Origin of the sequence: Microbacterium memoriense, from assembly GCF_025398275.1 — a bacterium.
Classification (GTDB): Bacteria; Actinomycetota; Actinomycetes; order Actinomycetales; family Microbacteriaceae; genus Microbacterium; species Microbacterium memoriense.
Genome location: NZ_JAODOR010000011.1, coordinates 230,534 through 288,204, shown reverse-complemented (window position 1 = coordinate 288,204; position 57,671 = coordinate 230,534). Strand labels below are relative to the sequence as shown.

General features: G+C 66.7%; 48 protein-coding genes (2 of these 48 running past the window's edge). 13 read left to right on the top strand and 35 right to left on the bottom strand.

Going from position 1 to position 57,671, the window contains the following annotated elements; translation table 11 throughout:
• The 3 genes in view from N4R40_RS10645 to mtrA are tightly spaced (at most 14 nt apart) and all read right to left on the bottom strand, a layout consistent with a single transcriptional unit that may run on beyond the window.
• Nucleotides 1-1,307: the 5' portion of an LpqB family beta-propeller domain-containing protein gene (locus tag N4R40_RS10645; protein ID WP_261607350.1), read on the bottom strand. It extends 385 nt beyond the left edge of the window; the window shows 1,307 of its 1,692 coding nt (coding positions 1-1,307); its start codon is at nucleotides 1,305-1,307; its stop codon lies off the left edge, out of view.
• A complete protein-coding gene (gene mtrB / locus N4R40_RS10640) occupies nucleotides 1,304-2,983 on the bottom strand; it encodes an MtrAB system histidine kinase MtrB (protein ID WP_261607349.1) in 1,680 nt (559 codons plus the stop codon). The genes N4R40_RS10645 and mtrB overlap by 4 nt, the downstream gene beginning before the upstream one ends.
• A 14-nt stretch (nucleotides 2,984-2,997) precedes the next feature.
• On the bottom strand, nucleotides 2,998-3,678 hold the full coding sequence (mtrA, locus tag N4R40_RS10635; protein ID WP_261607348.1) for an MtrAB system response regulator MtrA: 681 nt from the start codon (nucleotides 3,676-3,678) through the stop codon (nucleotides 2,998-3,000).
• Nucleotides 3,679-3,885: 207 nt separating this feature from the next.
• Here mtrA and aqpZ point away from each other — a divergent pair, with 207 nt between their 5' ends.
• Nucleotides 3,886-4,695, top strand: coding sequence for an aquaporin Z (aqpZ, locus tag N4R40_RS10630; RefSeq protein WP_261607347.1), 810 nt, complete (start codon nucleotides 3,886-3,888; stop codon nucleotides 4,693-4,695).
• A 74-nt stretch (nucleotides 4,696-4,769) separates the two neighbouring features.
• Here the strand turns inward: aqpZ and katG are convergent, their stop codons facing one another.
• From katG to N4R40_RS10605, 5 genes are all read right to left on the bottom strand, one after another.
• Entirely contained in the window at nucleotides 4,770-7,052 is a 2,283-nt protein-coding gene (gene katG / locus N4R40_RS10625) for a catalase/peroxidase HPI (protein WP_261607346.1), read from the bottom strand.
• A complete protein-coding gene (locus tag N4R40_RS10620) occupies nucleotides 7,049-7,519 on the bottom strand; it encodes a Fur family transcriptional regulator (RefSeq protein WP_261607345.1) in 471 nt (156 codons plus the stop codon). Before N4R40_RS10620 ends, katG begins: the two co-directional genes overlap by 4 nt.
• Nucleotides 7,520-7,699: 180 nt before the next feature.
• Nucleotides 7,700-8,689, bottom strand: a complete 990-nt coding sequence (locus tag N4R40_RS10615; protein WP_261607344.1) for an endonuclease domain-containing protein — start codon at nucleotides 8,687-8,689, stop codon at nucleotides 7,700-7,702.
• Nucleotides 8,690-8,934: 245 nt separating this feature from the next.
• Nucleotides 8,935-10,413 carry an adenosylhomocysteinase gene (ahcY, locus tag N4R40_RS10610; protein ID WP_261607343.1) on the bottom strand — a complete coding sequence of 493 codons (1,479 nt, stop codon included), beginning with the start codon at nucleotides 10,411-10,413 and terminating at the stop codon, nucleotides 8,935-8,937.
• Nucleotides 10,414-10,440: 27 nt separating this feature from the next.
• The gene (locus N4R40_RS10605) at nucleotides 10,441-10,647 is read right to left on the bottom strand and encodes a DUF3499 domain-containing protein (RefSeq protein ID WP_261607342.1); all 207 of its coding nucleotides are present in this window, start codon (nucleotides 10,645-10,647) and stop codon (nucleotides 10,441-10,443) included.
• A gap of 77 nt (nucleotides 10,648-10,724) precedes the next feature.
• Between N4R40_RS10605 and N4R40_RS10600 the strand changes: the two genes are divergently transcribed.
• A complete protein-coding gene (locus tag N4R40_RS10600) occupies nucleotides 10,725-11,150 on the top strand; it encodes a metallopeptidase family protein (RefSeq protein ID WP_261607341.1) in 426 nt (141 codons plus the stop codon).
• 15 nt (nucleotides 11,151-11,165) lie between these two features.
• On the opposite strand, the gene N4R40_RS10595 is transcribed toward N4R40_RS10600, so the two are convergent.
• The 4 genes from N4R40_RS10595 to manA form a co-directional block, all read right to left on the bottom strand.
• Nucleotides 11,166-12,578 carry a DUF5719 family protein gene (locus N4R40_RS10595; protein WP_261607340.1) on the bottom strand — a complete coding sequence of 471 codons (1,413 nt, stop codon included), beginning with the start codon at nucleotides 12,576-12,578 and terminating at the stop codon, nucleotides 11,166-11,168.
• Complete coding sequence (locus tag N4R40_RS10590; protein WP_261607339.1) at nucleotides 12,575-15,397, bottom strand: glycosyltransferase; 2,823 nt, start codon at nucleotides 15,395-15,397, stop codon at nucleotides 12,575-12,577. Before N4R40_RS10590 ends, N4R40_RS10595 begins: the two co-directional genes overlap by 4 nt.
• Before the next feature lie 74 nt (nucleotides 15,398-15,471).
• Nucleotides 15,472-15,789: a WhiB family transcriptional regulator gene (locus N4R40_RS10585; RefSeq protein ID WP_315902496.1), complete on the bottom strand. Its 318-nt coding sequence runs from the start codon at nucleotides 15,787-15,789 to the stop codon at nucleotides 15,472-15,474.
• A 156-nt stretch (nucleotides 15,790-15,945) separates the two neighbouring features.
• On the bottom strand, nucleotides 15,946-17,094 hold the full coding sequence (manA, locus tag N4R40_RS10580; protein WP_261607338.1) for a mannose-6-phosphate isomerase, class I: 1,149 nt from the start codon (nucleotides 17,092-17,094) through the stop codon (nucleotides 15,946-15,948).
• A gap of 64 nt (nucleotides 17,095-17,158) precedes the next feature.
• On the opposite strand from manA, the gene N4R40_RS10575 reads away from it, so the two are divergent.
• Genes N4R40_RS10575 through N4R40_RS10565 form a run of 3 tightly spaced genes read left to right on the top strand, consistent with a single transcriptional unit; the run spans nucleotide 17,159 to nucleotide 20,850 of the window.
• The gene (locus N4R40_RS10575) at nucleotides 17,159-18,553 is read left to right on the top strand and encodes an O-antigen ligase family protein (protein WP_261607337.1); all 1,395 of its coding nucleotides are present in this window, start codon (nucleotides 17,159-17,161) and stop codon (nucleotides 18,551-18,553) included.
• Nucleotides 18,553-19,866 (top strand): O-antigen ligase family protein, encoded by a 1,314-nt coding sequence (locus tag N4R40_RS10570; RefSeq protein WP_261607440.1) that lies wholly within the window; start codon nucleotides 18,553-18,555, stop codon nucleotides 19,864-19,866. The genes N4R40_RS10575 and N4R40_RS10570 overlap by 1 nt, the downstream gene beginning before the upstream one ends.
• Nucleotides 19,867-19,878: 12 nt before the next feature.
• Entirely contained in the window at nucleotides 19,879-20,850 is a 972-nt protein-coding gene (locus tag N4R40_RS10565) for a glycosyltransferase family 2 protein (protein ID WP_261607336.1), read from the top strand.
• A gap of 22 nt (nucleotides 20,851-20,872) precedes the next feature.
• On the opposite strand, the gene N4R40_RS10560 is transcribed toward N4R40_RS10565, so the two are convergent.
• The 6 genes from N4R40_RS10560 to N4R40_RS10535 are packed head-to-tail and all read right to left on the bottom strand — an operon-like array spanning nucleotide 20,873 to nucleotide 26,906.
• A complete protein-coding gene (locus tag N4R40_RS10560; protein WP_261607335.1) occupies nucleotides 20,873-21,613 on the bottom strand; it encodes an ABC transporter ATP-binding protein in 741 nt (246 codons plus the stop codon).
• Entirely contained in the window at nucleotides 21,613-22,407 is a 795-nt protein-coding gene (locus tag N4R40_RS10555; RefSeq protein WP_261607334.1) for an ABC transporter permease, read from the bottom strand. Before N4R40_RS10555 ends, N4R40_RS10560 begins: the two co-directional genes overlap by 1 nt.
• Before the next feature lie 24 nt (nucleotides 22,408-22,431).
• Nucleotides 22,432-23,568 (bottom strand): UDP-galactopyranose mutase, encoded by a 1,137-nt coding sequence (glf, locus tag N4R40_RS10550; RefSeq protein ID WP_261607333.1) that lies wholly within the window; start codon nucleotides 23,566-23,568, stop codon nucleotides 22,432-22,434.
• Between the two features lie 2 nt (nucleotides 23,569-23,570).
• Complete coding sequence (locus tag N4R40_RS10545; protein WP_261607332.1) at nucleotides 23,571-24,449, bottom strand: glycosyltransferase; 879 nt, start codon at nucleotides 24,447-24,449, stop codon at nucleotides 23,571-23,573.
• Between the two features lie 8 nt (nucleotides 24,450-24,457).
• Nucleotides 24,458-25,624 carry a glycosyltransferase family 2 protein gene (locus N4R40_RS10540; protein WP_261607331.1) on the bottom strand — a complete coding sequence of 389 codons (1,167 nt, stop codon included), beginning with the start codon at nucleotides 25,622-25,624 and terminating at the stop codon, nucleotides 24,458-24,460.
• A 37-nt stretch (nucleotides 25,625-25,661) separates the two neighbouring features.
• Nucleotides 25,662-26,906: a lipopolysaccharide biosynthesis protein gene (locus tag N4R40_RS10535; RefSeq protein ID WP_261607330.1), complete on the bottom strand. Its 1,245-nt coding sequence runs from the start codon at nucleotides 26,904-26,906 to the stop codon at nucleotides 25,662-25,664.
• 50 nt (nucleotides 26,907-26,956) lie between these two features.
• Here N4R40_RS10535 and N4R40_RS10530 point away from each other — a divergent pair, with 50 nt between their 5' ends.
• Complete coding sequence (locus tag N4R40_RS10530) at nucleotides 26,957-27,838, top strand: glycosyltransferase family 2 protein (RefSeq protein WP_261607329.1); 882 nt, start codon at nucleotides 26,957-26,959, stop codon at nucleotides 27,836-27,838.
• Between the two features lie 2 nt (nucleotides 27,839-27,840).
• On the opposite strand, the gene N4R40_RS10525 is transcribed toward N4R40_RS10530, so the two are convergent.
• On the bottom strand, nucleotides 27,841-29,868 hold the full coding sequence (locus tag N4R40_RS10525; protein ID WP_261607328.1) for a DUF7657 domain-containing protein: 2,028 nt from the start codon (nucleotides 29,866-29,868) through the stop codon (nucleotides 27,841-27,843).
• A 242-nt stretch (nucleotides 29,869-30,110) separates the two neighbouring features.
• Here N4R40_RS10525 and N4R40_RS10520 point away from each other — a divergent pair, with 242 nt between their 5' ends.
• Complete coding sequence (locus N4R40_RS10520; protein WP_261607327.1) at nucleotides 30,111-31,019, top strand: glycosyltransferase family protein; 909 nt, start codon at nucleotides 30,111-30,113, stop codon at nucleotides 31,017-31,019.
• Here the strand turns inward: N4R40_RS10520 and N4R40_RS10515 are convergent.
• Genes N4R40_RS10515 through N4R40_RS10495 form a run of 5 tightly spaced genes read right to left on the bottom strand, consistent with a single transcriptional unit; the run spans nucleotide 30,994 to nucleotide 37,644 of the window.
• On the bottom strand, nucleotides 30,994-32,208 hold the full coding sequence (locus N4R40_RS10515) for an ABC transporter ATP-binding protein (RefSeq protein WP_407665868.1): 1,215 nt from the start codon (nucleotides 32,206-32,208) through the stop codon (nucleotides 30,994-30,996). The genes N4R40_RS10520 and N4R40_RS10515 overlap by 26 nt on opposite strands.
• A 7-nt stretch (nucleotides 32,209-32,215) precedes the next feature.
• The gene (locus N4R40_RS10510; RefSeq protein ID WP_261607326.1) at nucleotides 32,216-33,133 is read right to left on the bottom strand and encodes an ABC transporter permease; all 918 of its coding nucleotides are present in this window, start codon (nucleotides 33,131-33,133) and stop codon (nucleotides 32,216-32,218) included.
• 36 nt (nucleotides 33,134-33,169) lie between these two features.
• A complete protein-coding gene (locus N4R40_RS10505; RefSeq protein WP_261607325.1) occupies nucleotides 33,170-35,092 on the bottom strand; it encodes a rhamnan synthesis F family protein in 1,923 nt (640 codons plus the stop codon).
• Between the two features lie 4 nt (nucleotides 35,093-35,096).
• Nucleotides 35,097-35,969 (bottom strand): glucose-1-phosphate thymidylyltransferase RfbA, encoded by an 873-nt coding sequence (rfbA, locus tag N4R40_RS10500; protein ID WP_261607324.1) that lies wholly within the window; start codon nucleotides 35,967-35,969, stop codon nucleotides 35,097-35,099.
• 40 nt (nucleotides 35,970-36,009) lie between these two features.
• Nucleotides 36,010-37,644: a glycosyltransferase family 2 protein gene (locus tag N4R40_RS10495; protein ID WP_261607323.1), complete on the bottom strand. Its 1,635-nt coding sequence runs from the start codon at nucleotides 37,642-37,644 to the stop codon at nucleotides 36,010-36,012.
• A gap of 250 nt (nucleotides 37,645-37,894) precedes the next feature.
• Here N4R40_RS10495 and N4R40_RS10490 point away from each other — a divergent pair, with 250 nt between their 5' ends.
• Nucleotides 37,895-39,205 carry a glycosyltransferase family protein gene (locus N4R40_RS10490; protein ID WP_261607322.1) on the top strand — a complete coding sequence of 437 codons (1,311 nt, stop codon included), beginning with the start codon at nucleotides 37,895-37,897 and terminating at the stop codon, nucleotides 39,203-39,205.
• Here the strand turns inward: N4R40_RS10490 and N4R40_RS10485 are convergent.
• Nucleotides 39,191-41,164, bottom strand: coding sequence for a glycosyltransferase (locus N4R40_RS10485; protein ID WP_261607321.1), 1,974 nt, complete (start codon nucleotides 41,162-41,164; stop codon nucleotides 39,191-39,193). The genes N4R40_RS10490 and N4R40_RS10485 overlap by 15 nt on opposite strands.
• 175 nt (nucleotides 41,165-41,339) lie before the next feature.
• Between N4R40_RS10485 and N4R40_RS10480 the strand changes: the two genes are divergently transcribed.
• From N4R40_RS10480 to N4R40_RS10470, 3 genes are read left to right on the top strand one after another with little or no spacing between them, the layout of a single operon-like run.
• Entirely contained in the window at nucleotides 41,340-42,494 is a 1,155-nt protein-coding gene (locus tag N4R40_RS10480) for a glycosyltransferase family 2 protein (RefSeq protein WP_261607320.1), read from the top strand.
• A gap of 37 nt (nucleotides 42,495-42,531) precedes the next feature.
• Nucleotides 42,532-43,530, top strand: a complete 999-nt coding sequence (rfbB, locus tag N4R40_RS10475) for a dTDP-glucose 4,6-dehydratase (protein ID WP_261607319.1) — start codon at nucleotides 42,532-42,534, stop codon at nucleotides 43,528-43,530.
• Nucleotides 43,531-43,535: 5 nt separating this feature from the next.
• Nucleotides 43,536-44,945, top strand: coding sequence for a bifunctional dTDP-4-dehydrorhamnose 3,5-epimerase family protein/NAD(P)-dependent oxidoreductase (locus N4R40_RS10470; protein WP_261607438.1), 1,410 nt, complete (start codon nucleotides 43,536-43,538; stop codon nucleotides 44,943-44,945).
• 29 nt (nucleotides 44,946-44,974) lie between these two features.
• Here N4R40_RS10470 and N4R40_RS10465 read toward each other — a convergent pair whose 3' ends face one another.
• From N4R40_RS10465 to N4R40_RS10435, 7 genes are all read right to left on the bottom strand, one after another.
• Nucleotides 44,975-47,365 carry a hypothetical protein gene (locus N4R40_RS10465; protein ID WP_261607318.1) on the bottom strand — a complete coding sequence of 797 codons (2,391 nt, stop codon included), beginning with the start codon at nucleotides 47,363-47,365 and terminating at the stop codon, nucleotides 44,975-44,977.
• Nucleotides 47,366-47,445: 80 nt separating this feature from the next.
• The gene (locus tag N4R40_RS10460) at nucleotides 47,446-48,558 is read right to left on the bottom strand and encodes a glycosyltransferase (protein WP_261607317.1); all 1,113 of its coding nucleotides are present in this window, start codon (nucleotides 48,556-48,558) and stop codon (nucleotides 47,446-47,448) included.
• 3 nt (nucleotides 48,559-48,561) lie between these two features.
• A complete protein-coding gene (locus N4R40_RS10455; RefSeq protein WP_261607316.1) occupies nucleotides 48,562-49,953 on the bottom strand; it encodes an LCP family protein in 1,392 nt (463 codons plus the stop codon).
• A gap of 56 nt (nucleotides 49,954-50,009) precedes the next feature.
• Nucleotides 50,010-50,477, bottom strand: a complete 468-nt coding sequence (purE, locus tag N4R40_RS10450; protein WP_261607437.1) for a 5-(carboxyamino)imidazole ribonucleotide mutase — start codon at nucleotides 50,475-50,477, stop codon at nucleotides 50,010-50,012.
• A 110-nt stretch (nucleotides 50,478-50,587) separates the two neighbouring features.
• Complete coding sequence (locus N4R40_RS10445) at nucleotides 50,588-51,706, bottom strand: 5-(carboxyamino)imidazole ribonucleotide synthase (protein WP_261607315.1); 1,119 nt, start codon at nucleotides 51,704-51,706, stop codon at nucleotides 50,588-50,590.
• Between the two features lie 41 nt (nucleotides 51,707-51,747).
• Nucleotides 51,748-52,311 (bottom strand): PH domain-containing protein, encoded by a 564-nt coding sequence (locus N4R40_RS10440; protein WP_261607314.1) that lies wholly within the window; start codon nucleotides 52,309-52,311, stop codon nucleotides 51,748-51,750.
• A 106-nt stretch (nucleotides 52,312-52,417) separates the two neighbouring features.
• Nucleotides 52,418-53,194: a biotin--[acetyl-CoA-carboxylase] ligase gene (locus N4R40_RS10435; RefSeq protein ID WP_261607313.1), complete on the bottom strand. Its 777-nt coding sequence runs from the start codon at nucleotides 53,192-53,194 to the stop codon at nucleotides 52,418-52,420.
• Nucleotides 53,195-53,319: 125 nt separating this feature from the next.
• On the opposite strand from N4R40_RS10435, the gene N4R40_RS10430 reads away from it, so the two are divergent.
• Both N4R40_RS10430 and N4R40_RS10425 read left to right on the top strand, forming a co-directional pair.
• The gene (locus N4R40_RS10430; protein WP_261607436.1) at nucleotides 53,320-54,891 is read left to right on the top strand and encodes an acyl-CoA carboxylase subunit beta; all 1,572 of its coding nucleotides are present in this window, start codon (nucleotides 53,320-53,322) and stop codon (nucleotides 54,889-54,891) included.
• A complete protein-coding gene (locus N4R40_RS10425; protein ID WP_261607312.1) occupies nucleotides 54,888-55,139 on the top strand; it encodes an acyl-CoA carboxylase subunit epsilon in 252 nt (83 codons plus the stop codon). Before N4R40_RS10430 ends, N4R40_RS10425 begins: the two co-directional genes overlap by 4 nt.
• 198 nt (nucleotides 55,140-55,337) lie before the next feature.
• Here the strand turns inward: N4R40_RS10425 and N4R40_RS10420 are convergent, their stop codons facing one another.
• The 3 genes in view from N4R40_RS10420 to N4R40_RS10410 are tightly spaced (each overlapping or abutting the next) and all read right to left on the bottom strand, a layout consistent with a single transcriptional unit that may run on beyond the window.
• A complete protein-coding gene (locus N4R40_RS10420; RefSeq protein ID WP_261607311.1) occupies nucleotides 55,338-56,387 on the bottom strand; it encodes a hypothetical protein in 1,050 nt (349 codons plus the stop codon).
• A complete protein-coding gene (locus N4R40_RS10415) occupies nucleotides 56,384-57,622 on the bottom strand; it encodes a sensor histidine kinase (RefSeq protein ID WP_261607310.1) in 1,239 nt (412 codons plus the stop codon). Before N4R40_RS10415 ends, N4R40_RS10420 begins: the two co-directional genes overlap by 4 nt.
• Nucleotides 57,612-57,671 carry the 3' end of a response regulator transcription factor gene (locus N4R40_RS10410; RefSeq protein WP_261607309.1) on the bottom strand. The gene runs 606 nt beyond the window's last position, so the window shows 60 of its 666 coding nt (coding positions 607-666); its start codon lies off the right edge, out of view; the stop codon is at nucleotides 57,612-57,614. The genes N4R40_RS10415 and N4R40_RS10410 overlap by 11 nt, the downstream gene beginning before the upstream one ends.

The following is a 57,671-nucleotide window of genomic DNA, read 5'->3' as shown; positions in this document are numbered from 1 at the left end:
GCTGCCACCCGAGTGCCATCGCGCGACACCCGCATCGATGCGATGCGGAGGGCGCCCGCCCATGCCGACGCGATCTGGAAGACGGTGCCGTCCGGAGCGATCGCGGAGACCGCGGTCGGCGCCTCGGCCGGGACGGACCAGATGTAGCCGAACGGATCGATCGAGGGCGCCAGCAATCCACTCCGGTTATCGAGCACGAGTTCGGTCCCGTCGCCGCGCACCTCCAGGACCGCGCCCTCCGGGGCCAGGACCGCCGCAGCCGTACGGTCGGCGTTGACGTCGATGTGGACAGCGTCCGTGTCGACCAGCGCGGCGGAGAGTCCATCGATCTCCTCGACGGTGGTCCCCGACAGGAAGCCGAAGGCCTCGGCCGTCCGCACGAGCGGACGTGTGTCGACCCGGGTCGAGCGGGCAGGAGCGGGCACCGCGGCCAACATCTGGTCATCGACGAACATGTCGACTCCGGTGATTCCCGCGGTCAGCAGGCTCGCTTCGAGTTGCGCCTGCATGCGACTGAGCACCGTGGGCTCCAGGGATCGCGCCCCCTCCTCCAGCGACACCTCGGCGACCCGCCCGGACCGCACGGGAACCGCGGGCTGCGCCAGCCGCGCGCCGTCGACGAACGACGTGGCGACAGCGCCGTCGAGCCACGGGCTGGGCGCCCCGTCGACGAGCGCCTGAGCGATGCTCGTCGCGGCGTAGGTCTTCGGGAACCATCGCTCATCGGGGATGAGATAGGTCCACATCGGGTCGAAGAACATGAGCGCGTAGCTGCCGAACACGGCACGGAAGCGGTTGAGGTCCAGGACGATCCCGTCGGCCGCCTCGGTGATGCGCCACTGACCGTCGGCTTGTCGCGCCAGGGTGAACGCGAGCGGGATCTCGCCGTCGTCGCCGACGGTGGAGAGCGCCCCGGTGTCGTCCACCGTGGCGACGGGTGTGACCGACAGAACAAACTCGTCGTCCGCCACCTCGGTGAGGGTCCGTTCCCCCGGCCGATAGACGGTGACGCCGGCCTGCGGCTTCCAGATCGGCCGGAAGTCGCCCGCCAGGAACTCCCTCGCCGTGTCCCAATTGCCGCGGGGGCCGGAGCCTGCGGCGATGAAACCTTCGACGATCTGCTGGGGAGTCGCGTCTGTGGCCGGCCCATCCGGGATGAAAACGAAGTCGCCGTCCGTCTCGGCTTCGGTGACCGCCTGGCCGGCATTGACGGGCCCGGCCGTCGGCAGGCCCGCGCATGCCGTCAACAGGACCGTGAGCAGGATGCCGAGGCTCACGAGGGCGGGGGTGGACCGTGCACGCGTCATGACCGTCCTCCGCTTCCGGGAACCGTGATGGGCTGAGTGAGGCCGAGATCGTCGAGCGGAGCGGCATCCTCCCCCGGATCCAGGGGAATCGGCGACGATCCTTCGGCGGACTGTCCGTGGCGCGGCAGGGTGAGGACGAAGTTCGTCCCCCGCCCGGCCTCGGACCACACGGCGAGCGTTCCCCCGTGCAGTCGGGCGTCACCGAGCGCGATAGACAGGCCGAGCCCGGTACCGCCGATCGTGCGTGTGCGGGACGGGTCGGCGCGCCAGAACCGGTCGAACACCCGCTCGGCGTCGGCCGCACTCATTCCGAGCCCGAAATCGCGCACGCCGAGCGCGACGGCGCGTTGATTGCTGTCGACCGTGACGACGATGGGTCTTCCCTCGCCGTGCTCGATGGCGTTGCCGAGGAGGTTGCGGACGACGCGCCGCACGCGGCGCGGGTCCATCTCGACGGGCGAGTAACCACCGGGAGCGACCAGGCGCACATCGGTGCCGTGCTGATCGGCGAGTTGCTGCATCGACGCGATGACATCCTCGGCCAGGTGCGCGAGGCTCGTCGGCTCGTTCTCCAGTTGCACCGAGCCCGCGTCGTACCGGCTGATCTCGAGGAGGTCGGTGAGGAGCGTCTCGAACCGCTGCACTTGCGCGTGCAGCAGCTCGGCGGCGCGCGCCATCGTCGGATCGAAGCTGTCGCGCTGATCGTTCAGCATGTCGCTGGCCAGGCGGATCGTCGTCAGCGGGGTCCGCAGTTCGTGCGACACATCCGAGACGAACCGCTGCTGCACAAGAGACAACTCGGCGAGCTCCTTGATCTGCGATTCGATGCTGTCCGCCATCGCGTTGAACGACCGGCCCAGGGTCGCGAACTCGTCCTCGCCGTGCACCGGTAGCCGCACGCCGAGGTCGCCGGCCGCGAGGATCGCACTCGTTTCGGCCGCCTGCGCGATCGGCACGGTCACCGAGCGCAGCACGAGCCAGGAGATCACCCCGATCAAGACGACGAGCCCGAGCCCGACCAGCCACAGCGTGACTTGGACGAATCGCAGCGTCTCCGCTTCGGACGCGAGATCGTAGGCGAAGTAGAACTCGTACGCGCCGACCTCCGGGAAGACCAACTGTTGCCCGATCACGATTCCGGGAACCGCACCGCCGTCGTCGTCCGGGAGCGCGATGGATTGCCACCACTGCTGCTCCGCATCCCGCTGGACCGCTGCGCGGAGCCCGTCGGTGAGCAGTTCGGGCTCCATCCCGCCCTTCGTGAAGTCCTGCGGGGCGATCAGGGACGGATCCGACGACACGCGGAACGCCGCGATCATGTCGGTGCCCGCCTGGCGCGATGTGGCGTTGGTCGCGTTCTCCATCAGCACACGCAGGGCATCGGAGTCGCCCTCGGGCTGGGCGACATCCAAAGATCGCTGGGCGGACTGCGTCGCCCGCTCGACCGACTGCTGCACCTGCTGGACGCGGGATTCGAACAGGTCGTTCTGGATCGCGAGCGCCATCGTCACGAAGGCGATCAGGATCGTCAGGGCCGTGAGCCCCAGCGTCACCGCGAGCGTGCGGAAACGCAGCGATCGCTGCCACGCCGACGCGATACGCCGCGGCGAGGACCGCCAGTCGCGCCAGAGCCGCCAATCGCCCGGCAACGTCACACTCGTCGTCGTGGCGGCCATGGGTGAGCCGGGGGTCAGACGACCGCGCCCGCGCGGTAGCCGACGCCGCGGACCGTCGTGACGATCTTCGGATTGTCGGGGTCGATCTCGACCTTGGCGCGCAGACGCTGGACGTGGACGTTCACCAGGCGGGTGTCGGCCTTGTAGTGATAGCCCCAGACCTGTTCGAGCAGCATCTCGCGGGAGAACACCTGCTGGGGTTTGGAGGCGAGCGCCACGAGCAACTCGAACTCCAACGGAGTGAGAGCGATCACGGTGTCACCGCGCCGCACTTCGTGAGCGGCGACATCGACGCTCACATCACCGATCCGCACGGTCTCCGCGTCAAGAGTGGATGCCGGGCGCAAGCGGGTGCGGATGCGCGCGACGAGCTCTTTCGGGTTGAACGGCTTGACGATGTAGTCATCGGCACCCGATTCGAGCCCGCGGACGACGTCAGCCGTATCGGTCCGGGCCGTCAGCATGATGATCGGGACCCCGGACTCGGCGCGGATGCGCGTGCAGATCTCGATCCCGTCCATCCCGGGGAGCATGAGGTCGAGCAGCACGAGCTCCGGGCGCTCCGTGCGCCAGATCTCGAGCGCGGCAGCGCCGTCGGCACAGAAGACGGGCTCGAATCCCTCGGTGCGCAACACGATGCCGATCATCTCTGCCAGAGCGGTGTCGTCGTCGACAACCAGAATCCGAGAAGTCATAGGCCTTCATTCGTCCTTCGGCGGTGCGGCGGGTGCCACTGGGCACCGCGAAATGCTGGTGCTCTCCCACAGTAGCGGACCGCCCTGGCCACGGGCCGAGCACACCGCGCTCGACATTTCGCGACGTAATCCGTGCGCATCCCCCACCCGAACGTGCTCGAGCGGCAGAATCAGCCTCAGGTCTTCCCTTCACCGAAAGGACCTCTCATGAGCACGGATCCCATCCCCGACGCGCCGGTCACCCCGACCGCGCTCGATCACACTCCCGCGCCCAGCGGGCCGTCTACCGGCCAGAAGCTCCTCGCCGAGGCCGCCGGCACGTTCCTCCTCGTCTTCGGGTCGATCAGTGCGGCGCTGTTCGCCGCGAACTTCGGCGCGAGCGAGAACGGCACATCGCTCGGCATCGGATTCGTCGGTGTCGCGCTCGCGTTCGGTCTGACGGTCGTCGCGGGAGCGTACGCGTGGGGCCCGATCTCCGGCGGCCACTTCAATCCCGCCGTCACGCTGGGTCTCGCCGCCGCCGGGCGCTTCCCGTGGAAGGACTCGATCGGCTACATCGTCGCGCAGATCGTCGGCGGCGCCGTCGGCACGAGCGTCATCGTCCTCATCGGTCTCTTCGGCCCCGACGGCTGGCTGGCCGCGGCGCAGGGCAGCGGGTTCGCGAGCAACGGCTTCGGCGAGCACTCCCCCGGCGGATTCGGCCTGGGCGCGGCGATCACGACCGAGATCGTGTTCACGGCGATCTTCGTCCTCGTCATCCTCGGCGTGACCCACGCGACGCGGGGAACTCCGGCGATGGCCGGACTCGTCATCGGCCTGACGCTGACCCTCATCCACCTCGCCACCATCCCGATCGACAACACGTCGGTCAACCCGGCCCGCTCGATCGCGACCGCGATCTACGGCGGCCCCGACGCGCTCGTCCAGCTCTGGGTCTTCCTGGTGTTCCCGATCGTCGGCGCGCTGATCGCCGGCTTCGCGCACCGCGCGCTGTTCGACAACAAGTCCGCCGGCTGACCCGACGGCACCACCGACGAAGGCCCGCCCCGGAGATCCTCGGATTCCGGGACGGGCCTTCTGTCTGAGCGGACTCAGCCGTGCAGGTCGAACCGGTCGAGCTCGGTGACCTTGCCCCACGCGGCCACGAAGTCACGGACGAACTTCTCGTGTGCGTCATCCGACGCGTACACCTCGGCGACGGCGCGCAGCTCCGAGTTCGACCCGAACAGCAGGTCGACGCGGGTGCCGATGCCGACCGGCTCGCCCGAGCCGTCCTTCACACCCGCGAAGGCGTGCTTTCCGGGATCGAGCGGGGTCCACGTCGTGCCGAGATCCAGCAGGTTCGCGAAGAAGTCGTTCGTGAGCACACCCGGGCGCTCGGTGAAGACGCCGTACGCCGAGCCGTCCCAGTTCGCGCCGAGCACGCGCAGTCCGCCGACCAGCACCGTCATCTCCGGTGCGGTGAGGGTCAGCAGATTGGCCTTGTCGATGAGCAGGTGCTCCGCAGGGAGCCCGGCCGCGGTCGCCTGCGGGCCTTGATAGTTGCGGAAGCCGTCGGCCGCCGGTTCGAGGTAACCGAACGACTCGACGTCGGTCTGCTCCTGCGACGCGTCGGTACGCCCCGGGTGGAAGACGACCTCGGCGGAGACACCGGCATCCGCCGCCGCCTTCTCGACCGCGGCGTTTCCGGCCAGGACGATCAGGTCGGCAAGCGACACCGTGCGTCCGGTCGCGTCGAAGTCGGCCTTGATGCCGCCGAGGACGCCCAGCACCTTGTGCAACTGCGCGGGGTTGTTGACGGCCCAATCCTTCTGCGGCGCGAGACGGATGCGGGCGCCGTTCACGCCGCCGCGCTTGTCGCTGCCGCGGAATGTGGAGGCCGCCGCCCACGCGGTCGAGACGAGCTCAGCGATCGACAGGCCGGAGTCGAGCACCTTCGCCTTGAGCGCTGCCGCATCCTCCGTGCCGATGAGCTCGTGGTCGACGGCCGGGACGCGGTCCTGCCAGATGAGCTCCTCCGCGGGAACCTCGGGGCCGACGTAGCGCTCGATCGGCCCCATGTCGCGGTGCGTCAGCTTGAACCAGGCGCGGGCGAACGCGTCGGCGAAGGCCTGCGTGTCGTCCTTGAACCGGCGTGAGATCTTGTCGTACTCGGGGTCCATCCGCAGTGCGAGGTCGCTCGTGAGCATGCGGGGCTCGCGGCGGCCGGTGGAGTGTGCCTGGGGCACCATGTCGGCGCCGCCGCCGTTGATGGGGCGCCACTGCTGTGCGCCGGCGGGGCTGGTGAACAGCTCCCACTCGTAGGCGTAGAGAATGTGGAAGAACTCGTTGTCCCAGCGGGTGGGGTGATACGTCCACGTGACTTCGAGACCCGAGGTGATCTGATCGTCACCCTTTCCGGAGCCGTTGTTGTTCTTCCAACCGAGGCCCTGCATCTCCAGCCCCGCAGCCTCGGGGTTGTCCTCGAGGTTCGAGTCGGGTGCTGCGCCGTGGGTCTTGCCGAACGTGTGTCCGCCAGCGATGAGGGCGACGGTCTCCTCGTCGTTCATCGCCATCCGCGCGAACGTCTCGCGGATGTCGCGGGCCGAGCCGAGCGGATCCGGGTTCGCGTTCGGGCCCTCGGGGTTGACGTAGATGAGACCCATCTGCACGGCCGCGAGCGGCTTCTCGAGGTCGCGCTCTCCCGTGTAGCGCTCGTCACCGAGCCACGTGGTCTCGGGCCCCCAGTAGACGTCGTCGTCCGGCTCCCAGACATCGGGGCGACCGCCGGCGTAGCCGAAGGTCGTGAAGCCCATGTTCTCGAGCGCGACGTTGCCGGCGAGGATCATGAGATCGGCCCATGAGATCGACTGGCCGTACTTCTTCTTCACGGGCCAGAGGAGGCGCCGCGCCTTGTCGAGACCGACGTTGTCGGGCCAGCTGTTCAGTGGGGCGAACCGCTGCTGTCCGGCGCCACCGCCACCGCGGCCGTCCATGACACGGTAAGTGCCGGCGGAGTGCCAGGCCATGCGGATCATCAGCGGGCCGTAGTTGCCGAAGTCAGCCGGCCACCAGTCCTGCGACGTGGTGAGGAGCTCGTTGATCTCGCTCTTGACCGCGGCGAGGTCGAGCGCCGCGAAGGCCGCGCGATAGTCGAAGTCGCTGCCGAGCGGGTTCGCTTCGGCGGGGTTCTTCTTGAGGATGCGGAGGTTGAGCTGATTGGGCCACCACACGTTGTTGGCCGATCCCGAGGTCGGGTGCGGCTGCGCGTGGATCACCGGGCAGGTGGCCGCTTCTTCGGCGTGCGCCTCGGCGGTATCGGTGACGGTGATCGACTGGTCGATGTCCGTCGGGTTCTCGCCGATCGGAGCGACGCTGTCATCGCGTTCGGTCATGGTGTTCCTTCCTCAGGGATTCGGGTGGGTGTGGACTGAGCCGCCCGACACGCGGGACAGAGGCCCCAGAACGTGACTTCGGCGGAGTGGATCGCAAAACCGTGTGATTCGCCGGGCGTGAGGCACGGGGCGGCGCCGACGGCGCAGTCGACGTCTTCGACAGCACCGCACACGGTGCACACCACGTGGTGGTGATTGTCGTCGACGCGGAGTTCGAACAGCATCGACCGGCCCGCTGGCTCGATCCGCCGGACGAGCCCGGCCTCGGCGAAGTCACCGAGGGCGTTGTAGACCGACTGGATGCTCGCGCGCGGCAGGTCAACAGCAATGGCGGCGAGCACCGCGTCCGCGCTCGCGTGGGGGTTCTCGCGCAAGGCGTCGTAAACGGCCAGGCGAGATTCAGTGACCCGCAACCCCGCGGTACGCAGCGCGTGGGGCGCGGAGGCGTAGACGTCGGAGGCGGACATACCCCGACTCTACCCTTGTTTTGATTGATTTAAACGAGGCCTTCCGATCCGCCGCACTCGGGACGACTGCCCCCGTCGGTTTTGGGTCGCGTGTGGTCGCCGATCGGCCTCCGCACCGGCCACGCCGGGCCCCGAAGATAGGGTGCTGCGACAATGAGCGACCCAGAACCTGGATGCCGGTCAGCCCTGCGGATGGCGCTCGAGTGCGGCGCGCACGAGGTGTGGAGCCTGCGGATTGGATCCACGGATATGCCGTGACGTCACGCGCACGACCTCCCACCCGGCCGCGGCGAGCGCCGCGTACTTGTCGAGGTCGCGGTTCCATTGCCTGTCGCTGGTGCGGTGATGACCGCCCTCGACCTCGACCACGACGCGCTGCCGGCGATAGACGGCATCGCACACCCCGATGAGACGCCCGTCGTCGGCGCGCATCTCCACATCCAAGTCAGGTTCGGGAAGACCCGCGCGTGTCAGCACCAGGCGGCTCTCGGTTTCCAGCGGCGACATGCTGCCGACGCGGATCACCTCGAGCGCAGCCAAGAGCCGATCCCGATTGCGGCGCCAGGGGACGGTCACCGCCTGCCGTAGCTGGTCGAGCGTCGCGCGCCGGCGCTCGGGATGCGAGTGGCCCCGCTCATCACGCGGGACACACACGAGCGCATCGCCGAGGACGACGAGCTGATCACGGGACAACCACGACCCGCAGAGCGCCCACGCCGTGACAGGGTCGGCAACGCGCAGCCCATCCACCTCGCAGACACTCACCATCCGGGGCGATATCTTGACGCCGCGTACACCGCGTCCCCGCGGGGCGTGCGCGGGCGGGTGCACAGCGACGGAGAGCGGCCGGCTGGCCCACTCGCTCCTCATCGGCAGACCGTGCGCCGCCAAGGCTGCGGCGCCGACGAAGAAGGATCCGGACGGCGCGACGGACGCGTAGGCGTGCGCCGTGCGCAGGAGGGACCGGCGGATGCGGCCATCCAGTGCGAGCGGTTCTGCCGCCGCATCCCCGTCGCCTGCGGGGTCCTCCCGGCGGAGGCGGGCACCACGGAACGGCACCTCGAGGTCGGCCGCGCGAAGGCGACGCCGGGTGACCTCGTGGGCGATGGCTTCAGCGCACGCGAAGCTCTCGCCGAGCGCCGCCGGAAGCGGACGGGCTGTGCTGGTCATCGCCCCACGGTGCAGGACAGCCGCCGCGCGCGGGCGCCCGCATCCCACATCTGTGGAGCATCCCCCTCTCCCACCCCCTGGGGAGGAATCTCCCCACCCCACCTGGAGGAAGGCTGCTCACCTCAGGTTTCGGGTCCCGTGTGGTCGCCGATCTTGAGCCGATGCGACCACACGGGGCCCCGAACATCGGGTCCACCGACCACATGCGACCCCAAAGGGCGCGCGCGGGACAGCCCGCCCACGCCTCAGTAGCGGTAGTGATCCAGCTTGTAGGGACCCTCGATCGGAACACCGATGTAGGCAGCTTGCTCGTCGGTCAGCTCCGTGAGCTCGACCCCGAGGGCCTTCAGGTGCAGGCGCGCGACCTTTTCGTCGAGCACCTTCGGCAGCACGTACACGCCGACGGGGTACTCTTCGGGCTTGGTGTAGAGCTCGAGCTGCGCCAGGACCTGGTTGGTGAAGGACGCGCTCATCACGAACGAGGGGTGACCGGTTGCGTTGCCGAGGTTCAGCAGACGCCCTTCCGAGAGCACCAGGATGCTGCGGCCGCTCGGCAACCGGTACTCGTGCACCTGCGGCTTGATCTCGATCTTCTCGACCCCCGGGACGGCTTCCAAACCCGCCATGTCGATCTCGTCATCGAAATGGCCGACGTTGCCGACGATCGCGAGGTGCTTGAGCCCTTGCAGGTGCTCGGTCGTGACGACCCGCGTGTTGCCCGTGCCGGTGATCAGGATGTCGACGTCGGAGATGACCGACTCGAGCTTGGCGACCTGGAACCCGTCCATCGCGGCCTGCAGCGCGCAGATCGGGTCGACCTCGCCGATGATGACGCGCGCGCCCTGGCCACGCAGCGCCTCGGCCGCGCCCTTGCCCACGTCGCCGTAGCCGACGATGAAGGCGACCTTGCCGCCGACGAGGACGTCGGTCGCACGGTTGATCCCGTCCGGCAGCGAGTGGCGGATGCCGTACTTGTTGTCGAACTTCGACTTGGTCACCGAGTCGTTGACGTTGATCCCGGGGAACAGCAGCGCGCCCGCGGCGTGCAGCTCGTACAGGCGGTGGACGCCGGTCGTGGTCTCTTCCGTGACGCCGATGAGGCCGTCGGCCATCCGGGTGAAGCGCTGCGGGTCGCGAGCGAGACTCGCGCGCAGCATGTCGAGCACGATCCGATACTCGGCGGAGTCGCCATCGGACGCGTCCGGGACTGCCCCGGCCTTCTCGAACTCCACACCCTTGTGCACGAGGAGGGTCGCGTCACCGCCGTCGTCGAGGATGAGGTTCGGGCCCTCGAAACCCTCGGCCGACCAGTCGAAGATGCGATCGGCCAGCGCCCAGTACTCCTCGAGCGTCTCGCCCTTGAACGCGAACACCGGGATGCCGGCCGGGTTCTCGACGGTCCCGTTCGGGCCGACGGCGACAGCAGCCGCGGCCTCATCCTGCGTGGAGAAGATGTTGCAGCTCGCCCACCGCACCTGCGCGCCGAGCGCGACGAGCGTCTCGATCAAGACGGCCGTCTGGACGGTCATGTGCAACGACCCGGCGATGCGGGCGCCCGCGAGAGGCTGCGTGGGACCGAACTCCTCGCGCAGGGCCATGAGGCCGGGCATCTCGTTCTCGGCGAGGCGCAGCTGGTGCCGCCCCGCGTCAGCGAGAGACAGATCGGCGACGACGAAGGCCGCAGCCTGGTCGAAAAGCGGAGCGGAGACGGTGGGAGTGGCCATCCGTCCATTCTTCCACCCGGGAGCGGCTCAGACGCGCAGCGTCTCGTGCCGGACGACGGTCCAGCCCTGGGGCATCGACATCCGGTCGGTGTGGATGGCGCAGAGGTCGTGCGCGTGCGGGTCGTCCGCGCCGCCGAGCGGGCCGACGACGGCCATCTGGTCGCCGTAGTCGTAGGTCAGCGTCGTCACGGCCTCGCGGGCACAGGCCACCTTGGAGCAGAGTCTTTCGCGCATTGCGCCCACGGTACCCGCCGCTCCGTCGCCCCGCCGGATGCCGCGCCGCCGAACTAGGATGGCGTCATGGAGCGATCATGAGGCGGCGCACGGCGCAGCCAGCGCGTCGTCCGACACGCCACGGTCGCCACGGTCGTGATGATCGCAGCCCGGTCGTGCGGCCCCCGCTCCCCCCGCTGGAAACCCGAGCCGAGCGCTTCGATCTCTCCGTCGGCACAGCCGCGGAGTTCCTCCGCAGCGCCTGGCCGGAGTTGCGTGACGTCCACTTCGAAGTCGGCGCCATGCCGCCCGCCTCGGACGACGCGGGCATTCCCCGGTGGACCGTGCTTCCCGACGAGCGCCGCATCATCCTCTACCGGCTGCCGATCGAGCGTCTCAGCCATCTGCACCGCAACGACGATCTGCACCGGCGCGTGATGATCGAAGGATGCGTGTTCCGCGCAGCGGCGGAGTATCTGGGCCGCGACCCCTGGGATCTCGGACCCGACCGGTTCCACTTCTGAGGAACCTTCCCGCTCTCAGCGCGGGAACACCTCGATCGAGGCCGCCGCAACGTCGCTCGCCGGCACGGGATACCCCGCCAGCTGGCCTGGTCCCGTGTACGCGACGGCGGCGCGGAGCCCCGCACCGTCGGGCACGATCCGGTACACACCGTTCGCCTCGACCGAGACCGTCACCGCGCGTCCCGCCGGCACGGTCACCTCCTGCGCGGCACCCTCGCCGGCATCCGCGATGAGCTGCACCTGCTGATCGGTGCCTGCGGAGGACGCCAACGTCACGCTCGGCGACGGACCGGCCGCGACGGCGACGAGCGCCGGAGCGGTCAGCTCGTCCGCGGCGACGAACCACGCGAAGTCAGATCCCTCGCCGAACCCCGTGGTGCTCCACACGGCTCCGGTCGTGGGGGCGGTGGAGGAGACTCGCACCGTGTAGTTTCCGACCGGCGCACCCGTGAGATCGAGTTCGAGCGGCACGCCCGCGGTGAGATCGACGGACTGCGCGTCACCGACCTGCCCCCCGGCCGCGCCCCACACGGTGACCGTCGCGGTGGCCGCCGCCGACGGAGACAGCAACCGCAGGAACGCGGGGACCTCGCTCGCATCGGCCGCGCCCGGCGCCTGGGCGATCTCGACGCCCGGGATCACGAGCTCCGGCGCGGGCGCTACCGTCGCGGTGACCTGATCGACCCCACCGGGTGTGAGCACGCGCGTGATGCTGGCCTGGAGCGATGCGCGCACCGGAGCTTCGGCCGCCGTCACCTGAATGACGGGACTCGCTTCGCCGAGCGCGAGCGCAGCCAGCGGGATCACCCGTTGCGCACCGGCCGCGATGCGGAGGTCGGCGCCGGCTGTCGGGGTCACGGCGCCCTCGGCGCCGTAGACGGTCAAGGTCACGCGGGCAGCCACGTCACCGGGATTGGCGAGAACAACGAGATCTGCGGCCCCCGTGGCGGCCGAGCCGCCAACGAGCCATGACTCCATCGCCGCGCGCGTGCACGACGATGCCGCGTGGCCGCGGAGGTCGCTCTCGGCGACCTGGGCGGAGCCCGCGGCGGCCACATCGGTGCGCACGCCGGCGACCGGCTCCGCCCTCACAACGATCGGGCCCGCCCCTCCGTTGACGTTCGCGGGACTGAGGGTGGTGGATGCCGGGACAGCACCGTTCGATGCCCCGAACACGACGCTCTGGGCGGCGGCATCCGTCACCGCGGCAGCCGCGGCAGACTCGCGTCCGGCCGCGAGCAGCGGACCGCCGCAGGTGGCGACCGAGGTCGCTGCGGGAGGCGCAGCCGTCACCGGCGTCGGTTCGCGGACGACGCCGGGCCAGGGGGCGACCAGCACGCCGATTCCAACGACAGCGACGACCGCCGCGACGACGGCGCCGACGACCACCCGCGTCCGCGGGGTGCGAGGGAGATGAGTGTTCGTCATCGGCGTCGCCCTCCCCCGATTCCCACGACGCGCGGCCACCGCCGGGCATCGGCGATCGACCGGCGGGTGGGCACGGCCAGCAGCAGGGCGATCGCGATGATCCCGAGCTGGACGGCCGCAGTGCGAGCCGCCTCGGCCTGCGCCGCAGATGACACCGCGCGATCGGTGATCGGGACGGCGACCCGCCAGAGCATGCCCTTCGTGGTCTCACCGACCTTTTCGAGGTCGTCGCGCTGGTCGAGCGAGGTGACGGCCTGGATGCGGAGCTCGCGGGCATCGTCGGAGTCCGTTGACCCGTCGGCGCCGAGCATCACGAACGCGACGCCGTGCGCCGCCAGACGATCCACCGTATCGCCGCCCGGGTCGGACATCAGCGCCGCCGCCAGCTGCGCTGCCTCGGCGTCGCCGGCATCCGTCGAGGTGCGTGCGGAGCGGAGCGCCGACTGGCCGCCGAGCGCCGAGGTCTCGCCCCAGACGACATCGACGACGGCACCGCCCGAGATGGGTGTGATCACGAACGTGGCCTGATCCATGCCGTCGCGCCCCTCGGCTGCGACATAGGCCGGGAGCGTGCTGGCCGTTCCTTCGGTGAGCGCCGCTGCACCACGCAGGGGCGCGGCGACCGCGGGCGCCGCGGCGACGGCCACGAGGAGAAGGAGGACGACGACGATCGGCTCCCGAACGCGGGCCAACACCCGCCAGACATCGACGGTCGTCAGCGCCGCACCCAGCAGTCCGATCCAGTAGAGGCTGAGCGCTGTGCCGGGCCAGATCCCGATCTGGTCGGGACCGCTCGTGCTCAGCACGACCCCGAGGGTGAGGGTCGCCGTCGCGAGGCCCGCCAGCGCGGTCAGGAGCAGGACGGATGCGGGAATGAGGCGGCCCGCGGACGGGGCGAGCAGCGCGAGAAGGAGGAACGGGGCCAGAAGGAGGGCGACCCAGAGTGCGGAGGATCCCGTCACCGCAGCCCAGCCCCCGGCATCCGTCCCGGGAAATCCCGCAGCCAGGAAGAGCCGACGCACCAGGTCGACGCCCGACTCGGGCGCAAGCGGCACTCCGGGGTCGGCGAAGAGCGACCAGGGATCGCCCGCGCGCACGCGCACCCAGATGAGCGGGGCGAACGCGACCGCGGTGGGGATGACGAGCCAGATCACGCGGCCGAGGCCCACGCCGTGCCGGAGAACGGCGGTGAGCACGATTGCGACGACCCACACGAGCGCGAGGGCCGGCGCGAGCGCCGGAGCGCAGGCGACAACGGCCACGAGGATCACGGATGCGACACCGGCGGCGCTCCAGGAGCGGTGGGCGACCGTCGCGGTGTACACCAGCCAGGGCAGGAGGAGGTGCACGAGCACGCCCGTGGGCCGGCCCTCCATCAGGGCGGCGAGGAACATCGGCGCAAGCGCCCACGCGACCGCACCCACGGCACGGATGCTGCTGCGTTCACTGACGCGTGTCGTGGCGAACCACCCGCCGAGTGCGGCCAGCGGCAAGGCGAGGAACCACAGGACGACGAGGGCGCGCGAGGGCGCCGCAGGCCAGAGTGAACCGAGGAGTGCGATCACGGCGGCGAACGGGTCGGCCGGCCCCGACGTGGCCCACCCGAGTGCGCGGGGGCCGCTCGCCGCATCGGCCCACAGCTGTCCGACCGTGGCGCGCAGCGGAGCGAGCGCCCCGCCGCCGAGCACGGGCCACGCCAGCAGCGAGGTGAACGCGACGACCGAGACCGCCAAGAAGGCCAAGGCGATCCAGGCTCCGCCGCCGCTGAAGAAGCGCAGCTCCGTGCGGCCGGGGCCCGCCGTGCGGGACGTGTCCGGATCGAAACGCTGACGGAGCTCGGTCGAGGTCACGCGCAGGGGTGCCAGAGCGGGCCAGCCGGACCTGCGAGTGCGACGGATGCCGGAGCGCGCCCGCGCGACGGATCCCACGCGCACGAGGGTGGTCGTCGCCGCCGCCCACTCCGGTCCGATCTGCCCCGGCCGCTTGGCCAGGAGATGTCCGAGGGATCGGGCGAAGGCGAGCGGCAGAAGGCTCAGCCAATGCAGCGGAACTGCGGCGGTGGGGGCGTAGACGAGGCGGCGGTGCAACTGAGCCGTGCGTGGAGCGTAGGCGCGTCGCACCCATGCTCCGGGTGCAACCGGCATCCCGGCCACACCGTCACCCGCGACCGCGATGACCGCGCCGGGGACGAGGACGACACGGTCGCCGCGCAGGCGCGCCCGCACTCCCAGGTCGAGCCCTTCGTCGGCTCCGGCCAGTGCCCCGTCGATGCCGTCGAGCTCTCGCCACGCGGCCGCCCGGACGAGCAGTCCGCGGACGTCGGCGCCCATGACGTCTTCGCGCGCGTCGTGCTGCCCTTGGTCGAGCTCTCCATCAGCCAGCGGCACGGTGCGGCCGAGTGCGGTCATCGACGTGCCGAGGGAGACGATCTGACCGGCGTCGTTCCACCGCACGAGCTTCGGAGCGGCGATCGCGACCGACGGGGCTGTCTCGAGCGCACCGGCGAGGCGGATGAGGGCATCCGGAGCGGGGGCGGAGTCTTGTGTCAACAACCACACCGCATCACCGTCGAGTCGACGGCTGGCCATCGCCACGGCCTCGGCGAACGACGTCCGCCGGTCGGCGGTGATGACCCCTTCGGCACCGGAATCGGCGGCCAGACGCGAAATGGCGGCATCCGTCCCGCAGAGCACAAGGGTCAGCGCATCGAGCGGGCGCGACTGCTCTTTGAGGGCAGTGAGCGTCCGCTGCAGATGAAGGTCGGCGGGCACGCGCCCGTCGGGGCGCACGACCAGCAGCGCGTGAACTCTGGCGGGCATGACCAGGTCAGCCTAGGCGCGGGGTGCGAACAGGCTCGACCATCCCCCGCGAGTCCCGAGATCGACGTGTGAGATCAGGCGCGGCGCTTGAGCTTGCGGCGCTCGCGCTCGCTGAGCCCGCCCCAAATGCCGAAGCGCTCGTCGTTGTTGAGTGCATATTCCAGGCACTCGCCGCGCACGTCGCACGTCGTGCAGACGCGTTTGGCATCGCGGGTCGATCCGCCCTTCTCCGGGAAGAAGGCTTCGGGGTCGGTCTGTGCGCACAGCGCATCGGACTGCCACGACAGCGTGGTGTCGAGTTCACCCTCAACCGGTCGCCGCACCCCGGGGACACCGAGGTTGACCGGGTCGACGAACCAATTGTCGGGAACGCCGGAACGGTAAGCCGTCATATCGCTCTCCCCACCTTTTTCCCCACACGCTGTTCCGCGTGTTGGGATAATTACACCCTTGTCATTCGCTCGGGTCAAGTCGCAGATCGTAAAGCCTCAAGGCAAGATTGAAGCTTTACGGGGTTTTTGCGGCGTGTCGCGACAGATTCATGCGAATCAGCGGCGGCCGGGCTGTGCGACGAAGACCTCACCGACACCCGCGAAGACCGCTTCCGGCTCATCCGGCGAGAAGAACACGGCCCGCCCGGGGACGAGCGCCGCGGCACCGCCCTGCCCCGCTACCTCGACCTCGCCGCGCACGGCGAGCGCGATGGCCGCGCCGGTGAGAGGAAGGCGGACCGGGTCACCCGCGCCGACGACAACCCGCGCCAGGGCGAAATCGGGCGCGTCGACATCGAAGACCTCCACCCCCGGAGCGACCTCGCGGGCAGGCACGAGCGGCACAGCTCCCGGAGTCGTGTCGACGATGGACAACAGCTCCGTGACGTCGATGTGCTTGGGGGTGAGTCCGCCACGGAGGACGTTGTCGCTCGCCGCCATGAGTTCGACGCCGAGTCCGTCCTGATAGGCGTGGAGCACACCGGCCGGGGCGAAGACCGCTTCCCCACGCCGAAGGACGACGAGATTCATCAGGAGCGCGACGATGAGCCCGGCATCGCCCGGGAAGTCCGCGGCGATCGTGCGATAGAGGTCGAGCTCCGCCGCGAACTCGGCCGATCCGGCTCCCTCGAGCGCCTCGGCGATGTCCGCGACGGGCGCCTGTCCCGACAACGCCCAGGCGATCGTGTCGCGCAGGAGCGCCGACTCGTCGGCACCCTGCAAGCGATCGCCGAGTGCTCGGATGCTGTCCGCATCACCCAGCGTGGCGACGAGCCGGCGCGTGTCCGCCAGCGGGCGGAGGCCGACGAGAGCCCGGAAGGTGTCGCTGAGCGCGACGATGATCTCGGGTTTGTGGTTGTCGTCACGATAGGTGCGGTCCGCGGCATCCCGGGCGATGCCGCGCGCCTCGTCGCGCGCGAAGCCTGCGGCGGCTTGCTCCTTGGTGGGGTGGGCTTGGATCGACAGGGAGGATGCCGCGGCCAACAGCTTCATCAGGTACGGCAGCGGCGCCTCCCCCGCCTCGGCGAGTGCGACGTCGAGCGTTCGCCCTGTGCCGTCATCCACGACGGCCGGCGATCCGGCGTAGTCGCCGTACCAGGACTCGGCCTCGGGCACACCCGTCGGGGTCCGCCCCTCCAGATCGGCGATCAGGGAGGTCGACCCCCAGGCGTAGGCGCGGGGGGTGTTCGAGATCGGCAGGAGCATGTCTTCAGCCTAGAGCCGCGCGAGAACGGGGCCAGGGCGCGCCGGGCGGTAGCCTGATCTGACCATGGCCGTCCACACGATGCATCCGATCTCGGCGCCACCCGCGGCGCCGATCCGGGAGAAGACCGGGCATCTGCTGGTGCGCGGATGGTGCATCTTCGTCTTGGCGGGCGCGTTGGCCGGAACGTCCTGGCTGATGGCGTTCGGCGTCATCGGCACCGGCGCCGTCGCGTACGGCTCGGGGCTCGTGTCGGTGATCCTGTGGCTCGTCATCCGACCCGAGGTTCAGTGGCGACGACTGCCCTGGTTCGCCGTGGGATACGTCGCCTGGGCCACCTTTTCGATCCTGTGGACCGCGTACCCCGATGCGAGCGTGACGACGCTCCTGCTCCTGCTCAGCACGACGGTGCAGGCGATGTTCATCGGCGCGGTCCTCACCTGGCGGGAGCTTGTGCGCTCGATCGCCTCGGCGTTGAAGTGGATCCTCGGCCTGTCGATCGTGTTCGAACTCTGGGTCTCCCTCGTCTGGCGCGGCCCGGTCATGCCCGGCTTCGGTCGCCCGGAATCGGGCGTCGACCCCATCGAAATGTGGAGCCGCGACAATCTGTTCGACGGCGGGCGCATCCAGGGCCTGTTCGGCAACGCGAACGCACTGGCCTACGTCGCCCTCCTCGGGTTGATCGTCTTTTCGCTCCGCATCGCCTCCCGCGCGCCCCGCCGCGCGTTCCTCTACGCCTGGATCGTCCTGTCGGCGTTTCTCTTCGTCCGCGCGGGCTCGGCGACCGCGTACCTGGCTGCGGCGGGCGTGGTCATCGCTCTGGCCACCGCGCTGCTGATGCGCACGACCAGGCGGCCCGGAGGCCGCACCCGCTACTACCTCGCCTACGCCGTCATCGCGGTCGGCGGGCTCGTGGCGCTGTGGACGGGCCGGGAACGACTGTTCACGCTCCTCGGCCGGTCGTCCGACCTCACGGGGCGCGAGCGCATCTGGGGGCTGGTCTGGGAGCGGGCCGCCGAGCGACCGGTCCTCGGCTGGGGCTTCTCGACCCCGTGGGTCCCGACCGACCCCTTCTTCGACGGCTGGATCGTCGACCACGGTGTCACCGTCATGCAGGCCCACAACATGTGGCTGGATGTCTTCCTCCAGCTCGGCGTCATCGGCGTCGCGCTCGTCGCGCTGACGATCCTCGCGTTCGTGTGGCGCTCGTGGTTCTTCGCGGTCGATCGGCCGCGCTGGGACCTCGTCGCCGACCGCCCCTACTCTGCCGTCACGCTCCTCCCGACGCTCGTCGCGGCGCTGCTGCTCGTGCAGGGCCTGGCCGAGTCCGGGCCGTTGCTCGGCTGGGCCTGGTTCTTCCTGGTCGCGCTGGCATTCAAGATCAAGCAAGCACCGCTTCTCGGCCGCGGGGCCTCGGAACAGCGACTGATCGGCGAACAGGGCGAGCGGCTGACGGAGTGATGGCGACCTCCGACGCGAATCCACCCGCTCGAGCGGTAGAGCTTCTGCGGTCTGCGGACTTCGCACGTGCCTACACGCTGACGGTGTTCGCGGCGATGTTCGGCGGGCACCTCATCGAGCGCCTCGCCGGTCGGGTGACCCTCGTGACGATCGTGGCCGCGCTCTGTGTGCTCGGTGTCGGCATCCTCGTCGCCCGGCGCGACGAGGTCTCGTTCCTGCGCCTCGTTCCGTCGACGCTGATCCTGCTGTGCGCGTGGGCATTCGCGAGCATCTTCTGGAGCACGGATGCCGGGACGAGCTTGCTGCGCTGGCTGGCGATGATCGGGGTCGCGGTCCTCGCGGTCACGATCGGTCACATCCGCGACACCCTGCAGACCGTTCGCGCGCTGGGCGATGTGCTCCGCGCCGCCCTCGTATTCTCACTCGGACTCGAGATCGTCTCCGGCATCCTCCTCGACATGCCGCTGCCGTTCCTCGGCGTCCAAGGCAATCTCGCGGCACTCGGCCCGATCCAAGGGATCTTCGGCACCCGCAATGCCCTCGGCATCGTCGCGGTCATCGCGCTGATCACCTTCGCCGTCGAGCTGCGCACCCAGTCCGTGCGCCCGGTGGTCGGCACGGGGTCGATCGTGCTCGCCGCCGCCTTGGCGCTCCTGTCTGCTTCACCCACGGTTCTCCTGCTCACGACCGGGGTCGGGGTGGCCACGGGCGCCCTCGCTCTCGTGCGCGCGGCGCCCGTGGGCCGCCGACGCGGGCTGCAGTGGACGCTGGCCGGCGTCGTCACGGCATCCGGGATCGCGCTCTACACGCAGCGGGGCGCCATCATCGCCGCGACCGGCGCGGCCGATGACCTCCAGCTGCGCACGGACCTCTGGACGCTCGCGCAGTACTACATCCGACTCAAGCCCGTGCAGGGCTGGGGATGGTTCGGCGCATGGCCGCCCGCCGAACCGCCGTTCGCGACGATCAACATCCTCCTCGGCGAGTCGCACCGCAGCGCGCTGAACGCCTACGTCGATGTCCTTCTTCAACTCGGGTGGGCCGGGGTTCTCCTGCTCTGCGCCGTCGGCGGCATCGCACTCGTGCGTTCGTGGCTCGATGCGAGCCAGCGACGCTCGACCGTCTACGCGTGGACGCCGCTCGTGCTGATCGCCCTCGCGATCACGTCCGCCTTCGAGTCGTACGTCCTCACCGGCGCGGGGTGGCTGTTGCTGTCACTCGCCGCGGTGCGGGCGGGGCAGTCCCGATCGTGGCGGAGACGACTGGATGCCGGGAGCCCGGCCGACACCGGGCTCGGACACGCGCCGGGATAGACTTCCAGGGCTATGAGTTCCTCCCCTGACGCCCCGATCGCCTTCGCTCCCGAGAGCGCGACGATCGCGATCGTGACGTTCAATCGCGCGCATCTGCTCACCCGTCTGCTCGAATCGATCACGGCGATGGACCCCCAGCCCGGGCATGTCGTCATCGTCGACAATGCGTCCACGGACGACACCGGTGATGTCGTCGAGTCGTTCCGCGACCGGATCGGCTCGGAGATCATCTACCGCCGCCTCGACACGAACACCGGCGGATCCGGCGGATTCAGCGAGGGCATGCGCCTCGCCTACGAGCTCGGCTCCACGTGGATCTGGCTCATGGACGACGATGTCGAGGTCCTCCCCGATGGGCTCGCGCGCATGGGCGCGTGGGCGCCGCGGTTCAAGTCCATCCAGGGCCGGCGCTACGACTACGACGGCAGCGAGTTCTACTGGCAGTACCGCGTCGCCGAGCGGATGGGCATCCCCATCCCCTTCGCCCCGTCCGGCTTCGACGCATCCGGCTACAAGGAGATGAACTCGGGCTGCTTCGAGGGGATGTTCATCCACCGCGACATCGTCGAGCAGATCGGCCTGCCCGATCCCCGGTTCTTCATCTACTGGGACGACCAGACCTACGGGTGGCTGGCCTCGCGGATCACGACCTCCGTGATCGTCGACGAGTTCGTGTTGCGCCGCACGCGCGAGATCAAGCAGTGGGACATGGGCATCCGCCACATGAACGCGTCGTCGGATGCGTACCGCTACTACATCATGCGCAACCGCGCCCACATCAAGCGCTACCACCGCGCGCTCGGCGTCTACAACCCAGTGCTGTTCGGTGCCGGCACCGCGCTCACGTTCGGCAAGGAGATCGTCCGTCTCCTGTTCGTCGAGCGGAAGGTCACGGGCACATCGAACCTGTTCCGCGGGCTGCGCGACGGCCGGAAGATCGCGCGCGACCCGCAGTGGCGGCCGATGCCGCCGCTCGTGGCCTAGTACCGCTCGGGCACGCCCGCCGTCAGCGGGCGGCGGAGTCGGCGTTGTAGGCGTCCAACACGTCGGAGATCGAGGCATCGAGCTTCAGCCCGTGTGCGTCCAGATAAAGACCACGCGTGCAGAAGCGGCGGAGGTCCTTCTCATTGTGGCTGACGAAGAAAAGCGTCCTTCCTTCGGCGAGTAGCTCGTCGATTCGGCGATAGCACTTCTCGCGGAAGGCCTTGTCTCCTACGGCGAGTACCTCGTCGACGAGAAGTGTCGGCTCATCCAACTGGGAGACGACCGAGAAGGCCAAACGCACCTTCATCCCGTTCGACAGGTGCTTGTAGGGCATGTCGACGAAATCGGCGATCTCAGCAAAATCCACGATGCCGTCAAACCGCCGTGCGACCTCGGTCTTCGACATCCCGTGCAGCCCCGCGGTCAGACGGATATTCTCACGAACGGTGAGGTCTCCGACGAATCCGCCGGTGATCTCGATCAGCGGCGCCACTCCCCCGCGCACGTCTACGGAGCCTTCGTCGGGAAGGAGCACACCGGCGACCAGCTTGAGCAACGTGGATTTCCCCTGCCCATTCCGCCCGACGACGCCTATGGCTTCGCCGCATCGAACCTCGAAGGACACACTACGCAAAGCCCAGAACTCATTGGGACGGGTGCGGCGCTTCGCGCCGGCGAAGAGGTCCTTCAGCGAGCGACGTCCGCGACGATTGCGGCGGAATCGCACACCGAGGTCGATGACACGGATGGCCAGCTCGTCCATCAAAGCTCCTTCAGCACTGTGCGCTCGAGTTGGCGGAAAACCGCAATGCCGAGAACCAGGATCCCGACGCTCATCGCTGCCCCCACGCCGACAGCCGCTGGGTTCCATTCCTGCGGAAAAAGGCCCACGCGATACAGGGTGAAGATCCCCGCTAGTGGGTTGAGGATCGCGAGCTGACCGAATATTCCCGGCAGATCGGCGACGCTGTAGATGATCGGCGACGCGTAGAACATGACGCGGAGGATCAGCCTGGTCGTACGCTCCAAGTCCCCCCAGATCACGCAAAGCGGCGCGATGAGAAGTCCCAACCCGACGAGAAGCACCAATTGCAGTATCACTGCCACGGGGAGGAGCAGAAGGCCCCATCCTGCTGTGGCGCCGGCGAAAACCGCGAACACAGCGAGAACAGGCAAGGAGAAGAGGAACTCCACACCCTTGCTGACCACGATCCGGTTCACCCAGATGGATCTGGGAATCGCCGTCGATCGCACGAGGCGAGCGTCTTTCCGGAACGCACGAGTGAAGTCGCTCACACACATGTTGAACCACACCCACGGAAGGAGGCCCGAGATCAGGAACACGATGTACGGTTCAGCACCGATGTTTCCGCGCTGGAAGACCTGCGTGAACACAAACCAATAGATCAGGCTCATCACCAGCGGATCAAGCACCGACCACAGGTATCCCAGGGCGCTCGTCGCGTAGCGCACACGAAGGTCACGCGCCGACAGGAGCCACAGCGAATGGAGGTAGCGACGCGGGGAGCCCGGTGCGCCGACGATGGCTGTGGTCACGGGTTCGAGTCTATGTGGCGAGAGTCAGGCAAGCCTGTTGCTCCACATCGACAATGCCGATCCGATCGCCATGTGCATGTCGAGGTATTGGTAGGTGCCAAGTCGTCCACCGAAGTGAACGTCGTGCTCACCCTCGACCAGTCTCCGATACGCCAAGAGTCCGGCGCGGTCTTCAGCTGTGCCGACCGGGTAGTACGGCTCGTCCTCGCGCGTCGCGAAGCGCGAGTACTCGCGCATGATCACGGTCCGATCAGTCGGATACCGGTCCGCGCGCTCCGGGTGGAAATGTTTGAATTCGTGGATCCGCGTATACGGCACCTCAGCATCTGCGTAGTTCATCACGCTCGTGCCCTGGAAATCACCGACTTCGAGGACTTCCTCCTCGAAGTCAAGCGTCCGCCACGACAGCGCACCTTCCGCGTAGTCGAAGTATCGGTCCACCGGGCCGGTATAGACGACGGGAACCTGTCCGACGGTCGCTCGCTTGTGCAGCGGCTGCGTATCGTCGAAGTAGTCGACGCCGAGCTTTACTTCGATGTTCGGGTGATCAGCCATACGCTCCAACCATGCCGTGTACCCGTCCGTGGGCAACCCCTCCCACGTGTCATTGAAATACCGGTTGTCGTACGTATACCGCACCGGGAGACGGCTGATCACTTCCGCGGGCAGGTCTCTCGGGTCGGTCTGCCACTGCTTGGCCGTGTAGTCGCGGATGAACGCCTCGTACAAGGGGCGCCCGATCAGACCGATCCCGCGCTCTTCGAGGTTGCGAGCCGACTTCGCGTCGAACTCATCCGCTGACTCCCTCACGATGGCGCGCGCCTCATCGGGAGTAAAGGCCGCTTGGAAGAACTGATTGATCGTGCCCAGATTTATCGGAAGCGGGAAGACGACGCCGTGATGGTTTGTGTACACCTTGTGCACGTACGACGTGAACGTGGTGAATCGATTGACATACTCCCACACCGTCGGGTTGGAAGTATGGAACAGATGTGCGCCGTAGCGGTGCACCTCGATCCCCGTCGTCGGCTCATCCTCGCTGTACGCGTTGCCGCCGATATGGTGGCGACGATCGATGACCATGACTTTCCGGCCTGCCGCGGCGGCCCGTTCGGCCACCGTGAGCCCGAAGAACCCGGCGCCCACAATGAGCAGATCCATGATTACCAGCGTCTCTCTCGTGCGGGGAATACAAGGCCCGCTCGAATGCCGCGCAGGCCCGCGCGAATCTTCGTCCCTCGGTGCTGCTCGAGCAGCAGGAGCTTGATCCATGCTTTCGCCGTGAACCAGGCATCCGCCCAGAACCAGGCACCGAACCCGTAGCGGCGGATGACGATCACTCGGTTGCGCGAGGAGTAGAACAATCGGGTAGGTGAATAGTTCGCGAGGAATACCCGGCGCCCCAGGAGGCGCGTGGGATGAGAATCCCCGAATCGATGATCGACCAGCGCGTCGTACACCTTCAAATTGTGGAGTCCCGCCCGCTTCGCGCGCAGACAGATATCGTGGTCGACGTAGTCGATAAAGAGCGGCTCGTCGTGAAGTCCGATCTGGGCGACGATGTCTCGGTGAAACAGCGAACCGGAACTGATGAGCGTGTCGACACGTCGAGCACCCGTTCCGGATTCGCGCCGATAGACGACGCCCGAAGCCGCAGATCGCAGCGCTGGCCCGACGATCCCCGCTCGCACCCCGGCCGCTGACCGCGCATCCGTCAAGGTGCGCACGAGCCCCGGAGTCACAGCGGTGTCCTGATCGAAGATGACTACCTGGTCGTACCCGTCAGCGAACGCTGCTCGCATGCCGGCGTTGAAACCCGCGGCCACGCCCCGATTTTCGGATTGATCGAGCACTGTCATCGCCAGGCCGCCGGGAAGGAGAGCGAGCATCTTCGCGATCGATGCGTCACCGGGCGAGTTGTTGACCAAGTAGACCTGCCCCACCTGTTCGGCAAGCAGCATGACGTTCTCTGCAGTCTCGAGGTCTGGTCGAAACAGGAGGACTACTCCGGCCGTCGACACCGCACCGTCGCCATCGTCCATGTGCAATGTCAGGATCGCGTGGGAATCGTGAGGATGCCGATGAACATCCCGGTCATGATCGTCTGCGCACCCAAGACCATGAACAATGAGCCCGGAATCGCTACGCGAATGGTCGCCTGCGGGTCGAGAGCGCCGAAACCCGACTGGCCCCAGCCCACAATCTGGATAATCAGGACGACCAGCCCGATGAGGAAAAGACCGGCACCACCGAGCGAGAACGTCTCCAAAGTGGCACGCTGAGCGAACCAACTGAAACTGCGACTGCGCGGCAGCCGGAAACCCTCACGTTCCGCATACAGCTTCGTCATGATGGCAAACAGGACTGCTTGATACCCCACGATCGCCAATGCCGCGAGATAAACCTGACTCGCGACATCGAACCCGACCCCGCCGATCGTCGTCGGCCCCAGCAACAGAAGAAGCGAACCGAGCACGCCGATACCGAGGGCGAGCAACCCGGGGACCAGGAAGAGCCATCGAGGGCTGAAGATGAGCAGGAACCGAAGATGCCGCCACCCGTCCCGCCAGCTGCGTAGATGGGGCGGGCGGCTCCGCCCGTCCTTCCTAAGCGTGGTCGGCACCTCGCTCACCTGCAACCCGGCGAGCGTCGACTTCACGACCATTTCGCTCGCGAACTCCATCCCCGTCGTCTTCAGCTCAAGGTTGAGCATCGATGCGCGGTTGTACCCGCGAAGACCACAGTGAAAGTCCTTGATCGGCGAGCGGAAAAGTGAGCGTCCGATCCATGTGAGCACCGGGTTCCCGAGGTACTTGTGCAGCGGTGGCATGGCACCCGGCTCGATACCACCGCGGAATCGGTTGCCCATCACCAGGTCGTCACCTGCCCGCAGCCGCTCGACAAACGGGTCGAGGTTCTCGAAGTCGTAGCTGTCGTCAGCATCGCCCATGATGACGTAGGTTCCTCGCGCGGACTCCATACCGCCGATCAGAGCAGCCCCGTACCCCTTGACCGGGATGTCCGCAACGCGCGCACCATGGTCCCGCGCGATCTGCTGCGATCCATCGGTGCTGCCGTTGTCGGCGATGAGCACCTCGCCGACAACACCCGACCGGGCGAGGTATCCCGTGGCCTTGTCGATGCACGTCGCCAGTGTCTCTGCCTCGTTGAGGCAGGGCATGAGGATCGTCAGTTCGACGCCGTCATTCGTATCCATGGTCACCTTCGATATCGCGAGTGCAAACCATCGAAGTCTACCCGTGCACTGCCCCGAGCCTCGGTCTCGGACCGTCGCGTCGAGGTCCGATCAGTACCGCCCACCCGAGCAACACCAACGAAACGACCATTCCCGCGCCGGCGCCGACCACCGCGCCGACTGAGCCTGTCTCCGTCCCGGCGACGACGAGCATCGTCGCGACACCAACCGCCGAGCCGATCCCGGTGAGACCGGTGGACAGCCGCGCACGGCCCACGGTAGCCAGATAGGCCGCGAAGAAGACTGACATCGAGAAGGCGAAGACCGCGACCATGAGTCCCTGTGCGAGCGGCACAGCTGGTGTGAATGCCACGCCGTAGACCAGCGGCAGAACCCACGGCACGACAAGAGCCACCAAAAGGCTGCCTCCGGCCATGAGTACGCCAAGGACAATCGTCGATCGCCGCACCCGGGCGAGCCTTTCGGTCTCGGGGAGACTGGACCACCGTCCGAATCGCGGAAGCATGGCCTGCGTGACGGCCTGGGCAACCATCGACACGGGGGTGGCCAACGACAACGCTGCGGCGAATTGACCGGCTCGCGCCGGTGTATCGAAGGCGCTCGCAACAACCATTGATCCCTGCATCAGACCGTTGGTGGCGATGAGAGCGAGTGAGTTCCAGACGATGAAGTGCGTAAGTCTCACACGAGACCCATCACCAGCGGACAGAGACGCGTGCGCTCGATTCCGTGTCGCGAGGGCCACAGTCGCGAAGACCAAATAGCCGACGATCAGCGGTATGAGGATCCACGACGTCCAGCCCAATGCGATGAACCCGAAAAGGGCACCGATCGCGCCGATCCCGGTGACGACATCCCACACGGCGGCGGTCCGGAAGCGTCCCCCGCCGATGAAAACACCCCGTCCGAAGATGTACGCCGACCACGCAACCGTCGACATCGCTGTCTGTACCGCCGCTTCGGCGCCCCCACCGACCAACCCCGCAACAGCCGCACCCACGGCTGCGAGCGGAATGAGAGAAATCAACACGCCACGCAGCAGCGAGCGTTCGAACCGAACGTCATCTCCTCGCGCAAAGGCCGCTGCCGCGTTGCCTGCGGCCGTCGGCCACAAAAGGGACAGCAGAATCGCCACAGCCAGCGCCAGATTCACGTCGGCGAGAGCCGACGCCCCGAGCAGCCGAGCAACGATCGCGGTATAGGCGAATCTCGCAAGTCCCTGAGCCAGGACACCGACGAGTGAGTAGACCGAATCGACGGTTGCAGAATCCCGTCTCTCCATGAGAGGGAATACTATCGTCCGGGCAGTGCCCGCGAAGTGGAGGTAGTTCCGTGTTGGACATCATGTTGCCGTTCTACGGGCGGGACGACCACTTCCGGGCTGCGGTGGAGAGCGTGCTCACACAGGCCGACGATCGGTGGCGCCTCGTCATCATCGATGACGCGAACCCGGATACGGCGCCCGGGGCGTGGGCTCGGTCCATCAGCGATCCGCGGGTGGAGTACATCCGCCATTCGGAGAATCACGGGATCAACCCGACGTTCCAGGAATGCCTGGAACGATCGGCCGCCGAGTGGGTGACGGTGTTCGGTTGCGACGACATCATGGAATCCGGATACGTCCAGCGCGTCCTGGATCTCGCGGATCAGTATCCGTCGGCCGGATTCATCCACCCCGGCGCGGACGTCATCGATTCGGACGGGCGGCCGGTGCGCACTCTCGTCGATACCGCGAAGTCGATGTACCGCCCGCGTGGCCCTCGCCCCACCACGCTGTCTGGGGAGAACCTCGCCGTGAGCATCACACGCGGCAACTGGATGAACTTTCCTGCGCTTGCGTGGCACGGGCCGACGGTGCGTTCCATCGGCTTTCGCCCCGATTTCGATGTCGTGCAGGACCTGGCCCTGGCCCTGGACGTATGCAGGGCAGGTCGCGGTCTCGTCCTCGACGACGAAGTCGTGTTCCACTACCGGCGGCATGCGGCAAGCGTCTCCTCGTGGCGCGCAGTCGATGGGAGTCGTTTCGCCGAAGAGCGGCGGTTCTTCCTCGAGGAGGCTGCCTTGTTCGACGAGCAAGGCTGGCACCAGGCCGCGCGCGCGGCGCGAACTCATTTGTCCAGCCGAATCAACGCTCTCACCCGAGTACCGGCCGCTCTTCGCGTCGGCGATCGTGCCGGAGCAGGCAGCCTGATCAGGCACGCGTCCGGGCGCTGAGATCATCCCGCCTTCGGAATGACCTGCCAGATCTTCAGGTCCGCGCCGTTGAGGCGGAACTCCTCGTGCAACCGCAGGCACGACGAGTTCGGAACCTGCGTCTGATCCGAAACGACATGATCGACGTTTTCCTGCGCGAACTCCGAGCACGGGTCGAACGTGACCCGAATTTGATCCGGGTAGGGATTCATCACGGTGGGTTCGCCTTCTCCGTTGACCCATGAGACGCCGGCGAGTCGGTCCCACTCCAACTCGTAGGCACCCGCGGGATCGATGGCTTCCCACATGACCTCGCCCGGTGCCCCCTGGAATCCATTGAACGAGGTTGCGCCACTTTCCAAGAGCAGGGCCGTCGGGAGTCCACCACCCAGTCCGACCCACGTGCCTTCTGCTGCGTCGTCGAGCGCCTCGATGGTTTGTGCGGGCTGCGTGGTCCGCAGATCGAAAACACCGACATACACCGGGTTCACGTTGTATGTCGCTGCCACCGATATCAGCAGCAAGGCCGTCGCCGTGACGACACGCCATCCGCGCGCGACCGAGAGTATCGCGACGCTGCCAAGGACCGCGTAGAACCACCAGACCCCGGATGCGCGCAGAAGATCCGGAGCGAGAACACCGAGCCCGATCGCGATCGCCGCCTGGGAGGCGAGGAAGACCACGGGCCCGATCGAACTCACGAGCCAGCTCGGACGTGACCTCGGCGAAATCCTGGAAAGGAGGAGGACGACGATCACCATCGAGCCGAATCCCAATCCGATTCTCGCGCGACCCGATGTCGAACGGTCGAGGAAGAGCGCATGGGCGACAGCGTCCCACCCCGGCACGAAGATGAAGGCCAACAGCAGCAAGACGGCACCATATCCGAGGAGGGCGCTCCAGGGGAGGGCTCGCCCCGCTCGACGCTCACGGACCGCAAGCCACAAAACGATCGCGCCGAGGAACACACCGGGAAGGAAAAAGGTCGCGGATTCCGATGCATTCCCATTGAGGAAGGTGCCGGCATGCCGCAACGAGTTGGTGAACGACGAACCGAACACCGCCGCAACGCCCTGTGCGTTCGCCGCGCCGCCCGTCGGCTCGAGCCGCTCGCCGGGGTAGGCCGTGGAAAGGAAGTCATCCACCGTGTCCCAGCGCGTGACGATCCAGAGAACGAGAATCACGCCCGCGCCCAGTCCTGCGATGACCAACCCTGAGAATCGCCGAACAACCGTCGCCCATCCTCGTGATCGGGATGCCTCGATGGCAATTCCGGTCACGACGAACGCCGCCACCAATGCCACAGGAATGATGAACGGAACGTAGATGCCCATGCCGACGACGACGGTGAGATAGCCGACGACTGCCCTCCATACCCACAGTGCCGTGCGCGACGTGGATCGAGCGGCCCAGATCGCCGCCGCGAGAACGGCGAAGCCCCACGCAACGGGCCACAGCGTGGTCTGCAGGAGCCACCAGGCGAAGAAGGGACTCGCGGTGAACGCGATGGCCAGCACCATGGCCATGAGGGGGCGCCGAGGGAGGAGCGAGACGATGAACGTCCACGTCGCCGCGGCGAGACCGAAGACAGGAGACCACCATTTCCAAGCCTGCGCGTGGTCGACGTCAAGAAAGAGGAACCCCCACAGGTGAGGCCGGAACGCGACCGTCCAATCGAGCCTCGGCAGGTCCTGCGGGATCGTGGAGTCCATCCCTCCAGGGAAGCTCCCGTTCAACGCGGGGAGCCCCTGTTGGACTTGAGTGATCGCCCACACCGTCTGCACGTTCCATTCATCCGTGCGGATCAGATTCGGCTGACCGAAGAGGAGTGCCGGGTCGGCTCCGCTGTAGATGAGGGGGAAGAACGCGCCGGAAGACGTGCCGTTGATGGCGGTGGCGACGAGCACGAGAAAGACGACGAGCAACGACAGGAGCCCGGTCAGCAAGACGCCGCGCCGGGGAAGGCCCGAAGCTGCGGGAACAGTGAACTCCACCCACCAGTCCCTTACCCGCTGCGTCCTCACACCGATCTGCATGTGCGACCTACTCACATAGGCCCCTTTCGATTCCGGCGTCCCCCAGCGATCTGCTCTCCAAAAGGCTACCAAGGTCAGCCGCAGCTGATCTGAGCCCTTCACCGCACGATCGGCGCTCTGCGCGCTGGACGTAGAATCGCCAGATGCCGATCCGATGGAGACACCATGACGGGGCGACGCGAAGCCGCCCGAATCCCTGGTGGGGATTGACCTCATCCGAGCGACGGGATCGACGTCGTCGGGTCCGACAGAAGTCTTTGGTCTGGGCCATCAAGATCAGCGCCCCGGATGACGAAACCTCAAGTCGATGGGGCGACACCGCCTTCGCCCAGGATCTCGCCGACGCTCTCGAACGGCTGGGTCAGGTCGTGTCGATCCATCCGCTCGGCGCGAACCCCACGCCACCCTCGGGACGATATGACGTCGTGCTCGTGCTCCGCGGGCTGCATCGAATCGAACCGCTGGAAGGTTCACTCGACTACCTCTGGATCATCAGCCATCCCGATGCCGTCGGAGCAGATGAACTCGGCGCCGGCTGGAACAGGGTGTTCGCCGCGAGCATGTCCTGGGACCGCTCCGCCGAGATCGGCGCGCAGCCTCTCCTTCAGGCGGCATCCGCGCGCAGATTCACCCCCCGCCGAGATGATGTCGATGGCTATGACCACGACGTTCTGTTCGTGGGAACATCGCGCGGCATCGAGCGTCCCGTCATCCGCGACGCCGTCACCGTCGGAGCGGATCTCACGATCTTCGGGCACGATTGGGAGCGTTTCGCGCCGGAGTCGGCGATTGGTGGCGATCATCTTCCTTTTGCAGACGTGCCCGCCGCATACTCGTCCTCGCGCATCGTGCTCAACGATCACTGGGACGACATGCGTCGATGCGGCTTTCTATCCAACCGACTCTTCGATGCAACCTTCGCTGGCGCTCGTGTGATCTCCGACAGCGTCCCGTACATGTCGGAGGTCTTCGGTGACCTCGTCCAGACCTATGTCGACCTGCCTGACCTGACCGCGCTCCTCACCGACCGCGACCGCTGGCCGAGCGGCGCAAAGCGCGATGCAACCATCGCTGAGTTGCGCCTCCACCACTCTTTCGATGCTCGCGCATCGACACTTCTCACGAGCGCTCTCGAAGACTTCAGGCGGACCCGTCGAGGACGGTGACCTCGGCGCGCGCTCCCGTTCGCAGCATCCCTGTCGTCAGTTCATACGGCGCGGCGTTGAACGACGCAGCCTGATTTTGGTCGTGGAGATGTCTGGATCGAGCATCCATCAGTGATGTGTTGATGAAGTACTTTCCCGTGCCGAATGTCGTCCGCTCGAGCGAGAACGCGACCTCGACGCGGCCGTCCAATGCCGGCAGGTGGGTTCCCAGGCGCCGCGTGTCGGTGCCGAGGACCTTTTGCCCCATCGTGTTGTCGACCTGGATCGCCACGATCCAGTCCTCCAATGCCCTATCGGACTCGACGACCACCGTCACGATGACATCGTCGCCCCACTCGACATCCTCCCCCTCGTTGCGACCCTCCACACGCACCGTCGTGGCGAGCACAGCGCCTTCCGGGGCGTCCTCCGCGACAGGGCCGTCAGCCTCGACTCTGCGTCCCTCGAGGATGTCGCGGAACTTCGCGACGGCCTCCATCGGGGCACCATCGTGGACGATCTCCCCCTTGTTGAGCAGGACCGCTCGATCGCACAGCTCCGTGATTTGGCCGAGCGAGTGGCTAACGATGATGATCGTCCGCCCCTCTTCCTGAAAAGTACGGATTTTGTCCAGGCACTTCCGTTGGAAGGCCTCGTCGCCGACCGCGAGGACCTCGTCGACCAACAAGATGTCGGGGTCGGTGTGCACCGCAACGGCGAACGCAAGACGGACGTACATGCCGGATGAGTAGAACTTCACCTGCGTATCGATGAAGTCCGCAATGCCGGAGAACTGGACGATGTCGGCGAATTTCTCGTCGGTCTCTTCCCGGGAGAGGCCGAGCACAGATGCATTCAGGTAGACATTCTCGCGCCCGGTCAGATCCGGGTGGAAACCCGCTCCGAGTTCGAGGAGCGCCGCCAAACGACCTCGTCGTTCGACCGTTCCCGACGTCGGATCAATGATCCCACCCATCATCTTGAGCAGCGTGCTCTTGCCCGACCCGTTGTGTCCGATCAAGCCGATCGTCTCACCGGCGCGGATGTCGAGCGACACGTCCCGCAACGCCCAGAAATCCTGCCGATGTTTTCTCCCCGCGCGCCCCAGAGTGACGATCCGCTCCTTGATCGAGGAATCCTTGCGGACGGTGAATCGCTTCGAGAGGTCGCTCACCCGCACCACGACGGGGTTTCCCACATTCATGCTCATCGGATCCTCACATCTCCTGGGCAAAGTTGCCCTGCAGCCGCAGGAAGACGCGGTGGCTGATAAAGAGGAGCACGAGACCGACGACGAACGCGATGCCCAAGCGCAACAGGAGATGGTCCGGCTGAGGGACGGTGTCGCCGGCCACCCAGAATGCGTGCTGGAAGCCGATGACGGCAAGCGTCAGCGGATTGTTCGTATAGATGTCCATAAGTACCTGCGAGTTGACGATGGAGTTCACCATCTGCCAGCTGTAGACGACCGGGCTCGCCCAGAAGAGCAGCATGGTGCCGAGCTCGACGAGGTACTGGACGTCACGCAGGTAGACATTCAGCGCGCTGAACAACAGCCCACACGCGGTACCAAAGACGACGAGCACAGCCAGGGACGGCAGGAAGTACAGAATCTGCACATGGATCGGCGGCTTCCCGACCGCGAAAGTCGCCAGGACCAGCACGACCAATTGGATGCCGAAGTTGAACAGGGCAGATCCCACACTCGCCAGTGGGAACACCTCGCGGGGGACGTAGACCTTCTTGACGAGACCGGCGTTGCCGAGTATCGACCCCGTTGCCCCCACCGTGATTTCGGTGAACAGCCCGATCGCGGTCAGCCCCGCGAAGATGTAGACCGCGAAGTCTGGAATACCGCGTGCGGCCTGAAGGAACTGGCCCACGACGATGAAGTAGATGGCCAGCTGCATCAGCGGTCGAGCGAGCGACCAGAAGAAACCGAGAGCAGAGTCCTTGTACCGCGACTTCAGGTCACGCCGAACCAAGAGATCGAGCATCTCCCGGTGTCGGAACAGGTCAATGAGCGACGCCCATGTCCGACGGGCACCGAAGCCCGAGGCTGCTCCGACGGTGCTCAGCGGCATGCGCTCGAGACGGGCGAAACGGTCAGCCGCAGCGTTCGACGAAGTGGACATCCTGAGAATCTTACCCTCGCAAGTCTGACGGGACGATCACTCCACTGCACGCCCGACCATCCGACGAAGGACCCGACCGACGCGGGTCTCGCGTCCGACCACTCGCCGCAGCGCGGCACCCGTCCCAGGGAAATGCAAACGGACGTACATGCGTGCGAAGTCGACAAGACGCCCTTGGCCGACGTGCCCCACCCCGCGGAGATAGTGGATCGCTTCGACGCTGTCTCCGGGCAACGATTGCGAAATCTCGTCGAGGGTGAACTCGAGCGAGGTGTGACTCACCGACATGTACTCGCTCGTCGAAATCGTGCGGGAGTGGTAGCCAAGCTCACCGGCGGCGTAGCACGGCATCCGTTCGAGTATGTGCGCGAGCCCGCCATCTCGATATGCGTCCGCCCCTCCGAACGCATCGTATGACCAGTCATGCTCGACCAGGAGACGGATGGCTTCGGGCCGTGCGACGAACATCGATCCGAACGGGGCAAGTGGCGACCCGTGATCGAGAGGAACTCGAATCCCCAGCGTGTCGCACAACGAGCTCACTCCGGGGCGGTTTGCCCACCAGGCATGACCCATTGTGGGCTGTCCGACATGGATCATCGGAGGGAAGACAAGCCCCAAGCCCGGTTCTCGCTGGAAGAGCGCGAGCACCGAATCCGCGTATTCCGACGTGTCCAGAAGGTTCGTGAATTGCTGATCCTGAAAGTGCCGCCCGACGTTGAAGTCGTCCTGGGGCGTGAGCTTCGAATGGAGTTTGACGACAAGGTCGTAATTCCCGCTCAAAAGCTCGGCACGACACGCGATGAGGAATGCGCTTTGGTCGCGTCCGTCGTTCGACGCGACCACGCGAATGTCCTGTGCCCCGCGTGCGGTGGGTCGCTCATCCACCACAGCACGGATGGCCGCAGCCCGGCTCGCATCAGAGGTCGTGATGACAACATCCGGGCATCCCGGAACGTTGTCCACGAAGTCCAGTAAACGGTTGGTCATCTCGGGATAATGAATGTGGACCGCCACAAAGACGCGCATCTCGTGATCCGAGTTGTAGACCAGATCGGCTCGCGGCAGGATCTCCAGCATTCCCGCATTGGCGTGAAGCGTCTTCGGTGCGACGTTGCGGGACAGGTTCTGCCACAGAAGATCTGTCGGGTACCCGTGCTCGGCGATCGCGGCGACGAGCTGACGACCGATGACCGCGTTTCTGATGAGGAACGGGGGGTAATGGAAAAAAGGTCGCCGCTTGACGATGGGGCACCCGTCGTCGAGCAAGAGATCCGCGTTGAAAAGCGCGGGATGATCTGTGGGGTAGTCCACGGACGCGAACGCCACGGAGTGACGATATCCATCGTCGGCGAACTTGGCCGTGAAGACGGCTTCATGGAGAAGCACAGCGTCGAAGTAGTCAGGCATAGGCGGCAGGTCCCGCCAATACTGGCTCCATGCCGGGCTAAGGAACATCGCTCGGCGAACCGCGATCCAGAATGACTGCACGTGGTACTCGAGGACGCCCTTGCCCGTGAACGGGTTTGGTTCCTGACGCTGGTGATCGGTCATCCCCCAGAAGTGAATGGGTTCCGCCGACATCCGTTCCAGTACGGGGCCGAAAGGCCGCACCGGCCCGAACCACGTGTCGTTCGTGAGGATCAGCTCGTCGTATCCGGCGATCGTGTCGCCCAGATAGTCCAAAGCCGCCTTATGCGCCCAGATGTCGTACCCCTCGTTGGGTCTGACCAGGACGTCGTCCACCACCTCTTCGAGCGCGGCGCGCGAGGCGACGTCGATGGTCCCATTTACGACGACCACGATCCGAGAGGCATGCGGCCGCAACTCGTGGAGAGCGTGGAGGACATACCCCTCGACCTCTCCCCGTCTGTCCCAGATGGTGTAAACGACGAGCCGTTGACCATTCTCGGGATACGGTGCCGGATCAACCACTCTTGCGAGATCGACGACGCTCACAGGCTTAGCGGTCGCCCTGCTGCAGCATCTTGAGAAGATATGCGCCGTACCCGCTCTTCACCAGAGGCTCTGCCCGCTCACGAAGTTCGTCGTCCGTGAGGAAGCCCATCCGCCAGGCCACCTCTTCCGGAGAACCGATCGAGAGTCCTTGACGCTTCTCCACTGTGCGAACGAAGTCGGTGGCTTCGCTCAGCGAGTCGAACGTGCCGGTATCCAGCCACGCAGTCCCCCGCGGCAGGAGCTCGACTTTCAGCGCTCCCCGCTCGAGGTAGGTGCGGTTGACATCCGTGATTTCCAGCTCGCCGCGAGGCGAGGGCGCGAGCGATTTCGCGATCTCGATGACATCGTTGTCGTAGAAGTACAGACCCGGGACCGCATAGTTGCTCTTGGGCCGCTCAGGTTTCTCCTCCAGCGAGACAACACGGCCTTCAGGGTCGAACTCGACCACACCGTATGCGGTCGGGTCATCGACCCAGTAGCCGAAGACCACACCACCGTCCAGCGCGGTGTACTGCCGCAGTCGGGTCCCCATACCCGGGCCATAGAAGATGTTGTCGCCGAGGACGAGCGCCACCGATTCAGAACCGATGTGTTCTTCACCCAGAATGAACGCCTGCGCGAGCCCATCGGGCGACGGCTGTGTCGTGTAGGTAAGCGACACGCCGAAGCGTGACCCGTCGCCGAGCAGCCGCTGGAATTGATCAGCGTCCTGCGGCGTCGTGACGATCAGGATGTCGCGGATCCCTGCCAGCAGCAACGTCGAAAGCGGATAGTAGATCATCGGCTTGTCGTACACCGGAACGAGTTGTTTTGAGATGCCGAGAGTGATCGGGTGAAGTCGAGATCCCGTACCGCCCGCAAGAATGATGCCACGCATGGAACAAGTCTCCCCGATCGAGGCGCTATGCCCAAACCTGTCAGACGGGAGCGCGGGAGAAGTCGAGCAAAGCATCCACGACCCCGTGAGCCGCGGCGATCGCTGCTCGTGATGCCGATGCGTGCCCGTTGGATCGAAGTTCGTCGTGTACGACGGGGTCGGTCAGGGCGTCAGTCAGCGAGGAAGCGAGCTGCTGGACGTCTCCCGATGCGTGGAGGAGTGCGTTGTAGCCGTCGAGAACCTCATGTGCCAGCCGGGGGTCCGAACGAGAGAGATACACCGCTCCGACCGACATCAGCGCGAAAGGAACGAGTGAGGACTGGTGCTCACGGAGATCCACGACTGCCCGCGGACGGGCATCGGCGATCTCATCGCGAAGTGGTGTGCCCTCGTAGTGCGAAGCGACGAATCCCGTCGCGTGACACACCTCTTCGATGGCCGCACGTGTCGCAATGTCTGCCCCGATGGACACCACACAGGAGGATGTGGACTCAGGCAGCGGCGAGGGCAGGACTGCGGGCGCGACCCGGCGCCGAGCCTCCCAGGCGGTCTCGGCTTGTAGTTGTCGCGCAGTCCACCGATTCGGCGCGATGTAGTCGAATTCAGAGCGGTATCCGGCGATGATCTCGGACTGGCGAGCGGAGTCCCCCGGGTGCCAGATGCTCTCAACGGCCGGGAGTAGGTAGACCGGAAGACTGCCGGCCGTGCCGGCCAGCCATACGGCGCGCGCCGACGCGGAATCGCAAGCCACCGCGATCCCTCGGCGCTCGGCGAGCCCATCCACGATGTCGTCCTCCGCCGATGCCGCGATGACCCGCACCTCCGCGTCGCGTCCCGTCTGGGCGATCGCGTCCGAGAGCGCGCCCGCATACTCACGCCACTGCGGATCTGCATCTTCGCCGATGACGAAAGTGACCGGAGCGTCGTCTGAGATCGTGCGAGCGAGTGACTGCGATTCCCATCGACGCCAGAAACGTCGCATCGACGCGAGTTCCCGTTGCCCCTGACTGTAACCCCGAGAGGCCGACTCGTAATGAACGAGCATGGCGGCAGGTTGGTAGTAGCACCGCACTCCGCGCTCCCACGCCCGAAGACCCAGATCCACATCTTCAAAACCCAGCCAGAAGCCATCATCTAGTGGGCCAACTAGATCGAATGCGGCACGGGTGATGTAGACGCAGGCGCCGGAGATCGAGGCGTTGTATCCTGCGACGTTCGCAGTGAGCTTCGTCGCGGGCGAACCGACGTGAAGATGCCCGAACCATTGCGGCGCGAGAAGCCGCGCGTAGTACGTGCCCGCGTACTGAATCCGTCCGTCGGGATAAACGAGTTTCGGCGAGACCATACCGATCCTGGGGTCGATGGCGTAGGCACTGTACTGCAACGCCTCCAGCCACCCCGGCTTGGCAATGATGTCGCTGTTGAGGAGGACGATGTCGTGTGCTGCCAGCTTCATGCCGATATTGACCGTGCCTGCAAAGCCGAGGCGTTCATCCTTGAGGACGACCCGCACCCGGGGAGACTCGAACTCGCGGAGACGTGCTTGAACGGCGGCATCGATGTAATCGTCGACGATGATCACTTCATAGTCGACATTGACGCACGTTTCCTCAATGCTGCGGAGCGCTTCACGCAGGAGCTCGACATCGTTGTAGCTCGGGATGACGATGCTCACGGGGCGGCCATGTGTTGCGTGCCACTCGATCATCGCCCGGTTGGCTTCGAGGCCGCGCGTATTGAGAGTATAGGAGCGACCCGACCGCGATGCTCGGATCCGCTGTTGCCACGGCTCCGGAAGGAGGCGGAGCGCTCGGCGAGCGACGCGCGCAGGGAAGTGTGACATAGACGCGATCCACTCGATGGAAGACGGGCATCCCATGATAACCACTGACACAGCCCCAGACCGACGCCCGCGGATGGTCCTTGTGGCAGCCGATGTCGTCGGCGGAAGGATGGCCGGCCCGGGAATGCGCGTCGTCGAAATCGCGAAGCAGATGTCGCGGGTCGCGGACGTCACCCTCGCCGTCAACAGCGGCGACGACGACGGGTTGAACACGATCGGCGTGCACGTCGCGAGCTATCGCGACAGCGACGAATTGTCTGTCCTCATCGAGCAGCACGACATCGCGTACTGCCAGCTGATCGACCAAGCCGTCGTCCGGAGAGGCATCGCCGCCGGATGTCGGTTTGTTTTCGACCTCTACAACGCGCTCCCCGCCGAGGCCGTCGGCGCCGAGCGCGTCGGCGGTTTCGACACTCAGCCCGAGAAGGACACCGTCTTTCGAGACGTCCTGTCGTTCTTCCGCTTTTGCGTAAGGGCCGGGAGCTACTTCGTGACGTCCAACGAACGGCAACGAGATTTCTGGATCGGCTACATGATGGCAGCCGACGCTCTTCTGCCGAGTTCCCTGCGTGGCCGCCATCCGGCGGAGATCATCGGACTCGTCCCGTTCGGGATGGAAGAAACCCCGCCGGCGTCCTCGACTCATCCGCTCCGCGGCACGCGCGGTATCGGCGCGGATGACACGATCCTGCTCTGGGCAGGAGGAATTTGGGATTGGTTCGACGCAGAGACGCCGATTCGGGCCGTCGCCGACCTGCGGCAGACGAGACCGGACCTCCATCTGGTGTTCTATGGCACGACACATCCGAACGCGTTGATCGGCAAGCCGCGGACGGTCGAACGCGCGCAGCAACTCGCTGCTGACCTCGGCGTGCTCGACGTCGGCGTCCACTTCATCGAGGGTTGGGTACCTGCGGCCGAGCGTGCGGGTTTCCTGCTCGACGCGGATGCAGCGGTGTCGACCCACAAGGAGTCGTTCGAGACGCGGTACGCCTTCCGCACGCGAATTCTCGATCACTTCTGGGCGCAACTACCCAGCCTCGTCTCCGAGGGCGACTGGTTCGCGGACTACATCGCGCAACACGACCTCGGAGAGGTGGTGCCGTACCGTGATGTCGACAGCACTCGAGCAGCCATTGAATCGCTGCTCGATGCTGAGCGTCGCGTCGCAATCCAGACCCACATCGACGGCATCCGAGACGACTGGTCGTGGTCCGCCACAACGGCCCCGTTGCGGGAAGTGGTCGCCAGCTGGACGACCTCCCTTCTACCCGGCTTACTGACGGAGGATCCCCTGATGTCGACACCGGAGCCGCCGCGACGCTCACGGGCGAGGGAGTTCGTCTCACGCACCCCCGTGGGCGCGATCTATCGTCGCCTACGCAAACGGTGATCCGCTGGCTCCGGCCTGCGAAATCTCTCGATGGAATCCTGCGACGCTGTCGAGCACGTCGGACCATCGATATGCGGCGGCCGTGTGCAGCCCAGCGGTCGCGAGCCTGCGTCGCTCGTCGGGATTGGCCAGGAGAGTGCTGATGGCTTCGGCAAGCGCGACGTCATCGTCTTGCGGAACGATGACGCAATTGACGCCGTCCCGACAGAAGTCCCGGTTCCCATGGGAATCAGTCGTGATCACCGGACAGCCGGCCGCCATCGCCTCCAAAATCGGGAGACAGAACCCTTCGTGGCGAGAGGTCTGAACGAACAACGCAGCACTGTTGTAGAGCTCGTTCACCCCAGCATCGCTCGGCCGTTCGTGATACGTGACTCGCTCGTCGCGCATGATGTCGGGTTCGGTCCCGAAGAGCACGAGGGGCGGTCGCTCGGCACCGAGCGAACGCCAGGCGCGTTCGGTCATCGCGAAGTTCTTTTGGAAGAAGGACCGCCCGAGCGCCAAGACGCCGTCCTGTGAACGCGTCCAATTCTCCAATGGGCGAAAAACGGACGGGTCGTAGCCGTTCGGGATCAGCGTGGCCTGCAGGCCTACTCGTGCGAGTTCCTCCCGCTGGTAGGTCGCCTCAGTCTCCGCGATCATCTCTTTGCGGTAGCTCGCGACGACCGCGGCCTGCGCAACCGGATCGTCCGGATAGAACCATGTCTCAAATTCCTGTACGAGATATACGGGGACCCCATGGTTGACAGATGCGAGCCACACAACCTCCGCAGTCTCCCACCATGTGGCGACCTTGATCGCGTCTTCGTTCCGGAGCGAGAGCAAGAGGTCCTCGTATGACCGGTAGGTCACGACAGGCACGTGAAGGTTGAACCAGCTCGGACGGTTTTGGAGTGACCAGATTTCGACAGCGAAGCCACGCGCAGACAACCCGTTGGCCAGTTCGAACACAATGCGAATACCACCGCTGATGCTGGTCGCGTTGAGGACGAAGATGATGCGGATCGGACCCGAATTCGGTGACACCTGGCGTTCCAGAACCCACCGGCGCGGTTCCCCGCTCACGCACGGCTCGGGGAGATTTCGCACATCCAGCACAGTGCTCGCCAGACACAGGGTGCGGATGTTTCCCGCCCAGGCTCGCCGGATCAGCGTCGCAACCTGCTCCGCCAGGGTCATCCCGACAAGGTGACGCCCGGCGACGTCAACACGGTCGATCGCCCAGGACGCCGCATAGAACCCATGGGCCCCCGCCGTCAGAACGTAGCGCGGGATCGCGGTTTGCCCGAGGTCGCGCGCCGCGAGCCCGGACGCGGCCGCCTGGCCCGTCCGGCGATCGATGTCATAGCCCGCAATCCGCCCTTCCGACGAGCGATATCCCGGCGTCACGAAACCGATCTCGCGATCGTGGTGATACTCGTGGGCAGCATGCTGGAGTTCGATGATCCGCGCGGCGTCCGGCAATGACTCAGATGCATCGAGGAACACAAGGTCCCACCGCCGGCGAGTCCGCCGCATCCAATCGAGAACATCGGATGCATCGATGCTCGGGTGATCATCGATCCCGTCCGCAATCGTGAAACTCTGCGGGTGCAACCGGTGAAGATCCACAGCACTGGCGACGTCCGGAGCCAACAGCAGGTGTGCACGGAGAACTTCGCCGGCTTCGTGTAGCCACTCGGAGATGTCAGATTTCGGCTCACCATAGAGGAAGACCACGACATAGCGCCAATGGATACGATGCCACCCGGCGGCTCGCGTCGGCGTGAGGGTCGTGGTCACCCCGTTTGCAAAGGTCGATCCAGACAGCTGGCGCGATGCCCGGACATCGGTTCTTCTTCTCGCGTACGCCCGAGGTCCGAGCCTGATCAGAGTGGCGACCCCACCGAGCTTCCCGGCGATCGCGTCGATCACGCGCGCCGCAAACCTCGTCCCTCGCAGGAAGACCTCCTTCAGCATCGAAGCCCTTCCCTCGCGGTCGATATCAGAGGGTCAAGCCTAGCTCCTGCGGTCGTCGCGGACCGTAGGACTAGCGCCGCAGCCGATAGGGTGATCTGAAGCGTCTACCCGCCATGATGCCGGCCCACCCGTCTCGGTGAGACAGACATCAAGTGCCTGATAACGAAAGCCCGACATGATCGCAATGACGATGATGGTCCGCGATGAAGCGGACGTCGTCGGTGCCATGATCGAACATCACCTCGCACAGGGAATCGATCTGTTCCTGGTGACGGACAATGGCTCGGTCGATGGAACTGTCGAGATCCTCCAATCGTTCGAAGCGCGTGGACTCATCGAGGTGGCCCACGATCCGCGCCATCTCAAGCAGCAGCATGAGGTGGTGACACGGATGTCGCGAGAGGCAGCGGCACGTGGAGCCACCTGGGTCCTCAACGCCGATGCCGACGAGTTCTGGGTCGCGAAAGACCCCGCACTGACGGTCGCCGAAGAACTCAGCTTGATTGATCCTGCGGTGGGCGCGTTCCCCGTACCCGTGATCGATATGACCGGTCCGCCGGCTCTGGCAGGCACAGGTTTGGGCCGACTGGTCTACCGCGATGAGCGACCGGATGAGGTGATGGCGGCACTGGGAATCCACGCCCACTCGACACCCGACGTGGCCTTCGTCGCCCGCCACGACGTCGAGGTGGCACAAGGCAACCACTTCGTCAACGTCGCCGAATCGGCACCACTCGACCCGCAACGTGGCCTGCAGGTCTACCACTTTCCGTGGCGATCCTGGTCACAGTTCGCGCGCAAGGTCGAAAATGCCGGGCGCGCTTACGCGGCATCACCAGACTTACGACCGAGCGCGAATCACCACGGCATGCGTGACTGGCGCCGGGCCCAGGACGGCGTGCTCCGCCCCTCCTATGTGGCTCGGCATCCGTCGAGAACAGAGCTCGCCGACGGCATCGCGCACGGATGGTTCGTCGAAGATCGCCGACTCGCGCACAGTCTCCGATCCCCCACTCCTGACGAGCCGTTGGACGAGGCCGTCGAGGCCGCGGACCGCGAGATCATGTCTGCGCTCGTGGGGGTGGAGCTGCGTCTCAACACTCTGGAACAGGAACATCGTCGCGCATCCGACGACCTCGACTTCGAACGTCGCCATGTCAGGGAGCTCGACGCCCTCGTAGAACGCCTTCGTGACGAAATCAGCGAGTCCCAGAAAGCGACGAGCGCACTCCGAGACGAGTTGGATGCGACCCTCGAAGAGGTTGCATGGGCAAAACGCAGTCGACTCGTGCGGGGGGCACTGCGTCTGAGCAAGGCGATTCACAGCTAGTCACGGGCCCCGGGACCGAACCGGCTAATCTGGAGGAATGCGCAGACTCCTCGTGACCGGCGGAGCCGGCTTCATCGGCTCCAACTTCGTGCACCACGTGATCGAGCACACCGATCACCACGTGACCGTCCTCGACAAGCTGACCTACGCGGGCAATCTTGCCTCGCTCGATGGACTCCCCACCGACCGTTTCACCTTTGTCGAGGGAGACATCGCCGACGCCGCGCTCGTCGACCGCCTGTTGGCCGATGCGGATGCCGTGGTCCACTACGCCGCCGAGTCGCACAACGACAACTCGCTCAACGACCCACGTCCGTTTCTGGACACCAACATCATCGGCACATACACGCTGCTCGAAGCGGCGCGCCGGCACGGGACACGGTTCCACCACATCTCCACCGACGAGGTCTACGGAGACCTGGAACTCGACGACCCGGCTCGCTTCACAGAGGACACCCCGTACAATCCGTCGTCTCCGTACTCGTCGACAAAAGCAGGGTCGGACCTGCTGGTGCGCGCATGGGTACGCTCTTTCGGCGTGGAGGCGACGATCAGCAACTGCTCCAACAACTACGGCCCCTACCAACATGTCGAGAAATTCATCCCCCGCCAGATCACCAACGTGCTCCGTGGTATCCGTCCAAAGCTCTATGGCGCGGGCGAGAACGTGCGCGACTGGATCCACGCTGATGATCACTCGTCCGCTGTACTGACGATTCTCGACAAGGGCGAGATCGGACAGACGTACCTCATCGGCGCCGACGGCGAGAAGGACAATAAGTCCGTCGTCGAGCTCATCCTCACGCGCATGGGCCAGCCCGGCGACGCGTACGACCACGTCACCGACCGCGCCGGCCACGACATGCGCTACGCGATCGATTCGACGAAACTGCGCACCGAGCTCGGCTGGCAGCCGCAGTACCGCGATTTCGAGGCGGGACTTGCTGCCACGATCGATTGGTATCGGAAGAACGAGCCGTGGTGGGCGCCGGCGAAAGACGGCGTCGAGGCGTTCTACGCGAGCAAGGGGCAGTGACGGGCGTGACCGAGTACGGCAAGACCCTCGAGCCCCAGACGACCACGATCCCAGGTCTTGTTGTCTTCGACCTCCCGGTGCACGGTGATGCACGGGGCTGGTTCAAAGAGAATTGGCAGCGCGAGAAGATGATCGCGTTGGGGCTTCCAGATTTCGACCCCGTGCAGAACAACATTTCCTTCAACGATGCCGTCGGCACGACGCGCGGCATCCACGCGGAGCCATGGGATAAGTGGGTGTCGGTAGCGACCGGTCGTATCTTCGGCGCCTGGGTCGATCTCCGCGAAGGCCCGTCCTTCGGAGCCGTGTTCACAACCGAGTTGGATCCGTCCAAGGCGATTTTCGTTCCACGTGGCGTGGGCAACTCCTACCAGACTCTCGAGCCCGACACGGCATACACCTATCTGGTCAACGACCATTGGTCACCTGACGCCGCCTACTCGTTCCTCAATCTCGCGGACGAGTCGGCTGCGATCGACTGGCCGATCCCCCTCGCCGACGTGGAGATCTCCGCAAAGGATCTGGCACATCCGCGACTGGTCGACGTTGTCCCAATCCCCCCCAAGAAGACTTTGGTGCTTGGCGCAAGCGGGCAGCTTGGACGCGCGCTCCGTGTCGCGTTCGGCGACACGGAGAACGTCGAGTACGCCGACCGCGCGGAGCTGGATGTCAGCCGTCCGGACTTGGCGACGGCGCGTCGGTGGCGCGATTACGGTGTCATCATCAACGCCGCCGCATACACGAAGGTCGACGTCGCCGAAACGGCGGAGGGGCGTCGAGATGCCTGGTCCGCGAATGCGGCCGGCGTGGCAGGCCTGGCGCGCATCGCGGCCGACAACGGGATCACGCTTGTTCATGTCTCGAGCGACTACGTCTTCGACGGCTCGCTCGACCGGCCGTACACTGAGTCCGACGCGGTCTGCCCACTCGGCGTCTATGGGCAGTCGAAGGCTGCCGGCGACTTCGCCGCCGCCAGCGCCCCCCGGCACTACATCGTGCGTACATCGTGGGTAATCGGAGACGGCAACAACTTCGTTCGTACCATGGCATCACTGGCGGATCGCGGCGTCGACCCCAGGGTCGTCGACGATCAGTTCGGGCGCCTCACTTTCACCGATGAGATCGCGCGGGGAATTCGTCACCTGCTGGCATCTGAATCACCCTTCGGCATCTACAACCTCACCGGTTCGGGCGAACCTGCGACCTGGGCCGACATCGCTCGTGAAGTCTTCGTTCTGACCGGTCATGACCCGAGTCGGGTCACTGGGGTCTCGACAGCGGATTACTTCGCCGGCTCTGAGGCGACGGTTGCACCGCGACCGCTCAACAGTGTCCTCGACCTCGGCCGCTTGGCCGAATCAGGCTTCACCAGCAACCCTTTCCTCGACGATCTCGCTCACGTCCTCAGCCGGTAGACGACGCACGGCAACGCAAAGCGGCTCGTCTATCCGATGGCGGATCCCGATCCGAAGCGCGCCAGCGTGCCCGCGGTGACCTGCAACACGCGAGGAGACGTGGTTCCGGCGAGATCGATCAGCTTCGTCATCGACTTCACGTGTCGCACGGTGCCCGCCTGCAGCAGGTACACCTCGCTCCGTCCCGGCACTTGCAGGAATGCCGTACCCGCAGCATCGGTGGAGCCGGTAAGTCGGTCACACACCGTCTTGCCGATGGGTGAGGTGGGCGTTCCTGACGCATCGGACAGCGCGTACAGCACCCCGGATGCAGCCAGATACACCGTGCCCCCACAGCTGACCACGGGTGACAGCGTCCCCGCCTGCGCCCACGATGACAGTGCGGACGAGGAGACCTCCGCCACTGCAGAGGACAAGCCGAGGTCATCCGTCACTCCGAACGACGGGACATACAACAGCTTCCCGCCGTCCACCGGCAACCACACTCGGGAATCACCCGCCGCACGAACAAGCTGACCGGGAGTCACCGACAGCAGTGCCGGCCCCACGGTGAACCGCGCCAGAGTCCCCGCCGTCACCTTCAACACCCGCGGCGACTTTCCTGCCAGCTCAACCAGCTTCGAGGGCGACGTCACATGACGCATCACGCCCGCCTGCAACGCGTAGACCTCATCGCGCCCAGAGACCTGCACGAACGCCGACGCCGCCGCATCCTTCGACACCTTCAGCACGCCACAGACCGCCGCCCCCGTAGGCGAAGCCGACAGGCCCGACGCATCAGACAGCGCATACAAGCTTCCAGACGCCGCGAGGTAAGCCTTCCCCGCACACGAAACCACCGGCGACAGCGTCCCCGCCTGCGCCCACGACTTCAGATCGGACGCCGTGATCGTCGCGACCGAGCGAGCGATTCCCAGATCATCCGTGACCCCGAACGACGGAACGTGGAGCACGGCTCCGCCGTCCACCGGAAGCCAGACACGATCATCGCCTCGGACCTGAACCAGTCTGCCGGGCCCCGTTCGCAGCGGGTCGATCCTGTAATTCGCAAGAGCCGCAGGGCTCAGTACTGCCGCGTACGGTGCTGTCGGCTTCGCGTAGGCCGCCAGTGCGGTCGTGTCCAGGTACGGCACGAGCGACGCGCTCGACATTTCGTGAACACGCCCACCCGCGGCGACCCGCGCGAACATCGTCATAGCCGAGCCCGCGCCGAGCTTCGAGAATACGCGCGTGCTGACCCCGGTCAATGTGCTCGCGCAGTCACCACCCCAAGCACGCACCATGTCGCACGTCGCAAATCGATGTGTCGTTCCGCCGTCGAGGTAGGCAACGGTGAATGTCGTGCTGTCGCGCAAGTACCGAGTCGCCGTGCCTCCATCCGCCGTACTCGACAGAAGAAGAGACGACTGTACGGACGTCGGTGATCCGAACGCCGCCTGGTAGGCGGGCCAGTCCGCCGCCGTGACGTGGAACCTCTTACCCTCGGCAACCAGGAAGATGTCCGGTCCTACGCTATAGACACCGCCGTCGACGATCGTGACGCCACCGAACCACTGCGTGTAGTAGTTGTAGAAGTTCCGGTTGCCGTAGGCCGAGCATCCGTCCCCCAAACCGAAGCCAGCTGCGAGAGCCGCGCCATTCGGCTGATAGGGCGTGTAGTTGTACAGAGCGGCCGTCGCATAGTTCTGGATATTCAGAGTCGTCCCGCCGCACGAGGCGTTCGGACTGTAGGCGACGTAGTTGCGGCCTGGCTGCTTCGCGAAATTCGCGGCCTTGTACGTCATGAGCTGCTGGGTGCCCTTGAGGATCTGCGGCCCCACCCCGGCGAACGCCGGGTCGCACGGCGCGGTGTCGGGGCAGGATGCTCCCATCGCGGCCGAGAGGTTCCAGTCCGACGGAGCCTTGCTCGTCGTGAGCCCCTGCTCCTTCTGCAGTGTGACGAGGATGACCTTCGCCGAGATCCCACAGGCCACTTGCACACGGTAAATCAGTTCGGACACCTTCATGGTGCCGCCCTGGATCGCCGAGCAGATGAGGTTGCCTGTCGATTGCGACCGCACTTCACCGCGCGACGAGATCCCCGCGTTCAGCACGTTCAGGCACTTGCCGTTGTTGCAGGTCCCGATCCTGGCGTCGAGGAAGGCCTGGATCTCGGCGGCAGTCATCGCAGTGTTGTCGTAGAACAGCGCGTCGGAGATGATGTTCTCCGCGTTGAAGCCGACGACCGGGGCCGCTTTCACTATGCCCGCATCGACGATCTGCGACGCCTGCTGGGCGTTCTGCTCGACGGCCACCGCCGCGGCCGCCGGGGTCGCAATGGCCAGCGACCCGACGAGCGCGATCACCGCGATCACCGTGCCAGCGAGGCGGGACACCGGCCGGGCGCGGCCGGAAGAACGAGCGATGATTCGGGGGATCATGTGACCATTGTTACTGAAGTCAACGCCTGATACCACCAAAGATCGAACGACACGCCCGAGACACGCCGCTCAAAGCATCCTCAGAGGTCGGCGTGCAGCTGCCACACGCGCTCGGCCGCGCCGGTCCAGGAGAAGGCACGACCGCGATCCCCCGAGAGAACCGCGAGGCGCTCGACGGCGTCGCTCGAGGCGAGCGCCGTCGCCAGGGCCGCGCTCAGACCGTCCTCGTCGGTGAGCAGACCGCCGTCGAGGATGATCTCGCTGTGGACAGCGCTGTCGGTCGCGACGATCGGCACCCCGAGAGCCAGCGCCTCGATCACGCGCCACGGGTAGGCGCTGTCGGTCCGTGGCGCGAGGAGCGCGACGGCATCCGCCAGGATGGCTGCCCGATCGGCGGCATCCATCGCACCTCGCACGGAGACCCGACCCGGTTCCAGGCCCGCCACATGAGCCATCGACAGGACCGCCTCGTCGTCACCGTCCAGGGTATCGAGCACGACCACAGGAAGATCAGAACCGGCCTCGGCGATCGCGGCAAAGGCCACATCCAGTCGCGCGGACGGGGCGGACCCACCGGAGACCACCAAGCATCCGCTCGGCACATCCAGGGCGCGCCGGCGTCCGACCTCGTCGGTCGGCACGGCGAACCCCAGGGGCGCCGCCCCCGGAATCACGCGGATGCGCTCGCCCAGCCGCGCGATCTCCGCGAGGCGATCGGCGAGTGCGTGCGTCGGGACGACCACGGCATCCGCATGCTTGACAGCGCGCTTGAGCATGCTCCGATGCCACGCGACCGCCATTTTCGGTAGCTCCTCGGGATGCTCCCACGCGGCGAGATCCCACAGGGTGACCACGGTCTGATCGTGATCGTGGACACGATCGTGCTTGACGAGCGGCGCGAGAATCGTCGGCGAGTGGAGCATGCCGCGGGGCGCTCCCGACGGCACACCCAACTGCCACGCGGCGGCGAGCTCGCGCCGCGGCAACGCCATGCGGGTGATGCCGGCAAGGCCGGGCACCTCGCGCTCGAGGGTGGCGGCGGCATCCGGTCCGGCGGGTACGGCCGCGGCGACCTCACACCCCTTCGGCGCCGTGCGCACAAGCTCACGGGCGAGCTCGCGCGAAGCGGCGGCCAGGTCGGCATCCGTCGGCGCAACGAGCTGATCGAGCACGACGTGCAGCGTCGCGGTCATCTCTCATCCCTCCGGTGAGGGCGTCGCGGTGGGTGGGTGGAGCGTCGTCTGGATCAGCTCTCGGATGAGAGCCCAGTCGTCGGCGGTCGGTGCTTCCGGATCGATGCCGGCACCCTCGGGAGTCAGCTCGATCGTCGTCACCGGCTGCTCCTTCGCCTTCACCGCCAGCCCCGTGAGGAACGGCAGGAGCGACTCCGGGATGTCGGTTTGGACGAGGTCCTCCCCCGCCGCCGCCACCTCTTGGAAGCGCAAGAGCACGTTCGCGGGAGTCGCCTGCGCGAGAATCGCCTGCTGCAGTTCGCGCTGGCGACGCATCCGGTCCCAGTCGCTCGTCGTGTAGCGAGAGCGCGCGTACCACTGCGCGGTGTCGCCATCCATGTGCTGCGGGCCGGCTTCGATCCAGCCGGTCGCCCACTCGTCGACCGACTGGCCTTCGTACGCGGGTCCGCCGCCCATGGGCAGGCGCTCGAGGACGGTGATGTCGACGCCGCCGAGCGCGTCGACGATATCGGCGAAGCCCTTCATATCGACGAAGACGTAATAGGGGATCTCGATACCGAGGACGCCGGATGCGGCATCCTTCGTGGCCTCGATCGCGGGCGAGGAGCCCTGATCGGCGGCATCCGGATAGATGCTCGCGCCACGATCGGGTTGGCAGACCTCGACCGCGTTCGTCAGCTGGTTCATGCCGGCGGCCCAGCCGCACGTCTGCGACACGTGACCCTCGAACCCATTCGGGTAGAGCTCCTGCATCGGCCCGGCCGCGAACGGGGCGTTCTGCAGGTCGCGCGGGATGCCGGTGATCGTCACGGCGCCCGTGTCGGCATTGACGGAGACAACCGAGATGCTGTCGAAACGCATGGAGTCACGGCCGAGGCCGCTGTCGGCGCCCAGCAGCAGGATGTTGTAGTAGCCGTCGGACGGCGGCACGGACGGGCCGCTGTTGCCGAAGATCGTGGCGAGCGCCTCGCGCGCCGGCCCGATGAGTGACTGCGCCGCGTAGACCGCGCCACCGCTGGAGAGCACGAGGCCGACGATCGCGACCACGGCCGCACCGGCCTTCGACCAGCCGCCGACTTTGACGAAGCGGACAAGCCTCAACGTGTCGGTCGTCAGGACGAGCCAGAGCGCGGCGTAAGCGAGCAGAACGACCTGCACCACGAGGAGCGCCGCACCGTTGGCGAGCGAATAGAACAACGTCGGCCAGAGGCGGGAGGTCAGCAGTGCAAGCAGCGCGATCGTCCACATCACGAGCGTCGCCGTGAGGCCGATGCGCCCCAGTCGTCGTGAGCCGGCGAGGATCTGCGCCGACCCGGGGATGAGGAAGTTGAGCCCAACGAGCCACCAGGCCCGGCGCGTCATGACGGAGGGAGAGGATGCGTCCGGACGCCGCATCGGCTGCGTCTCGATGAGCGGCGACGGCCGCGCTCCCGGCCGCGGGGGTGCCAACGTCACAGGGAGTCCTTCAGCCGACGGTTCTTCTCTTCGACCTGCGCCTGGAGCGTGCGCGCGTACTCCTCGACGCGGTCCGCGAGGTCGTCATCGCCCGCGGCGAGGATGCGCGCCGCGAGCAGGCCGGCATTCTTCGCGCCGTTGATCGACACCGTCGCCACCGGGATGCCGGCGGGCATCTGCACGATGCTGAGGAGCGAATCCATGCCGTCGAGCGTCGCAAGTTGGACGGGCACACCGATCACCGGCAAAGCTGTCAGCGAGGCCAGCATCCCCGGCAGGTGCGCTGCTCCCCCGGCGCCCGCAATGATGACCTTGAGTCCTCGCGACCGGGCCTCGCGCCCGTAGCTCACCAGCTTGTCGGGCGTGCGGTGCGCCGAGACGACCTCGACCTCGTGCGGGACACCGAACTCGGTCAGCGCCTGCGAGGCGTCGCTCATGATCCGCCAGTCCGAGTCGGAGCCCATGACGACGCCGACGAGAGGAGAGTCTGAGGAATGCAGGGCGCGGGTCACCCGTCCAGGGTAGGCGGCTCGGCTGGAAGAATCCCGGAGCGCCACGCAGCCCTGGCCGCGCGTCAGTCTCCGAAGAAGGCCGCCGCCGACCGGGCTTCATAAACCACGGCATCCAGATCATCACCGACGGCGTTCACGTGACCGACCTTCCGGCCGGGACGCGGCGCCTTGCCGTATGTGTGGACCTTGACCGCGGGATGCGCGGCGAGCGCGGCCGGCAGACGGTCCTCGAGTGAATCCGTCGCGGGTCCGCCCAGGATGTTCACCATGACCGACCACGGCTGCAGGATGCCGGGGTCTCCGAGCGGCAGGTCGAGCACAGCGCGAACGTGCTGCTCGAACTGCCCGGTGATCGCACCATCCTGGCCCCAGTGGCCGGAGTTGTGCGGGCGCATCGCGAGCTCGTTCACGAGGATGCGTTCGTCCGCCGTCTCGAACAGTTCCACGGCGAGCATGCCGGTGACGCCGAGTCCCTCGGCGATGGCTTCTCCGATCTGCGCGGCGACCTCGGCGAGACGCCCGGTCGCGTGCGGTGCGGGGGCGATCACTTCGGCGCAGACCCCTCCCCGCTGCACGGTCTCCACGACGGGATAGGTGACGATCTGGCCGGACGGGCGTCGCGCGACCTGCTGGGCGAGCTCGCGCGTGAAGTCCACGAGCTCCTCGACCAGCAGCGGTGTGCCGTCTGACAGCCAATCTGCGGCCTCCGCCGCGTCGGACACCACCCTCACGCCCTTGCCGTCGTAGCCACCGCGCGGAGTCTTGATCACGGCGCGACCGCCATGAGAGGCGAGGAACGCGTCGAGGTCCGCGGCATCCGTGACCTCTGCCCAGTCCGGCTGCGGCATGCCGAGCTCGGAGAGCCGGGCCCGCATGACGAGCTTGTCCTGCGCGTATTGGAGAGCATCGGGCCCGGGATGGACGGCAATCCCCTCGGCGACGAGAGCGCGCAGCACATCCTGAGGCACGTGCTCGTGGTCGAACGTGATGACGTCGACCCCGCGCGCGAACGCGCGGACGGTGTCGAGATCGCGGTAGTCGCCGGTTGCCGTCGCCGCGATCTGGGCCGCCATCCCGGGCTCTTCCGTGAGCACGCGCACATCGACACCGAGTTCGACCGCCGGTGCGATCATCATGCGAGCCAGTTGTCCGCCGCCGACGATTCCGAGAGTCAGTGCCATGCAGCCATCTTCCCAGGTCTGCGAGGGGTGCGCGGCGACGGTCAGGGCAGCGGCGGCGGATCGCCGGGCATGATCGGGATGCTGTGCGAATCGCGGTGCGCGAGGATCTGGCTCACCTCGACCTGGTCGGCGAGCGTCTCGTGGACCAGGCGCACGGAGGGCACGTTCGCGAGTCGGAGGGTGCGGTCCGCGCCCGTGAGGGTCAGCGTTCCCGCGCCCCAGAGCCGCTGCAGCGGTCCGCGGCGCTCGGAGATCGCGTAGCCGCGCGCATGGCTGAGTTCGCTGCGGCGCCGACCGAACAGCCCCGAGCGCTCGATCACGCGCCGCGTGGTGATCGTGTACGTGTGTGACAGCCACCGAATATAGGGCACTACGACGAGCAGCAGGACGATGAGTCCAGCGGCGGCGAAAAGCATCCAGTCCTCGAACGGGGCCGGGAGGTTCTGCCAGAAGTAGCCGACCACGCCGGCCACCCCGATGAGCACCAGGGCGGACCACACCAGGCGACGCGCGTGCGAGCGCAGGCGCGCGACACGCAGTTCGGTCGCCGCGCTGCCCGGAGCGGGCGTGACGGGGCGTCCCTGGTAGGCCGTCGGCTGGGTCACCCCTTCATTGTGCCGATCCGCGTGCGGTTTACAGGCTCGACCGGCCAGGAAACGCCGGATCGACCCCTGAAACGACGATTCAGCCTGTACACGTCACGCGCGCAGATCACCGCAGATGCACGATGTCGGCCGCGGAGACGACCGACTCGACGCCGGCAACGGCGATGACGATCCGCCCCTCCGCGTCCAGGCGCACAGCTTGTCCCTGCAACACCGTGCCGTCCGGCAAGGATGCCGCGACGTCCGCGCCGATCGTCGCGCACAGCGCGGAGACAGTTGGCGCCACGGCGGCGCCGCCGTGCACGGCGAGCGTGGCGATGTCGTCCCGGAGGAAGGTCAGGTAGTCGGCGAGCAGCCGATCCTCGTCGGCCTCCCGGCCGAGCGCGGCGAACGAGGTCGCCGTTGTGACGGGCAGATCCGCGGCCGCCATGGACGTGTTGACGCCGGCGCCGACGATCACGACGTGCGGGTCGGACGGCAAGACCTCCGCCAGAATGCCGCAGATCTTCTGCCGTTCCACGAGCACATCGTTCGGCCATTTGAGCGTGACCTGCAGCCCCGTGAGCTGCGCGGCGATCGCCCGGGTCATCGCCGCGCCGGCAATAAGCGGAATCCAGCCCCGGTCGGCGGGGGCGACGGCGCTCACCCGCAGAACGACCGACACGGCGAGCGCCGATCCCGCCGGTGTCGTCCACGACCGGTCGAGGCGTCCGCGGCCGGCGCGCTGATCGCGGGTGAGCAGCACCGACAGGTGCGGATGCCCGTGGACATCACCCGCGGCGTCGCGCAGGAGTTTCGCGTTGGTCGAGTCGACCTCCTCGATCACCTGGAGACGCGGACTGACAGCGGCGGCGAGCGGATATCCCTCGATCGGCATGGACATGCGCCCACCCTACGCCGCGGCCCACCGCGAGAGTGCACAGCGGAATCGGGATCGCGTTGTCGGTGTCCCCCAACGCCCGAGCCGACCCGATCGCTAGGGTGGAACGCGTGACCGACAGCTTCGACATGTCCACGACCGCCGGCAAGATCGCCGACCTCCGCGCGCGCTACCAGGAGGCGGTCCTCGATGCCGAGGTCGTCGCCCGTGACAAGCAGCACGTCAAGGGAAAGATGACCGCTCGGGAGCGCATCGAACTCCTCGTCGACCCGGGCTCCTTCGTCGAACTCGACGAGTACGTCCGCCACCGCACGAGCGCGTTCGGCATGGACCGCTCCCGCCCCTACGGCGACTCGGTCGTCACGGGCGTCGGCACGATTCACGGCCGCACCGTCGCCGTCTACTCCCAGGACTTCACGACCTTCGGCGGCTCGCTCGGCGAGGTCGCCGGAGACAAGATCATCAAAGTCATGGAGTTCGCCCTCCGCGGCGGCATGCCGATCATCGGCATCCTCGACTCCGGCGGCGCGCGCATCCAGGAGGGCGTGGTCGCCCTCGGAAAGTACGGCGAGATCTTCCGCCTGAACACCGCGGCATCCGGCGTCATCCCGCAGATCTCGCTCATCATGGGTCCCGCCGCGGGCGGTGCGGTCTACTCCCCCGCGCTCACCGACTTCGTGGTGATGGTCGACAAGACCAGCCAGATGTTCGTGACCGGCCCCGACGTCATCAAGACCGTCACGGGCGAGGACGTGGGCATGGAAGAACTCGGCGGCGCGTACACGCACAACACCCGCTCGGGCGTCGCGCACTACCTCGCCGAAGACGAAGATGATGCGATCGACTACGTCCGCACGATGGTCGGCTTCCTTCCCGACAACAACATGGCCGAGATCCCGGTGTACGAGCACGGATTCGAGTGGGAGACGACGGATGCCGATCGTTTCCTCAACACGGTGATCCCGGATTCCCCGAACCAGCCCTACGACATCCACCAGGTGATCTCCCACATCGCCGACGGCGGCGAGTTCCTCGAAGTGCAACCGCTGTTCGCGCCGAACATCGTCATCGGATTCAGCCGCATCGAGGGCCGGACGGTCGGTGTCATCGCGAATCAGCCGTCGCAGATGGCCGGAACACTCAACATCGAGGCGGGCGAGAAGGCCAGTCGGTTCGTGCGGTTCTGCGACGCGTTCTCGATCCCGATCCTCACTCTCGTCGATGTCCCCGGCTACTTGCCCGGCACCGACCAGGAGTGGACGGGCGTGATCCGCCGTGGTGCGAAGTTGCTCTACGCCTACGCCGAGGCGACCGTGCCGCTCGTGACCGTGATTCTGCGCAAGGCCTACGGCGGCGCGTACATCGTCATGGGGTCCAAGCAGCTCGGCGCCGACGTCAACCTGGCGTGGCCGACCGCCGAGATCGCCGTCATGGGCGGTCAGGGAGCGGTCAACATCCTCTACCGCGGCGAGATCAAGAAGGCCGAGGAAGCCGGCGAGGACGTCGCCGCTGTCCGCACGCGCCTCGCGAACGAGTACACGTACAACGTGGCCTCGCCCTTCCTCGCGGCCGAGCGTGGCGAGCTCGACGGCATCATCGAACCCGCCCAGACCCGGGTGTCCGTGGCGAAGGCGTTTCGCGCCCTCCGTGGGAAGCGGGCCAGCCTGCCCTCGAAGAAGCACGGGAACATCCCGCTATGAGCGACGAGGGCCTCGACAGTTCCGGCTCCGTGCAACCAGACAGTCCCGTGCGCCTGCGCGTCCTCCGCGGAGAGCCGACGCCGGAAGAGCTCGCTGCGGTCATGGCCGTCGTCACCGAGGCCTACGAGGGCGAAGCCGCCACTGCCGTGACGGAGGATGCTCCGCTCACCTCGGCGTGGCAGATCTCGGCCCGCGCGCTGCGCCCCCCGCTCCGTCGCGACATCGCCTGGGGCAGATTCGGCGGGTAACGGACCGCATGTCCCCCAAAGTACCTACAGACAACCGCGGGACGGGTCGGCGAGACTAGAACCGCTGGAACGCTTCTGCGTTCGGTCGACGCGCTCTCTGAGCGCATCGACCTTTGCGAGTCGGTTTTCGGGTAACCACTCGCTCAGGCGAGGGGTGTGCGGCTTCGCCACCCCTCGCCTTCCTCATCTCCCCGGCAGTCAGCTCCCGTCGCCGCGGCGCGAGATCTCGTGCCAGAGGTCGACGCTCTCCTCGCCACCGTCGCCAGCGGACCGGCCGACGACCGTGACCGCGACGTCTTCATGCGTGGACGCGCGGATGTACACCCGCTCCGACGTCGCACCGCCGAGAACAGCGGCCAACTCCCGCCGGATGCGGAGGAGGTCGGCATCCATCACTCCCTCGAGGCCACCTTCGTCGAGGACCGTCACCGCGGCACCCCGGCGTCGCGCGTCGGCCAGACGCTCGCGCACGAGGTCGTCGAGGAGCGCGGGGCCCCGGAGGTCATCGCGCAGCGTCCCCTCGGCGATCCGCGCCTGCACGCGTTCATCTTCCGAGAGGCCACCATCCGACTCGATCGTGCGGACGAGCACGGGACCGGCGACGGAGAGTGCACGCTGGATGTGGGTGCGTCGCTCGCGCCGCATGCCCTCCTGCGAGGCGAGCCACTCCGAGGCTGCCCGTTCCAAATCGGTCAGTTCGGCGGTGTCCCGCGCGGCGCGCTCGACCAGCCACGTCAGCAACTGGGCCATGCCGACCCACAGCACCGCACCGACGAGCCCAAGTGCCAAGGCATCTGCCGGTCCGATCCACGCCGTCGCCGAGATCGCGAGGATGACGATCCCCGCCCACGCCGCCCAGGGTCGGCGACGGACCATGACGATCGACATCAGCGCACCGATCGCCCCCAGGTTCCACGTCGCGAAACCCTCGAGTCGCGCATCCTCCCCCACGGCCAGCCAGGTCGCTGAAGGAATGACGGCGGCCACCAGGACGCTCAGCGCCGCCGCCCAGACGGGCAGCACGGAACGTCGTCCCAGCCCTCCGACCACGGCATGGGCGACTTCGCCGGCGGGTCGACGGACGTTCCAGAGGATGCACACCCAGGTCGTCAAGAGGTACAGCACGACCGCCGCGATAAGCAGCAGAGGATGCGCCGGCGTTGTGGTCCACAGGAGCGCCCCGATCGCCAGATAGGTCGTGAACGCGACGGCGAGCGCCGTCAGCACGGACCGGATGCCGACGGTCATCGCGCGTGCTCCCACGCCAAGGTCACGACGGTGCCCGTTCCATCACTGTGGACGCGTGCGCGCCCACCGACCGCGGCGGTACGCGCGACGATCGATCCCCGGATGCCGAGGCGGTCGTCGGGCACCGTCGCCGGGTCGAACCCGCCGCCGGTGTCGGAGATGCGGATGCGGACTCCGGCCCGGTCGGCGACCACCTCGCCGCGGAGGCCGCTCCCTGTGGCGTGCTGGACGGAGTTGGCGAGCGCTTGCATCGCCGCCAGCACGAGAGCGCGAGCGACTCGACCCGGGACGGCGGGAGACGCGGCATCCACACGCGCGTCGAGCGCGATCTCCACCCCGAGGTCCGCGGCAGCCGACTCGATTCCCCGCACGATCACGTCGGGACTCACCGGCTCATCGGACCCCTCCGCGGGATCCTGATCGGCGTTGGCCAAACGGGTGAGCGCTTCGCGGGACATCGAGACGGACAGAGCGCGCTCCCGATCGCTGCGCGCGCGTTCTGCCGCGATGAGGGCGGCCAGCACGCTGTCGTGCATGAGGGCGGCGACCGCTACTCGCTCTTGCTCGGTCGCATCCGCGGCTGCGGCGGCCGCATACGACGAGATGGCATCCCGCCGAGCGGCATCCGTGCCGACGGCGACGGCGCGCAGCATCCACCCGATGGCCATGAGCACGCCAGCCAGGATGATCGCGAAAGCGACGTCCAGCGCGACGCGAGTCAGCTGATCCGGTGCGAAGCCGAGCTGCACGGCCCGGACGACGCCGTAGAGCAGGGGGATGCCGATCGCCCATACGGCCTGGATCGCGAGGCGGAACGTCATCGCGGCGGCGACCGTCGCCACGTTGATGAGATACCAGATCCAGGGCTGGCCGCCGGCCTCCTCGACGCGGCCGGCGGTGACGAGCGGCCACACGATGAGCACGATCGGGAACAGCACGGCGAACACCGTCGTCGTGGTGCGCGTCAAGAAACCGACGAACAGCGCGATGATCATCGCCGTGAGCGGCACGAACACGACGGTCATGAGTGGCTCGTGCCACCGCGGATCCTCCTGCACCGACCCGAGCGCGTTCAGGAATGCCTGCGCACCCAGAACGACCGATCCGATGGCCACGACGAGAGCGAGGATGCGTTCGACGCGCCGCTCCGTGAAGCGTTCGGCGCCCGTCGAGATATCGCCGAGCGGACGCCGCACCGCGGGGTCGACCGCGATGGCAGGCGCGTCAGCGGCCACCGTGGCCGCCCAAATCGCCCGCGACCAGGCCATCCTCCATCGCTCGGCG

Bases quoted from the DNA above. Each gene is read 5' to 3' on its own strand.
- N4R40_RS10445 (WP_261607315.1), bottom strand. From the start codon at position 51,706: ATGGCACTGACTCTCGGAATCGTCGGCGGCGGACAACTGGCTCGCATG.
- rfbA (WP_261607324.1), bottom strand. From the start codon at position 35,969: ATGCGTGGCATCATTCTTGCGGGCGGTACGGGATCTCGACTTCACCCG.
- purE (WP_261607437.1), bottom strand. From the start codon at position 50,477: ATGGGCTCCGACTCGGACTGGCGGATCATGAGCGACGCCTCGCAGGCG.
- N4R40_RS10585 (WP_315902496.1), bottom strand. From the start codon at position 15,789: ATGACGGCTTACCGTTCCGGCGTTCCCGACAATTGGTTCGTCGACCCG.
- N4R40_RS10480 (WP_261607320.1), top strand. From the start codon at position 41,340: ATGATCGCAATGACGATGATGGTCCGCGATGAAGCGGACGTCGTCGGT.
- ahcY (WP_261607343.1), bottom strand. From the start codon at position 10,413: ATGGCCACTCCCACCGTCTCCGCTCCGCTTTTCGACCAGGCTGCGGCC.
- manA (WP_261607338.1), bottom strand. From the start codon at position 17,094: ATGCTCCTGCCGATCTCGAACACCCCCCGCGCCTACGCCTGGGGGTCG.
- N4R40_RS10590 (WP_261607339.1), bottom strand. From the start codon at position 15,397: ATGCCCGCCAGAGTTCACGCGCTGCTGGTCGTGCGCCCCGACGGGCGC.
- N4R40_RS10605 (WP_261607342.1), bottom strand. From the start codon at position 10,647: ATGCGCGAAAGACTCTGCTCCAAGGTGGCCTGTGCCCGCGAGGCCGTG.
- N4R40_RS10485 (WP_261607321.1), bottom strand. From the start codon at position 41,164: ATGCTGAAGGAGGTCTTCCTGCGAGGGACGAGGTTTGCGGCGCGCGTG.
- N4R40_RS10600 (WP_261607341.1), top strand. From the start codon at position 10,725: ATGAGGCGGCGCACGGCGCAGCCAGCGCGTCGTCCGACACGCCACGGT.
- N4R40_RS10560 (WP_261607335.1), bottom strand. From the start codon at position 21,613: ATGGACGAGCTGGCCATCCGTGTCATCGACCTCGGTGTGCGATTCCGC.
- N4R40_RS10460 (WP_261607317.1), bottom strand. From the start codon at position 48,558: ATGACCGCGACGCTGCACGTCGTGCTCGATCAGCTCGTTGCGCCGACG.
- N4R40_RS10575 (WP_261607337.1), top strand. From the start codon at position 17,159: ATGGCCGTCCACACGATGCATCCGATCTCGGCGCCACCCGCGGCGCCG.
- N4R40_RS10540 (WP_261607331.1), bottom strand. From the start codon at position 25,624: ATGGATACGAATGACGGCGTCGAACTGACGATCCTCATGCCCTGCCTC.
- N4R40_RS10430 (WP_261607436.1), top strand. From the start codon at position 53,320: ATGTCCACGACCGCCGGCAAGATCGCCGACCTCCGCGCGCGCTACCAG.
- N4R40_RS10620 (WP_261607345.1), bottom strand. From the start codon at position 7,519: ATGTCCGCCTCCGACGTCTACGCCTCCGCGCCCCACGCGCTGCGTACC.
- katG (WP_261607346.1), bottom strand. From the start codon at position 7,052: ATGACCGAACGCGATGACAGCGTCGCTCCGATCGGCGAGAACCCGACG.
- N4R40_RS10455 (WP_261607316.1), bottom strand. From the start codon at position 49,953: ATGCGGCGTCCGGACGCATCCTCTCCCTCCGTCATGACGCGCCGGGCC.
- N4R40_RS10535 (WP_261607330.1), bottom strand. From the start codon at position 26,906: ATGGAGAGACGGGATTCTGCAACCGTCGATTCGGTCTACTCACTCGTC.
- N4R40_RS10465 (WP_261607318.1), bottom strand. From the start codon at position 47,365: ATGATCCCCCGAATCATCGCTCGTTCTTCCGGCCGCGCCCGGCCGGTG.
- rfbB (WP_261607319.1), top strand. From the start codon at position 42,532: ATGCGCAGACTCCTCGTGACCGGCGGAGCCGGCTTCATCGGCTCCAAC.
- N4R40_RS10425 (WP_261607312.1), top strand. From the start codon at position 54,888: ATGAGCGACGAGGGCCTCGACAGTTCCGGCTCCGTGCAACCAGACAGT.
- N4R40_RS10515 (WP_407665868.1), bottom strand. From the start codon at position 32,208: ATGAGCATGAATGTGGGAAACCCCGTCGTGGTGCGGGTGAGCGACCTC.
- N4R40_RS10510 (WP_261607326.1), bottom strand. From the start codon at position 33,133: ATGTCCACTTCGTCGAACGCTGCGGCTGACCGTTTCGCCCGTCTCGAG.
- N4R40_RS10545 (WP_261607332.1), bottom strand. From the start codon at position 24,449: ATGGACGATGGCGACGGTGCGGTGTCGACGGCCGGAGTAGTCCTCCTG.
- N4R40_RS10565 (WP_261607336.1), top strand. From the start codon at position 19,879: ATGAGTTCCTCCCCTGACGCCCCGATCGCCTTCGCTCCCGAGAGCGCG.
- N4R40_RS10595 (WP_261607340.1), bottom strand. From the start codon at position 12,578: ATGACGAACACTCATCTCCCTCGCACCCCGCGGACGCGGGTGGTCGTC.
- aqpZ (WP_261607347.1), top strand. From the start codon at position 3,886: ATGAGCACGGATCCCATCCCCGACGCGCCGGTCACCCCGACCGCGCTC.
- N4R40_RS10420 (WP_261607311.1), bottom strand. From the start codon at position 56,387: ATGACCGTCGGCATCCGGTCCGTGCTGACGGCGCTCGCCGTCGCGTTC.
- N4R40_RS10570 (WP_261607440.1), top strand. From the start codon at position 18,553: ATGGCGACCTCCGACGCGAATCCACCCGCTCGAGCGGTAGAGCTTCTG.
- N4R40_RS10615 (WP_261607344.1), bottom strand. From the start codon at position 8,689: ATGACCAGCACAGCCCGTCCGCTTCCGGCGGCGCTCGGCGAGAGCTTC.
- N4R40_RS10435 (WP_261607313.1), bottom strand. From the start codon at position 53,194: ATGTCCATGCCGATCGAGGGATATCCGCTCGCCGCCGCTGTCAGTCCG.
- glf (WP_261607333.1), bottom strand. From the start codon at position 23,568: ATGGATCTGCTCATTGTGGGCGCCGGGTTCTTCGGGCTCACGGTGGCC.
- mtrB (WP_261607349.1), bottom strand. From the start codon at position 2,983: ATGGCCGCCACGACGACGAGTGTGACGTTGCCGGGCGATTGGCGGCTC.
- mtrA (WP_261607348.1), bottom strand. From the start codon at position 3,678: ATGACTTCTCGGATTCTGGTTGTCGACGACGACACCGCTCTGGCAGAG.